Here is a 56,517-nt window from a genome sequence, read left to right on the forward strand (position 1 = left end):
TCGCCGCGCCCGACGGCAATCCGGTCGACCTCGTCTTCGCGATGGCGGTACCGGAATCGGAAGTCGCCGGGCACCTGGCGCAGCTGGCCGAGATCGCCGAGCGCTTCGCCGATGCGGACTTCCGTGCATCGCTGCGCGAGGCGGACGACAGCCGCGAGCTGGCGCAGCGGCTTCTGGGGCACTGACATGCGCGCACGCATCAGCGCACAGGAACTCTTCGACCAACAGCTCGAGCGCCTCGGGCTCAAGTGGCTCGCGGGCCGACGCGGTGCGGGCCGCGTCCTCGAATCGGTCGAGACGGTGGCGCGACGCCCGTCGCTCGCCGGTTACCTCAACATCATCTATCCGAACAAGGTGCAGATCCTCGGCACCGAGGAGCTGGCCTGGCTCGACGAGCTCGACTCGCGCCTGCGCTGGGAGACGATCGAGAAGATCATCCAGTTCCGCCCGCTCGCGCTTGTGATCAGCAAGGGCCAGTCCTGCCCCGAAGACCTCCGCGTGGCCGCCGAGGAAAGCGAGATCCCGCTGTGGGTCTCGCCGCGCCGCGGCCACGAGCTGCTCAACCACCTGCAGTACCACCTCGCGCGCAAGCTGGCGCCGCGCGTCACGCTGCATGGCGTCTTCATGGAGATCTATTCGATCGGCGTGCTGATCACCGGCGAATCCGGCGCGGGCAAGAGCGAGCTCGCGCTCGAGCTGGTGACGCGCGGCCATCGCCTCGTCGCCGACGACGCACCCGAATTCACCCAGATCGCGCCGGACGTGCTCGACGGCACCTGCCCCGAGCTTCTGCAGGACATGCTCGAGGTGCGCGGCCTCGGGGTGCTCAACGTGCGCCAGATGTTCGGCGACACCGCCGTCAAGCGGAACAAGTACCTGCGGCTCATCGTGCACCTCACGCAGCCCTCGCTCTATCCCGAGCCCGGTGGCCTGGAGCGCATCACCGGCGACCTCGGCGCGCGGCGCGTGCTCGACCTGGACGTGCCGATGATCACCCTGCCCGTCATGCCCGGCCGCAACCTCGCGGTACTCACCGAAGCCGCGACGCGCACGCACATCCTGCGGGCAAAGGGCGTCGACCCCGCGGCGGCCTTCATGGCGCGGCACAGCCACTTCCTGGAGCGTGGCGACACATGAGCGCGCGGCCCGCCCCCACCCTCGTCCTCGTCTCGGGCATGTCCGGCTCGGGGAAGTCGGTCGCCCTGCACACGCTCGAGGACCTCGGCTTCTACTGCGTCGACAACCTGCCGGCCGGCCTGCTGCCCGCGCTGGTCGGCGACGTGCTGGGCGGCGACGACGGCGGCCCGACCAAGATCGCGGTCGGCATCGACGTGCGCAATCGGCACGACGATCTCGACCGACTGCCCGCGGGGCTGTCGGCCGTCGGCCAGATGGGCCTCGATCCGCGCCTGATCTTCCTCGACGCCAGCGACGCCGTCCTGCTCAAGCGCTTCTCCGACACGCGCCGCCGCCACCCGCTGAGCCGGCTCGGCCTGTCGCTGCCGGACGCGATCGCGCTCGAGCGGCAGGTCATGCGCCCGTTGTGCAAGCTGGCCGACGCGGTGGTCGACAGCAGCGAGATGAACGTCCATCAGTTGCGGCGGTTCGTCACTACCGAATTCGGGCTCGGCAGCGAAGGCGGCATGTCGCTGCTGTTCGAGTCGTTCGCCTACCGCCGAGGCGTGCCGCCGGATGCCGACTTCGTCTTCGACGCGCGCGCGCTGCCGAATCCGCACTGGATCCCGACGCTGCGCCCGCTGTCGGGCCGGGACGCGGCGGTGCGCGACTACCTGCTCGCGCAGCCCGACGTCGAGGCGTTCTACGAGCAGATCCGCACGTTCCTCGATGCCTGGCTGCCGCGCCTGCAGAGCGACAGCACGCGCAGCTATGCGACGGTCGCCTTCGGCTGCTCCGGCGGCCGGCACCGCTCGGTCTACCTCGCCGAGCGCATGGCCGCGCATGCACGCGAGTCGAACTGGCCGGAAGTCGCGGTGCACCACCGCGAACTCGACTGAGTACGGCCGCTTCCGGCGCGTCACCCGGCTCTGCTAACGTCGGGACATGAGCGTCGGCATCCTCCTCGTCACGCATGAAGGCATCGGCACTGCGCTGCACGCGGTCGTGCAGCGCCTGCTCACGCCGTTGCCTATGCACGTCGAAGTGCTCGAAGTGCCCTTCGACCTCGACCCGGACGCGCTGCTGCCGAGCGCGAGCGCCGCGCTGCGGCGCGCCGACCAGGGCGAGGGCGTGCTGATGCTCACCGACCTGTACGGCGCGAGCCCGAGCAACCTCGCATCGCGCATGGCGCATCTGGGCACGCCGGTGCGGCGCGTCTCGGCCCTGAGCCTGCCCATGCTGCTGCGCGTCCTCAACTACGCGGAGCTCGATCTCGACGCCCTGCCCGCCGTGGCCGCGACCGGCGGCCGCAACGGCGTCCTGCTCGACGATGCCTGACACCGCCCTGCCTCTTACGAACCCGCCGCCATGATCGAACGCGAACTCACCGTCTCCAACCGCCTCGGCCTGCACGCGCGCGCCACCGCCAAGCTCGTGCAGCTGCTGTCGCAGTTCCGCAGCAGCTGCACGCTCGTCGCGAAGGGCCGCGAGGTGAACGCCAAGAGCATCATGGGCGTGATGCTGCTGGCCGCGGGCCAGGGCACCTCCGTGAAGCTGCGCGTGGACGGCGAGGACGAGGCCGAAGCCGCCGAGGCGGTGCAGGCCCTCTTCGACCGCCGCTTCGACGAGGACAGCTGAGCGCCATGCGGCAGGTCCTCGCCGGCCAGGGCGCTTCCCGCGGTACCGTTCTGGGCCGCGCGCGCGTGCGCCTGCCGCATGCGCTGCAGATCGCGGAGCAGCGGATCGAGCCGGAGGCCGTCGAGGGCGAGCTCGCGCAGTTGCATGCCGCCATCGACAGCGTGCGCGCCGAGCTGCACGGCCTGCGCGCGCGCCTGCACGGCGCGCTCGCCCACGAGGTCGGCGAGTTCCTCGACCTGCACAGCCTGCTGCTCGACGACCCCGAGCTGCTGCACGGGCTCGACGAGCTGGTGCGGGGCAGGCGCTTCAGTGCCGACTACGCCCTGCGCGTGCAGCGCGACCGCCTCGCGGCGGTGTTCGAGGGCATGGACGACCCCTACTTCAAGAGCCGCGTCGAGGACATCGACCAGGTCATCGGGCGCATCCATGCCGCGCTGCACCGGCGCGACTGCGAGCTGCGCGGCTTCGCCGGCGAGATCCTCGTCACCGAGAGCGTGGCGCCGGCGGAAATGGCGCAACTGCAGAGCCAGGGCGTCATCGCGATCGTCACCACGCTCGGCAGCCCGCTCTCGCACAGCGCGATCCTCGCGCGCAGCCTGCACATGCCGCTCGTGGTGGACGCGAGCGCGGCGCTCGAGCGCATCAACGACGGCGATGCGCTGATCGTCGATGGCGGCACCGGGCTCGTCGTGGTCGAGCCGAACGCCGACGACCTTCGCGCACACCGCGAGCGCGAGCGCGAGCAGCAGCGCGAGAAGCGCCAACTCGCGCGCCTGCGCCGCGAGCCCACGCGCACGCGCGACGGCGTCGACATCCGCCTGTTCGCCAATGCGGAATCGCGGCAGGACGTCGCCGAGGCGCATGCCCTCGGCGCGGCGGGCATCGGCCTGTACCGCACCGAATTCCTGTTCCTCCAGCGCAGCGAGCTGCCCGACGAGGAGGAGCAGTTCCGCGCCTATCGCGACGTGGTGTTGGGCATGAGCGGCCGCCCGGTGACGATCCGCACGCTCGACGTCGGCGCCGACAAGACCGACCGCACGGGCCTCGCGCTGCGCGACGAGTCCAATCCCGCGCTCGGACTGCGCGGCGTGCGCCTCTCGCTGGCGCGGCGCGGGCTGTTCGAGGCGCAGCTGCGCGCCCTGCTGCGCGCATCGGCCTACGGGCGCCTGCGCCTGCTGGTGCCGATGATCACCTGCCGCGAGGAAGTGCTGCAGGTGCGGCGCGAGGTGACGCGCGTCGCGGCCGAGCTGCGTGCCCAAGGCCATGAGGTGGCGGACGACGTGCCGCTCGGCGTGATGATCGAGGTGCCGGCCGCTGCGCTCGCGCTCCCGGGCTTCGTTCGCGACGTCGACTTCCTCTCGATCGGTACGAACGACCTCGTGCAGTACCTGCTCGCGGTCGACCGCAACCACGAGGGCCTCGGCCGGCTCTACACGCCGCTGCATCCGGCGGTGGTGCGCATCCTGCGCGATACGATCCGGCTGGCGCGTCGGCATTCGCGGCCCGTGACGGTCTGCGGTGAGATGGCGGCCGCGCCGGAATTCGCACCACTGCTGATCGCACTCGGACTCACCGATTTCAGCCTGCATCCCGGGACCATGCTGGAGGTGCGCAGGCGCATCCGCGACTGCGACCACGCGCGCCTGCAATCGCAGGCCGCGTCGTTGATCCGCGCGCAGGATCGCGCAGCGATCGAGGGCTGGCTCGCACGCGCGAGCACCTGAGGCGCGACCTGCTGGGCAGGATCGTCGCGGGCAGGCGATAATCGCGCCCGGACCCCTCGCCGCACGCATCGGCCGGTCCCGTCTCCGACGCAGGCCCGGCATGCCGCCGGTCCGTGCGACGCCGCTCCAGGGGCCGCCCGCGGTCCACCGATGCCGGAACGCCCATGGCCGAATCCGTCCGCCACGAGAAGACCGCCCGGCAGCTCCGCCTGCTGTCGGACGCGCTCGACAGCGGACGCCTCGGCCCGGTGCGTCGACTCGTCAACACGCTCTCGCCTGCCGAGATCGGCAACCTGCTCGAATCACTGCCACCGGCCAAGCGCACGGTGGTGTGGGGCCTGGTCGACGCGGAGGACGACGGCGAGGTGCTGGTGCACGTGGGCGACGAGGTGCGCGAGAGCCTCCTCGCGGAAATGGATCCGGACGAGATCATCGCCGCGGTCGAAGACCTCGACATCGACGACCTCGCCGATCTCGTCGAGGACCTGCCCGATGCCGTGATCGAGCAGGTGCTCCTGTCGATGGACCGCGATAACCGCGAGCGCCTCGAGCAGGTGCTCTCGTATCCCGAGGACACCGCCGGCCGCCTGATGAACCCGGACGTGGTGACGGTGCGCGCCGACACCACGATCGAGGTCGTGCTGCGCTACCTGCGCCTGCGCGGCGAGCTCCCCGAGCACACGGACCATCTCTACGTCGTCAGCCGCCGCCACCAGTACCTCGGCCGTATCGCGCTGTCCGACCTGCTCACGCAGGAACCGGCCACGCCGATCAACCGCCTCGTCGACGACGAGCAGCCCGCGATCTACGTGGGCGAGACCGCGCCGGAAGTCGCGCGTCAGTTCTCCGACCACGACTGGCTCAGTGCGCCCGTGGTCGACGAAGGCAACATCCTGCTCGGGCGCATCACGATCGACGACGTCGTCGACATCATTCGTGAGCAGGCCGAGCACCAGGCGCTCGGCGCCGCGGGCCTCGACGAGGACGAAGACCTCTTCAGCCCCGTCTGGCGCGCGATGCGCCGGCGACTGGTCTGGCTGTCGATCAACCTCGCCACGGCGTTCCTCGCCGCGAGCGTGGTCGGCCAGTTCGAGGTGACCATCGAGAAGCTCGTCGCGCTCGCCGTGCTGATGCCCATCGTGGCCGGCATGGGCGGCAATGCCGGCACGCAGGTGCTGGCGCTGATGGTGCGCGGGCTCGCGCTCGGGCAGGTGAGCGCGTCGAACGTGAGCGTGCTGCTGTGGAAGGAAATGCGCGTCGCGCTGCTCAACGGAATCGCGCTCGGCGCAGTGCTCGCGCTGATCGTGCTCGCCTGGTTCCAGATGTGGAAGCTGTCGCTGGTGATCTTCGTCGCGCTCACGCTCAACCTGCTGTTCGCGGCGACGGCCGGCGTGCTCGTCCCGGTCACTATCCGCCGCATGGGCTTCGACCCGGCGCTCGCGAGCGGCATCTTCCTGACGACCGTCACCGACGTGATGGGCTTCTTCATCTTCCTCGGGCTGGCGACGCTCGTACTTCTCGGCTGACCGGCGCATCGAACGGTGACGCGCCGCACATGGTGGCGCTTGAGCCCCGCGCGTGCGCGGCCGATAGTGAGCCGAGGGGAAAACAATGCTCAACCGACTGCTGCGCCGCCTGCAGGGACGCCCGACGCCTGCGCACGATGATGCGCGGCGCGGCGATGCCGTGGTCGCGACATCGGCGGAGGTCGACGATGCCTCGTGGGCGACCGACGGCACGGTGATTGCCGCCGACGAGCTCCGCGCGCGCGGCCTGCGCTGGCTTCTCGATGCACCCCACGGCGTCTCGGCCGACGGTGCCGCCTCGGCCCAGGCGCTCGCCTACCTCGAGGCGGTCGCGCAACGCCTCGACCCGCGCCGCCTGCCGCGCCTGCCGGCCCTCGTGCCGCAACTGCTCGCCGCGCTGCGCCGCGAGGACGTCGACGCGCAGTCGCTCGCCACGCTCCTCGCGCGTGATCCGACGCTCGCCGGCGACGTCATGCGCATCGCCAACAGCGCCTTCCATCGCCGTGCGACGCCGGCGACGGGGCTCGCGCAGGCGATCACGGTGCTCGGCGCCGACGGCCTGCGGCATGTCGTCTTCACCAGCGTGATGCGCCCGATCCTGCGGCCCGATGCACGATCGGCCATCGCGGCGCGCCTCTGGCAGTTGTCGGAGACGCGAACCTGGCTCTGTGCGCGGATCGCTCCGGGGCATCACGACGTCGCCGAGGCACAGCTCACCGCCGTGGTGGCCTCGACCGGCGCGGGCGCGCTGCTCAGCATGGTTCCCGCGGCTCTGCTGGTGCCCGCGGCCAGCGACCCGGCCTTCGTGCGCGGCTTCGACGGCATCGCGCGCGCGGTGACCGCGCATGCGGCCGTCCACTGGCAGCTGCCCGACGCGGTGCTGCAGGCGCTGCGCGAAGGCGACGGCGCGCGCGAAGGCCTCGCTGCGGTGCTGCGCACCGGCGACCTGCTCGCGATCGGCGCCGCGCTCGCGCGCGATGGACAGATCCTGCCCGACGAAACGCCCTACGGTATCGACGGCACGCTCGACACGGCGGCCGCGCAGCGCCGCCTGGTCGCCGCGTTCGCAGCCGAGCACGAAGCCGACGAGGTCGAATCCGCCGCCTGAGGCGCGCTCAGCCGAGCAGGCGCGCCAGCGCGGCCATGCGCACCGCGACGCCATTGGCGACCTGGCGAAGGATCAGCGACTGGGGACCGTCCGCGACCTCGTCGGTGATCTCCACCCCACGATTGATCGGGCCCGGATGCATGACGATCGCATCCGGCGCGGCGCGGCGCAGGCGCGTCGTGGTGAGTCCGTAGTCGGCGTGGTACTCGTCGAGCGAGCCGATCAACCCTTCTTCCATCCGCTCGCGCTGCAGGCGCAGCATCATCACCGCATCGACGTCTTCGAGCGCCTCGTCGAAGTCGTGCGTGACGCGGCAGCCGTCGAGCGTGCCGTCGTCGGGCAGCAGCGAGACTGGGCCGCAGACGCGGATCTCGCCGGTGCCGAGCGTCCGCAACGCGTGCAGGTCCGATCGTGCGACCCGCGAATGCTTCACGTCGCCCACGATCGCGACCTTGAGCCGCGAGAAGTCCGCACCCTTCGCCTGGCGCAGCGTGAGCATGTCGAGCAGGCCCTGCGTGGGATGAGCGCTGCGGCCGTCGCCTGCATTGAGCAGCGCCGTCCGCGGCAATGCGACGGCCGCGAGCGCGGCGACCGCGCCGTCGTCCTGGTGCCGCACCACGAACCCACGCACGCCCATCGCTTCGAGATTGCGCATCGTGTCGAGCGCCGTCTCGCCCTTGCGCGCCGACGAGGTCGAGACGTCGAAGTTCAGCACGTGCGCACCGAGCCGCTGCGCCGCCAGCTGGAAGCTCATGCGCGTGCGCGTGGAGGGCTCGAAGAACAGCGTGCACACCGCGATGCCGCGCAGGAGCCCGCTGTCGCCCGGCGTGTCGGCGAAGCGCTGGGCGAGGTCGAGCAGGTCGACGAGCTCCCGACGGGCCAGGCCGTCGAGGGTCAGCAGGTGCGGCATCGTGGGTTACCCGGGAAGGGAGGCGGTGAGGTCGGTGGCGTCCGCCGGCGCGGCGAGCCAGCGCTCGACGATCACCGCGGCGGCCATCGCATCGAGTACCTGCGCATCGCGACGGCGCTTGCCGCCCTGCTGGCGCTCCACCGCGAAGCGCTGCGCGGCCTCGACCGAGGAGGAGCGCTCGTCGACGAGCATCACCGGGCGCGCGAAGCGGCGCTGCAGCTCGGCCGCGAAGCCGCGCGCGCGGCGACGCGCGGGCTGGTCGCCGCCGTCGAGGGTCATCGGGTCGCCGACGATGAAGGCGTCCGGGCGCCATTCGCGGATGCAGCGGTCGATCGCGGGCCAGTCGGGACCGTTCGCATGCACGTCCACCACCGCGACCGGTCGCGCGCCGGTGCCGAACGCACTTCCGACCGCCACACCGATGCGTCGCGCGCCGACATCGAAGCCGAGGACGGTCGTCGCGCCGGTCATCAGGCGCGCCCCGTGTAGTCCGCGAGCCGCGCGAAGTCGACGCCGATGCGGCCCGCGGCCGCCTGCCAGCGCTCGTCGAGCGGCGTGTCGAAAAGAAGGTCGGGATCGGCCGGCGCGGTGAGCCAGCTGTTGTCGATGCTCAGTTCCTGCTCGAGCTGGCCCGCGCCCCAGCCGGCGCAGCCGAGCGCGACCACTGCATGCTCCGGCCCCTCGCCATTCGCCATCGCCTCGAGGATCTCGCGCGACGTGGTCAGCCAGAGGTCGTCGCCGATGGCGAGGGTGGAGTCCCAACGCGTTCCGCCATCGTGGATCACGAAGCCGCGCTCGCGATGTACCGGGCCGCCATTGAGCACCACCTGCGCGCGCAGCGCCTCGGTGCCGCCGTCATAGCCCATCTGGTTGAGCACTTCGCCCAGCGTGTACTCGGACGGGCGGTTGACCACGATGCCGAGCGCGCCGTCCTCGTCGTGCTGGCAGACCAGCGCTACGCTCTTCGAGAAGCTCGGCTCCGCGAGCGACGGCAGCGCGATCAGCAGCTGGTTCGCGAGCGGCGTGGGGCTGTCGGGCAGGGCCATGCAGCCATTGTGCCCCTGCCGCCGCACCGGAAGGAAGCCCGCCCCGGCCTGCGGCGCGCTAGCCGGAAACGACGAAGGCGCCCGTGTGGGCGCCTTCGTTGCCGGACGACCGGGGTGTCAGCGGATGTCCGCCATCCCCACCCCGTCCAGGCCCGCCGCGAGCGTGCGGGCATCACCGCCCTGCGCCAGCTTGATGCGCAGGCGCACCTCGTTCTGGCTGTCGGCATAGCGCAGCGCGTCCTCGTAGGAGATCTCGCCGGCCTGGTAGAGCTCGAACAGCGCCTGGTCGAAGGTCTTCATGCCCAGGTTGGTCGACTCCTTCATGACCTCCTTGAGCTTGTGGATCTCGCCGTCGCGGATGTAGTCCTGCACCAGCGGCGTGCCGAGCAGGATCTCCATCGCCACGCGGCGGCCCTTGCCGTCCGGCGTCGGAATCAGCTGCTGTGCGACCACGCCCTTGAGGTTGAGCGAAAGGTCCATCAGCAGCTGGTTGCGGCGGTCTTCCGGGAAGAAGTTGATGATGCGGTCCATCGCCTGGTTGGCGTTGTTGGCATGCAGCGTGCACAGCACGAGGTGGCCCGTCTCGGCGAAGGCGATCGCATGGTCCATGCCTTCGCGCGTGCGCACCTCGCCGATCATGATTACGTCGGGCGCCTGGCGCAGCGTGTTCTTGAGCGCGGCCTCCCAGCTGTCGGTGTCGATGCCGACCTCGCGCTGCGTGATGATGCAGCCCTCGTGCTTGTGCACGAACTCGATCGGGTCCTCGATCGTGATGATGTGCCCGCTCGAGTTCTTGTTGCGGTAGCCGATCATGGCGGCGAGCGAGGTCGACTTGCCGGTGCCGGTCGCGCCCACGAACATGATGATGCCGCGCTTGGTCATCGCGAGCGTCTTGATGATCGCCGGCAGCTGCAGCTCCTCCACCGTCGGGATCTTGCTCTCGATGCGGCGCAGGACCATGCCCACCTGGTTGCGCTGGAAGAAGCAGCTCACGCGGAAGCGACCGACGTTCGCCACGCCGATCGCGAAGTTGCACTCGTGCGTCTTCTCGAACTCCTCGCGCTGCGCCGGGCTCATCACGCTCAGCACGAGATCGCGCGACTGCTGCGGCGTGAGCGGGCTCTGCGTGATCGGCGAGATCTTGCCGTGGACCTTGATCGACGGCGGCATGCCCGCGGTGATGAACAGGTCCGAGGCGCGATGCTGCGCCATCAGCTTGAGGAACGACGAGAAGTCGATCGCGCCGGCGCCCGGCGGGGCGGCTGCGGCGGGGTTGGTACCGGGGGACATGTTCATCGGGATCTCCAGTCGTTGCGCGAGGGCGCATCCGGCGCCCTGCCACGCAGGCCTGCGGCGGCCGCGGGCTCAGTCGAACAGCTTCTTGTCCTTGGCGTACTCGCGGGCCTGCGCCTTCAGGATCATCCCGCGCTTGACGAGGTCCTGCAGGTGCTGGTCGAGCGTCATCATGCCGACCTGCTGGCCGGTCTGGATCGACGAGTACATCTGCGCGACCTTGTCCTCGCGGATCAGGTTCCGGATCGCGGGCGTGCCCAGCATGATTTCCCACGCCGCGGTGCGTCCGCCGCCCACCTTCTTCAGCAGCGCCTGCGAGATCACCGCGCGCAGCGACTCCGACAGCATCGAGCGCACCATCGGCTTCTCGCCGGCGGGGAACACGTCGATGATGCGGTCGACCGTCTTCGCCGCCGACGACGTATGCAGCGTGCCGAACACGAGGTGGCCGGTCTCGGCGGCGGTGAGTGCGAGGCGGATCGTCTCGAGGTCGCGCAGCTCGCCGACCAGGATGTAGTCCGGATCCTCGCGCAGCGCCGAGCGCAGCGCCTCGTTGAAGCCGTGCGTGTCGCGATGCACTTCGCGCTGGTTGATCAGGCACTTCTGCGAGGTGTGCACGAACTCGATCGGGTCTTCCACCGACAGGATGTGCGCGTACTCGCTCTTGTTGATGTGGTCGAGCATCGCCGCCAGCGTGGTCGACTTGCCCGAGCCGGTCGGGCCCGTGACCAGGATCAGGCCCTGCGGCTGCTGGATCACCTCGCGGAAGATCGGCGGGCAGCCGAGGTCCTCGAGCGTCAGCACTTCCGACGGAATCGTACGGAACACCGCCGCCGCACCGCGGTTCTGGTTGAAGGCGTTGACGCGGAAGCGTGCGAGGCCCGGGATCTCGAACGAGAAGTCGACCTCGAGGAATTCCTCGTAATCGCGGCGCTGCTTGTCCGACATGATGTCGTAGACGAGCGCGTGCACCTGCTTGTGCTCGAGCGCCGGGATGTTGATGCGGCGCACGTCGCCATCGACGCGGATCATCGGCGGAAGGCCCGCCGAGAGATGAAGGTCAGAAGCCTTGTTCTTGACCGAAAACGCCAGAAGCTCGGCGATATCCATATGTCGTCCCCACCCCCGTGGTGCAGCGATCGAACCCCGCGTGGCGCCCGCGACTTCTCGCGAACACCCCCCGGGGGCAGTATAGGCCCCCGCTCCGGCCGGTCCACCCGGCCCGCATTGAGGAATCCGACGTGCTCGCCGACGCCCTCCGCGAGGTTTCAGAAGCCCTTTATAGCGCGGCGGCCGCGGCGGGATGCGCGGTGCCGCGGCTGGTCGCCGTTTCGAAAGTCCAACCTGCGGCTGCGATCACGGAACTCATCGAAGCCGGCCAGCGCGACTTCGGCGAGAACTACGTGCAGGAGGCAGTCGCCAAGCGGCAGGCGCTGCGCGAACGGGGCCTGCCCGAACCGCCGGTGTGGCACCTGATCGGGCACCTGCAGTCGAACAAGGCCAAGGAGGCCGCCGAGCTCTTCGACTGGGTGCAGACCGTCGACCGACCTTCCATCGCGGTGGCGCTCGACCGCCATCGCCCCGCCGACCGGCCACCGCTGGACGTGCTGCTGCAGGTCGACATCGACGAGGAGCCGTCCAAGCACGGCTGCCGGCCGGACGAGCTGCCGGCACTCGCGGCGCAGGTGGCTGCGCTCCCGCGACTCTCGCTGCGCGGGCTCATGATCATCCCCGCGCCGCGTCCCGATCTCGAGGCCCGGCGCCCCGCCTTCCGGGCGGCGAAACAGCTGTTCGACGACCTGCGCGCCGGCTATCCGTCGATGGACACGCTCTCGATGGGCATGAGCGACGATCACCTGCTCGCCATCGGCGAGGGCTCGACAATGGTGCGAATCGGCAGCGCACTGTTCGGCGCGCGACCGCCGCGCGCATGACGCCGGCCCGCCTGCGGGGCGTCCTCCGCGCGTTCCGCCTCGCGGTCGCCGCCGCGCTGGCGGGCTTCGCACTGCTCGCCGCCGCGATCGTGGTCGCGGGCACGCGCTACGGCGACTGCGGGCCGAGCACGCTGCAGGCCTCGATCGAGGCATGCCGGCTCGGTGCGCGCCTGCTCGTGGTCGCGTACGCGGTGCTGTCGGTCGCCCTGGTGCTCGGCGCGACGAGCCTGTCCCTGCTCTGGCGCGACCGGCGCCGGCATCGCCGGCCCGGCGGATGAACGGCGGACGGGGCTGCCGGTATCCTCGCCACGTCCCGTACGGAGTTCGCACATGACCGATGCCCCCGCCCCCATCGCCTTCATCGGCGGCGGCAACATGGCGCGCAGCCTGATCGGCGGACTCGTCGCGCAGGGCACGCCCGCCGACACGATCCGCGTCGCCGAGCCCGTCGCGGGCCTGCGCGATGCCCTTGCCCACGACTTCGGGGTCCGCACGTTCGCGACCGCCGCCGAAGCGGCCACCGGCGCCGGCACGTGGCTGCTCGCGGTGAAGCCGCAGGTGATGCGAACGGTCTGCGGCGAGCTGGCCGATGCGGCATCCCGGCGCCCGCTGGTGGTGTCGATCGCGGCCGGCATCACCGCCGCGCAGCTCGACCGCTGGCTCGGCGGCGGCCACGCGGTGATCCGCGCGATGCCCAATACGCCGTCGCTGATCGGCGAAGGCGTGACCGGGCTGTACGCGACGCCCGCCGTGTCCGCGACGCAGCGCGAGGCGGCTGAAGGCCTGCTGCGCACCGGCGGCCCCACCGTCTGGATCGACGACGAGGCGCTGATGGACGCCGTCACCGCCGTGTCAGGCAGCGGGCCCGCCTACGTCTTCCTGCTCGCCGAGTCGATGCAGGCCGCGGCGATCCGCCAGGGCCTGCCGGCCGACACCGCGCGCCTGCTGGTGCAGCAGACGATCGCCGGCGCCGCCGCGATGCTCGTGCGCTCCGGCGAGCCGGCGGACGTCCTGCGCACGCGTGTGACGTCGCCGGGTGGCACCACGCAGGCCGCGGTCGAGTCATTCCAGGCCGACGGCCTCGAGGCGGTCGTCGACCGCGCGATCGACGCGGCGACGCGACGCGGCCGCGCGCTCTCCGCCGCAAACGACTGAGGCCCGCCATGCGCTCTGCCCTGCTCCTCGCCTGCCTGCTCACCCTCGCCGCCTGTGGCGGCGGTGCACCTCGGCCCGCCGAGCCCATGCCGCAGTCGCAGCAGGAGGCGTCCGTCCGCATCGGCGACGTCACCGCGCGCGCGAGCGTGATCGAGACCACCGCGCTCGACGAGGCCGTCGCCCGCGGCTACGGCATCGCGCGTTCCGACCGCACGGCGTTGCTGCTCGTGGCCCTGCGCCGGGGCGAGAACGGCGACGTCTCGGTGCCCGCCCGGGTCACCGCCACCGCGACCGACCTGCGCGGCAATGCGCAGCCCGTAACCCTGCGCGAGCTGCGCAGCGGAGACCTGCTCGACTACGTCGGCACGGTGGCGATCGACCCGCCGGACACGTTGCGCTTCGACGTGCGCGTCGTCGTGGACGGCGCGGCTTCGACGATGCGCTTCAGCCGGGAGCTGCACGCCCGCTGATGGGCGTCGTGCCGTGGCGCGGTCGAATGCGCCGTGATGCAAGCGCCGCGCGATGAGCGGCGCGCTCGTAGTGACGGCGGCTTCCGGGGCGGCGAGGATGGCCTAGCGCGTTTTCACGTCGCGCGCCTGGCAATGGACCGCACTGCGGCCCGCACCGTCCTCAGGCCCGACGCGCCGCCCAGCCGTGCACGATGCCGGCGATCGCCGCGATGCCGTCGGTCAGTGCTGCCGGCCCGGGCTGCAGGATCAGCGGCGATTTGATCTCGTGCAGCTCGCCGTCGCGCACGGCAGGCACGTCCTGCCAGCCGGCGCGCGCGGCGACGCGCTCGGGGCGAAACTTCTTGCCGCACCACGAGCCAATGATGATGTCGGGCGCGGCGTCGATGATCTCGCGGTGGTCGCCGATGATGCGGTTCTTCGCGAGCGGCTCCACCGCCCGCGCGGGCAGCAGGTCGATGCCGCCGGCGATGTCGATCAGCTCGGCGACCCAGCGGATGCCGGTGATGATCGGCTCGTCCCATTCCTCGAAATAGACCTTCGGCCGCACGGCCAGGCGCGCGGCGGCGTCGCGATGGGCGTCCAGGCCACGCTCGAGCTCGTCGGCATAGCGGCTGGCGCGGTCCGCGACGCCCACCAGCGCGCCGAGTCGACGCACGTAGTCGACGATGCCGTCGACGCTGCGGTGATTGCTGATCCAGACCTCGACGCCGTTGCGGATCAGCGCCGAAGCGATATCGGCCTGGATGTCGGAAAAACCGATCGCGAGGTCCGGCTTGAGCGCGAGGATCTCGTCGATCTTCGCGCTCGTGAAGGCGCTGACCTTGGGCTTCTCCTTGCGCGCACGCGCCGGCCTCACGGTGAATCCGCTGATGCCGACGATGCGGTCCTGCTCGCCGAGCGCGTAGAGCGTCTCGGTGGGCTCCTCGGTCAGGCAGACGATGCGACGCGGGCCGATCATGGCCTGCGTCACGGATACAGCATCCGCGTGGACCACTCGCCGGCGACGTCGCGCTCGAAGACGTGGCGCTCGTGCAGGCGGTACTGGCCGCCGTACCAGAACTCGATGCGCTCGGGGCGCAGCCGCAGGCCGGTCCAGCGCGGCGGACGCGGGATGTCGCGTCCGGCGAATTCGCGCTCGACCTGCTGCAGGCGGGCCTCGAAGGCCTCGACGGACTCGAGTGTCTCGGACTGCTTCGAGGCCCAGGCGCCGATCTGGCTGCCACGTGGGCGCGAGGCGAAGTAGGCGTCGGCTTCCTCGTCGGCGACGATCTCGACGTCGCCCTCGAGCCGGACCTGCACGCCGTGGCGCAGCCGCGGCCAGTGGAACAGCATCGACGCATGCGGCACGGCCTGCAGCTCGCGGCCCTTGCGGCCGTCGAGGTGCGTGTAGAACACGAAGCCGCGCGCATCGTGCGCCTTCAGCAGCACCATCCGAACCGACGGCCGCGCGTCGAGCCCGGCGGTGGCGAGTGCGAGCGCGGTGGGATCGGGCTCGCCGGCCTCCTGCGCCTGCGCGAACAGGAGGTCGAAGGTGTCGAGGGCCTGCCGGTAGTGCGGGTCGATGTCCATGCCCCTATTGTGCGGTGACGGATGCGTGCCTGCACGCGCTGCGGGTGTCGCGCCGCGACTGCGTGCGACCGGTCGCGGCGCGTGGGCCGGCAGGCGGGGCGAGCATTGCCGGAGATGCTCGAAGTCGATGCCGTGCGTCGTGGCATCACTCGAAATCGGCCCGCGCGCGTACCAGCAGGCGGCGCTGCAGGTGTCGCGACAGGACGCACCCGATTGGAGTTGCCATGTCTACACCGCGTTCTGCAGCGGCCTTCATGCCTGTGCGTATCGATGTTCCACAGGCGGAATCCCGCAGGCCCGCGGCGCAGCGAGGCCGGGCTCGTGCCCCACGCCCTACAATCGCTTCATGACGCCTCGCCCCCTCGTTCTCGTCGGCCCGACCGGCGCCGGCAAGACCACCGTCGGCGCGCTGCTCGCCGCGCGCCTCGGTCGGCCCTTCATCGACCTCGACGCGCGCATCGAGGCGGATGCGGGGCGCACGGTGGCTGCAATCTTCCACGAGGACGGCGAGGCGGTGTTCCGCGCGCGCGAGGCGGCGGCGCTCGCCGAGGCGCTCGCCTGCACCGGCGCGATCGTGGCCACCGGCGCGGGCGTCGTGCTCGACCCGGCGAACCGGACCTTGCTGCGCGGTGCGGCGTGTACGGCGCTGCTGCACGCAACGCCCGACGTGCAGCGTGGTCGGCTCGCGGCACACGACGACCGCCCGCTGCTCGCCGGCGACGATCGCGCGGCCATGCTCGCGGCCATGGCGGCGCGCCGCGATCCGCTCTACGCGGAGGTCGCCGACCTGCGCGTCGATACCGCCGGCCTGTCCGCGCAGGCCGTCACGGACCGCATCGCGGCGGCCCTGCCCCTCGCGATCGCGACCCCCATCGCGACGCCATCGCGCCTCGACGTCGACAGCCCACGCGGCCCGTACCCGATCCACGTCGGTGCCGGGCTGCTGCGCGACGGCGCCGCACTCCGGGAGGCGATCCGCGGGCGCCACGTGATGGTGGTGACGGATTCGAACGTGGCCCGCGTCGCCCTGCCCGTGGTGGAGGCGAGCCTGCGCCGCCTCCCGAGCGCATCGCTCGCCGTGCACGTGCTGCCGCCCGGCGAGGCCGAGAAGACGCTCGATCGCTGGCGCGAGGTGATCGACGCCCTCGCCGCACTCGGTGCGACGCGCGACGCGACGATCGTCGCCCTCGGCGGTGGCGTGGTCGGCGACCTTGCCGGCTTCGCCGCGGCGAGCTGGATGCGGGGCATCGACGTGGTCCAGGTGCCCACGACGTTGCTCGCGATGGTGGATTCGTCGGTGGGCGGCAAGACCGCCGTCGACCTGCCGGCGGGCAAGAATCTCGTCGGTGCATTCCATCCGCCTGCGGCCGTGATCGCCGACACCGCGAGCCTCGCGACCCTGCCACCGCGCGAGCTGCGGGCCGGGCTTGCCGAGGTGGTGAAGTACGGCGCGATCCTCGATGCCACGTTCCTCGACCACATCGAGGCGAACGCCGGTGCACTGCTGGCGGGGGAGCCGGATGCGATCGCGGGGGCGGTGCTGCGCTCCTGCCGCTTCAAGGCCGAGGTGGTCGCACGGGATCCCTTCGAGCGCGGCGACCGCGCGCTGCTCAACTTCGGCCACACCTTCGGCCACGCGATCGAGGCCGAGCAGGGCTACGCCGCCGCGGGCGACGGCCTGGTGCACGGCGAGGCGGTGGCGGTCGGCATGGTGCTGGCCGCTCGGCTGTCGGGGGCGCTCGGCCTCGCGCCGGTCGCGGACGCCACGCGGCTCGAGGCGCTGCTCCATCGGCTCGGGCTGCCCACGCGCGTGCCAGCGGGCCTCGCGCCTGAGGCCCTGCTCGCCCGCATGCGGCTCGACAAGAAGGCCGACGCTGCGGGCCTGCGCTTCGTGCTCTGGGACGGCGCGGGGCACGGACGGGTGGTGCGCGACGTCGACGAGGCGCGCGTGCTCGAGGTGCTCGGCGCGGGCTGACGACGGCCCGACAGGGCGACCCGCTACAATTCCGCGGATGCGACTGCTCCTGCAACAACGGCCGGAAGGCCGCGAAGCGCCGCGCTTCGTCCAGCTGATGCTGCAGCCCGACCTGCTCGGCGGGTGGACGCTCGTGCGCGAGACCGGCCAGATCGGCGGCCGCAGCACCGTCCGCCGCGAGCAGTACATGGACCAGCAGACCGCGCTCGACGCGCTGGAGAAGGCGCGCGACGCGCAGCTCAAGCGCGGCTTCCAGCTGATGTTCGCGGAGGGCGTGGGCGCGCGTTCATGACGTGCCTGTGGCACGTCATGCGCGCCGACGCGCCCGGCCATGGATGGCCGGGCAGGACGTTCCGAAGCCGATCGACCTCGCCATGGACGGCGGGCGTATACCTCCAGTAGCCGGCGTAGCGCGCTGCGTCACGACCGAATTCTCCGCAGCGCCGAGCCTGCGGCCCTACTCCGACTCTATCGAAGCGTCGCCCAGCAGACTCCGATGACCTACGCTCTCCTCCAGAACGACCGCTTCCTCCGCGCCCTGCGCCGCGAGCCCGTCGACCGCACGCCGGTCTGGCTGATGCGTCAGGCGGGCCGCTACCTGCCGGAGTACCGCGCCACCCGCAAGCGCGCCGGCAGCTTCCTGGCGATGGCGAAGAACCCGCAGATCGCCTGCGAAGTGACGCTGCAGCCGCTCGAGCGTTTCCCGCTCGACGCCGCGATCCTGTTCTCGGACATCCTGACCGTGCCGGATGCGATGGGCCTGGGCCTCTATTTCGTCGAGGGCGAGGGCCCGAAGTTCGAGCGCCCGGTGCGCACCGCGGCGGAGATCGCGAAGCTCGCGGTCCCGGACGTCGGTCGCGAACTGCGCTACGTGACCGATGCAGTCGCGCTGATCCGCCGCGAGCTGGGCGGCCGCGTGCCGCTGATCGGCTTTTCCGGCAGCCCCTGGACGCTCGCCTGCTACATGGTCGAGGGCGGCGGCAGCAAGGATTTCGCGCGCGTCAAGGCGCTCGCGCTCAACGACCCGCAGGCGATGCACCGCCTGCTCGAGGTCACCACGGACGCGGTGATCGCGTACCTGGATGCGCAGCGCCGTGCCGGCGCGCAGGCGATGCAGGTGTTCGATACCTGGGGCGGCGTGCTGTCGCCGGCGATGTACCGCGAGTTCTCGCTGCGCTACATGGCGCGCATCGCCGCCGAGCTGCCACGCGGCGACGGTGCGGACGCGGCGCCGCTGATCCTGTTCGGCAAGGGCAACGGCGCTTACCTCGAGGAGCTCGCGGCGACGGGTGCGGAAGGCGTCGGCGTCGACTGGACGGTCGACCTCGGCGATGCCGCGCGTCGCACCGCCGGGCGCGTCGCGCTGCAGGGCAATCTCGATCCGGTCACCCTGTACGCCTCGCCCGAGGCGATCCGCCGCGAGGCCGGGCGTGCGCTCGATGCCTACCGCGACGGCAACGGCGGCTCGCGCGAGGGCCACGTCTTCAACCTCGGCCACGGCATGTCGCCGGACATGAGTCCCGAGCATGTCGCCGCGCTGGTGGCCGCGGTACACGAGCTCAGCGCGCGATGAGGCGCCTCGCGGCGGCGCTGCTTGCGCTGCCCGTGTCCGCCGGCGCCGCGGTGCCTGCCGGCGATTACACGCACGACTTCACCGAACCCGCGAATGCCGTCGTGTGGTCCGTCATGCGCGGGGCCGGTGGCGTCGTCGTTCGCGACGCCTCCGGCACGCTCCATCGCGCGTCGGACATGGACGCCTCCGCGCGGATGGCACTCTGGACGCGGCTCGACTGGCCCGCCGATACCGTGCACGAGGCGCAGTGCATCCGCTGGTCGCAGGCGGCCGACCCCGACGCGTTGGCGCCGTGGTCGCACCTTTGTGAGGTACCCGCGGCAGCTCGTGCGCGCATCGCATGGATTGCCGGGCATGCGAGCGACAGCCTCTACTACGACGAGGCCCTGGGCGTGATGGAGATCCGGCGCATCCCGTGAGCGGCGTCCTCAGCGTCGCGCGTCGTCGACCGCGTCCGCCAGTGCGCGTGCGAGCAGCGCACCGGTGAGCGGCTTGCGCACGAAGGCATCGAAGCCGCTTTCCCGCGCGATCACCGGCGACTCCGCATCCGCGCGTGCCGTCACCGCGACCAGCGGCGCGGTGAAGCCACCCGCGCGCAACTGCCGCGCGAGGGTGAAGCCGTCGATGCCCGGCAGGTCGAGGTCGAGCAGCGCCGCGTCGAAGCGCTCCACCTGCACCTCCGCCAGCGCGGCGAGCGCGTGCGGCACGTGGTGCACGCGGTGCCCCTGCGCCTGCAGCAGGCCGATCACGACATCGGCCACGGTGGCATCGTCCTCGACGAGCAGCAGCGTCAGGCTGCGCGAGGGCGCCGGCTCGCGTGAGGGCGACGCAGGCACGGACGGCGCGGCGGCGGCAGGAAGCGGCAGGACGACGTGGAAGGTCGCGCCACGCCCGGGCGTGCTCTCCACGTCGATGTGCCCGCCCATCGCCTCGGCGAGCTCCTGGCTGATTGCGAGCCCGAGCCCGCTGCCGCCGTAGCGGGCCGCGGTGCGCGCGCCGTCGGCCTGCGAGAAGCGCTGGAAGAGGCGCGCCTGTTGCGCGGGGTCGAGACCGGGTCCGGTGTCCTCGACCGAGAAGCGCACGCTGCGACCGAAGCGCCGCGCATGGAGCGCGATGCGGCCCTCCTCGGTGAACTTCTGCGCATTGCCGAGCAGGTTGAGCAGGATCTGCCGCAGGCGGCTCGCGTCGCCGAGCACGTGGCGCGGCACGTCGTCGTCCACCTGCAGCACGAAGCCCAGCCCGCGGCGCTCGACGAGCGGGCCGGCGAGCGCGGCGACGTCGCGCAGCATCGCGTGCAGGTCGAACGGCTCGCTCGCGAGTTCCAGTCGCCCGGATTCGATGCGCGCGAGGTCGAGTGCGTCGTTGAGCAGGCGCAGCAGGTGCTCGCCCGCCTGCCGGATCGCCTCGACGTAGCCGCGCTGGCGCTGCACGAGTGGCGTGTCGAGCAGCAGCTCGGTCATGCCGAGCACGCCGGTCATCGGCGTGCGCACCTCGTGGCCGAACGTGGCGAGGAAGCGCGTCTTGGCGTCGGACGCCTCCTCGGCGAGGCGACGCTCCTGCTCCACGCGCTGCAGTGCGAGCCGTCGGCGCAGGCGCTGCCGGTATGCGAAGCCGAGGATCAGCGCGGCGCCCGCGAGCGCCATGGCCGCCGCCGCGATCGCCCAGCGGGTGCGCCACCACGGCGGCTGCACCTCGAACACCACCTCGCGCGGCGCGGACCAGACGTGGTCCGCGGTGCGGCCGACCACCTGCAGCCGGTAGCGACCCGTGGGCAGCTGCGAGAAGACGCGCTCGCCGCCCGGACCGATCGGCACCCAGCCGCGGTCGAAGCCGACGAGGCGCGTGCGGTACTCGTGCGTGGAGGCGTCGCTGAACGACATCAGCCGCGCCCGCATGCGCAGGTCGCGATCGTCGTGCGCCAGCGTGAACCGCCGCGACGCCGGCAGCGTCAGCAGGCGCGTGCCGCGGCGCACGTCGAGCGATTCGATGACGAGCTCCGGGCGCTCGCCGCTCGGACGCACCACCGCGGGGTCGAACACCACGAGGCCCTCCGACGTGCCGACGAGGATGCGTCCGTCGCTCGGGCGCGCGACCGGCGGATCGCTGAACTCCTGGCTCGGCAGGCCGTCGCGCACGCCGTAGATGCGGCTGCGCCCCTGCGCGGGATCGAGACGTACCAGCCCGCGCACGGTAGTGACCCAGGCGATGCCGCGCGAATCGACGGTGAGGCCCGTCGGCGCGACGCGCGGGAAGCCCGCATCGCGTCCGTAGGCGCCGAGCCGGCGCAATCGGCCCGCGTCCGGCCGGTAGCGCTCCACCGCGGCGAAGCGCGCGAGCCAGAGGTCGCCACGCTCGTCCATCGCGATGTCGTGGACCGCCGCCGCGCCCGGGCCACGCACCGGCGCGAAGCGCGCGGCCTCCGGTGACCAGGCGTACAGCCCGCGCGATGTCGCCGCCCAGATGCGGCCGCCGGGGGTGCGGCGCAGGCGATGAACGAGACTGCCGGCGGGCAGGCCATGGCGATCGCCCGGAACCATCGCGCGCAGCACCCGGCCGCTGCCGTCGCGGACCTGCAGGCCGCCCTCGCCCGCGAGCCAGACCGCACCGTCGTCCGCCTGCAGCAGGCTCACCGTCTCGCCGGCCAGCGCAGCGTCTGCGCCGTCGCGGCCCCAGCGCCGCACCTCGCGGTTGCGCGGATCGACGCGTGCCATGCCGTCGGGAAACGTCACCCAGACACGCCCCTCGCGATCCTCCAGCACCGAGACGAGCACGAAACCGTCGCCGACATCGTTGACCACGTGCTCCACGGCGCCGGTCTCGCTGTCGAAGCGGTCGAGCACGCCGCCGCTGCCGACCAGCCAGACGGAGCCGTCGGACGACGGCGCGATGCCGCGCACCTGCGCGTTCGCGAGCGTGGATGCATCGCCGAGCGTGCGCGCGAGCACCGAAAACTGGCGCCAGCGCGTGGGCAGGTACCACAGGCCGCTGGTATTGCTGGCAAACCACAGGCCGCCGTCGCGGTCCTCGTGCGCGTCCACCCACGAGGGGCGCACGAGCCCGCGCGACGTCGCGCTGTACAGCGGCACCGTACCCACGCGGCCCTCGTTGTCGACGCCGAGGCCTTCGGGAATGTCGAACCAGAAGCTGCCGAAACGATCGCGCAGCAGGACGTGCAGCACATCGCGACCGCTCTGCGCCCACGGTGTGGCGGAGGTGCGGCCGTCCGGTCGACGCACCGCCACGCCGCGCGCCGTGCCGATCCACAGCGTGCCGTCGCGCTCGCTGCTCAGGCCGTTGATGACCGGCGACGGGGTGGCCGCGGGTGGCAGGCGCTCGATGCCGCGCGGGGTCCAGCGCGCCACGCCATTGACGGTGCCGACCCAGACACTGCCGTCGCGCGTGATCTCGATCTGGCGGATGCCGGCATCGGGCAGGCTGCGGGGGTCGCCCGCGACGGGCATGTAGCGGGTGACGCGACCGTCGCGCAGGCGATGCAGGCCCGCATCGGCGGTGCCGAACCAGACATCGCCGGCCGCGTCGCTCGCGATCGACCAGACCTCGACGCCTCCCACGCCCGGCGTGCGGCGGTCGTAGTGGGTGAACCGCGTGCGCGAGGCGTCGAGCATCGCCAGGCCGGCCGAGCGCGTGCCGACCCAAACCCGGTCGCGTGCGTCGACGTGAACCGACCACACGAAGTTGTCGCGCAGGCCCTGCTCGATCCGCCAGATCCGGAAGCCGACGCCGTCGAAACGCGCCAGGCCATCGCTCGTGGCGATCCACAGGTAGCCCTGGCGGTCCTCGGCGAGCGCATTGATGCGGTTCGAGGGCAGGCCGTCGGCCACGGTGAACTGCCGCGGGCGCGGCGTCTCCGGCAGGCCGGCGCGCGCGGGCCCGGCGCACAGCGCCGCCATGGCGATCAGGCACGCGGCGAACCAGGCGCGCATCGGAATCCCTCCCCCGGGGCCGACAAGGCTCCCCGATCGGCGGCCACGCGGCAACAGCCCGTTGCAGCCGCAGGACCGCGCTCACCTGCCGCGTGCCTAGAATCGGTCCACCCCGCCGGGAGCCGCCATGCGCGCCGCCGCCGTCCTGCTGCTGATCGCCCCGTTCGCCGCGCCCGCGGCGGAGCCCGAAGACTTCGCGATCGACCCGGTGCATACGCGGGTGATGGTCGCGGTCGGGCACGCCGACTTCTCGCGCGCACTCGGCACGGTGTCCGGCGCGACGGGCCGCGTTCGCTTTTCAGAAGGTTGGGCCGGTGCGCAGGTCGACGTGACGATCCCGCTCGCTCGCCTCGACTTCGGCGATGCGAAGTGGAACGCGGCGGTGCAGGGCCTGCTCGGCACCGCGAAGCATCCGGAGGCACGCTTCACGTCGGACCGGGTGACCGCGCGCGACGCCACCCATGCCGAGGTGTGCGGCACGCTTCGGCTCCGCGATGTCGCCAGACCACTGTGCATGGAGGTGACGTTCAACGCGCTGAAACGGCATCCGCTGCCGCCGTTCCGCCGCACCGCCGGGTTCTCGGCGACCGCGCACCTCGATCGCACGGCGTTCGGCGTCGACCAGTGGGCGACGGTGATCGGTCGCGACGTCGAGATCCGCATCGAGATCGAAGCCACGCGCACGCGCAGCGGTGCGTCCACTTCCCCGGAGACGAAGCATGAATGACCCGATGCCGCCGCGCCCCGAGCGCTGGGGCGCCGTGAGCCAGCTGTTCCACTGGGTCAGCGCGCTGCTGATCGTGGCGCTCGGCGCGCTCGGCCTGTACATGACCGAGATCGACAGCCCGGTCGAGCGGATCCGCTTCTACGCGCTGCACAAGTCGCTCGGCATCACGCTGCTCGCGCTCGTGTTGCTGCGGCTTGCATGGCGCTTCGCACGCCGCGCAAGCGCGCCGGGCCCGATCGCAGGCGTCGCGCCGTGGATGCACCGCGCCGCCGGCACGGGCCACACGCTGCTCTACGCCATGATGATCGCGATGCCGCTCACCGGCTGGCTGCTCAACTCCGCGTCGGGCTATCCGCTGCAATGGTTCGGCCGGTTCAACCTGCCCGCGATCGCGGGCAAGGACCACGACCTCCACGAGCTCGCCGAAGCGCTGCACGAGGTCGGTTTCTGGATCCTCGTGGCGCTTGTCGCCGGCCACGTGCTCGCGGCCCTCTACCACCACGTCTTCCTCGGCGACGGCACGCTGCACCGCATGCTGCCGTGGCGCCGCCGCCCTTCTTCCGGAGATCCGTCATGACCCTACAGCGGCTGCTGCTCGCACCGCTCCTGCTCGCCACGACCTTCGGCGCGCACGCTGCCGATTACCTGCAGGCTGCAGGCTCGACGCTCACGTTCACCGCGCGGTACCAGGGCGAAGCATTCACGGGGCGATTCCCGACCTTCGCCACGCGGCTGAGCTTCGACCCCGCGAAGCTCGCCCAGTCGCGCCTGGACGTCACGATCCCGCTTGCGGGCGCCACCACCGCGGACGGCGAGCGCGACAGCTACCTGCGCGGCGCCGACTTCTTCAATGTCGCGAAGTTTCCGCAGGCGCGCTTCGTCGCCACGAAGTTCCGCGCGCTGGGCGGTGGCCGCTACGTCGCCGACGGCCAGCTGAGCCTGCGCGGCGCCACCCGCCCGGTCACGCTCGTCTTCAGCTGGACGCCCGGCGCGCGTCCGGTGCTCGCCGGCCAGGCGAAGATCAAGCGCCTGGACTTCGGTGTCGGCGGCGGCGAATGGGTCGACACCGATCTGATCGCGAACGAAGTGGCGATCGCGACGCGCGTGGTGCTGGCACCTGCGAAGTAGGCGCGGTCGACGCGACGCAGGTCGCACGGCATCATCGCTGGACACCTGATGGAGCGACGACATGGACGTGCGCCGCGGCGCTGACGCACCGCACGGATTTCACACCGCGAGACGCCCGCCCGATGCGCGCGCGGCGCGGCGCCGCCGCCCTGGTGCCGCTGCCGTGTCGGCGCTCTTGCTCGCGCTGCTGCCGGGCGTGTCGCTCGGCGCCGAGCCCCGCATGCCGACGCCCGGCGGTGCGGTACTCCCCGCCGCGATGCACGGCACGTGGTTCGCGGATGACGCCGACGGTCGCCGCGCCTGCGGCCTTCACCTCCGGACACGCGGCGCGCCGACGGACGACGAATGGCTGCACCTCGTCGGGGCGATCGTGATCGCGCCCAAGCGGGTGCACCACGTGTCGGACCATGGCGAGGGCAACTTCTACGACGTGCTGCAGGTGCTGCCGCGCACGGACGGTACGTGGCGCCTGCGGAGCCGGCTCGGCATCGATACGTATGGCGACACGGATGCCGAGATCGTCGAGTCGGAACTGCGTCTTACCGCGCGCCGCCTGCACTGGCGCGACGCCGGTGAAACGGCCGATACGAGGCGCGCGCCGTTCTTCCGCTGTTCGACGTCGCTGCCGTCCGGCTACGACGCGTGGACTGCGGCCCTGCGCCAGGCCCGTACACCGGCCGTGTTGAACGGCCAGTCGAGCTCACGCCCGGTCGCCTCGTCGCGCAGCACCGGCACGCGCACGCCATAGGCGGCCTCGAGCGTGTCGTCCCCGTCGATGAAGACGCTCTCGAAGTCGGGGAATGCGGCGTCGGCGAGCACCTGAAGGGCGAGGTCGCAGAGATGGCAGTCGTCGCGCTGGAACAACATGAACCGGGTCATCGGGATGCGCTGCAGTACGGAAATGGGCCGGGCGGTACGGACGTAGAATAGCCGGCCTCCCCTTTTTCGCCTGCGCCGGAGCCACGGTGGCCGTCAGCACGTTCGACCTGTTCAAGATCGGCATCGGCCCGAGCTCCTCGCACACGGTGGGCCCGATGCGTGCCGCCGCGCGTTTCGTCGAGCGCTGGCTGGTCGAGAACGGCGACCTCGCGCGCACCGCACGCCTGCGCGCGGAAGTGTTCGGCTCGCTCGCACTCACGGGTCGCGGCCACGGCACGGACAAGGCCGTGCTGATGGGCCTGGAAGGCCATTGGCCGAACCGGATCGACCCGGACATCATCCCGCCCGCGCTCGAGCGCATCCGCGCGACCAAGCGGATCCGCCTGCACGGCCTGCACGAGATCGGCTTCGACGAGAAGCACGACCTCATCATGAACAAGCGCCAGAAGCTGCCGTTCCACACCAACGGCATGCGCTTCACGGCGTACGACGCGCACGGTGAGGTCATCGCCACGCGCGACTACTACTCCGTCGGCGGCGGCTTCGTGGTCAACCAGGACGAGGCCGCCGAGGACCGCATCGTCGCAGACGAAACCGAGCTGCCGTATCCGTTCCTCACCGGCGATGCGCTGCTGGCGCAGTGCGAGCGCACGGGCCTGTCGATCGCCGCGCTCATGTTCGCCAACGAGCAGGTCTGGCGCAGCGCGCCGGAGATCGAGGCGGGGCTCGACGAGATCTGGGCCGCGATGCAGGCCTGCGTGGCACGCGGCATCCGCGAGGCGGGCACGCTGCCCGGTGGCCTGCACGTCGCACGGCGCGCGCCGGCCCTGCATGCGGAGCTGTCCGGCAAGCCCGAGGCCGCGATGCGCGATCCCCTCACCACGCTCGACTGGGTGAACCTCTACGCGTTGGCGGTGAACGAGGAGAACGCCGCGGGCGGACGCGTGGTGACGGCGCCCACGAACGGCGCGGCCGGCATCATCCCCTCGGTGCTGCACTACTACGACCGCTTCATCCCCGGCGCGACCATCGAGGGCATCCGCACGTTCCTGCTCACCGCGGCAGCCGTCGGCATCCTCTACAAGGAGAACGCCTCGATCTCCGGCGCCGAGGTCGGCTGCCAGGGCGAGGTCGGCGTGGCCTGTTCGATGGCCGCCGCAGGCCTGACCGCCGCGATCGGCGGCACCCCGGGCCAGGTCGAGAACGCTGCCGAGATCGGCATGGAGCACAACCTCGGCCTGACCTGCGACCCGATCGGCGGCCTGGTGCAGATCCCCTGCATCGAGCGCAATGCGATGGGCGCGGTGAAGGCCATCAACGCCAGCCGCATGGCGATGCGGGGCGACGGCAAGCACAAGGTCTCGCTCGACAAGGTCATCAAGACCATGCGCGACACGGGCCGCGACATGCAGGACAAGTACAAGGAAACCAGCCGCGGCGGGCTCGCGGTGAACGTCATCGAGTGCTGAAAACGCGACGCGCGTCGCTCAGGTTCCGCGGCACGGGCCGTTAAACGGTACGAGGACGGACGGACCCCGGAGGACGCGGCACCCCATGCGACGGCTCGCGCTGCTGTTCGCCCTGCTGGCCCTGTTCGCCGCGCCGATCGCGCGTGCCCTGCAGCCGGACAAGGCATTCCACCACTACGTCAGCGACGGCTGGTCGATCCAGCAGGGCCTGCCGCAGATCAGCGTGCTCGCGCTCGCGCAGGACCGCACGGGCTACCTGTGGGTGGGCACGCAGGCGGGCCTCGCCCGCTTCGATGGCGTCGAATTCCACGTCTATACGCCCGAATCCGAGCCCGGCCTGCCCGGCACGTGGATCCGGGCGCTGCACCTCGGGCGCGACGGGCGCCTCTGGGTCGGCACCTACAAGGGTCTCGCCGTCTACGACGGCCGCCGCTTCGCCGGGGTCGCACCGGCCTCGCCGGCGCGCGCCGCCGCGCCCGACATCACCGGCATCGCCGAGGACACCGACGGCACGATCTGGGTCACCACGATGACCGGCCTGATGCGGGTCGGCCGCGCCGGGCTGGAACCCGTGGACGGCATCACCCAGCCACTGCAGGCACCGCTCGCGCGTGCCGACGGGCTGTGGCTCGGGGGTCGCGGCACGGTGCACCACCGCCTGCCGACCGGCCGCTGGGAGCGCCTCACGCTGCCGGCCGATGCGGCGGAGGCGCAGGTGCTGCGCCTGACCAGCGCGCACGGCGCGACGTGGGCGGGCACCTCGATGGGGCTCTATCGCCTGCAGGCCGACGGCTGGGTGCCGGTCGACGTCGATCCCGCGGCCGCGCGGTCGCCCGTCGAGCTGCTCTACCAGGATCGCGACGGCAACCTCTGGGCGGGCGGCGATTTCGGCCTCGCCCGCCTGCGCGAGGGCCGCGTCGCCGAATTCGTGCGCGCCGACGGTCCGGGCGGCATTCCGGGCCTGCGCAGCGCGTTCGAGGACCGCGAGGGCAACCTCTGGCTCGGCAGCCAGTGGGAAGGCCTGACGCGCCTGTGGAGCTCGTGGACGCGCCGCTATTCCTCGCCCGAGGGCCTGGGTGACCGCATCGTCTGGTCGGTCGCCGCGCAGCCGGGCGACGGGCGGATATGGGTGGGCGGAAACGACGGGCTCAGCCTCTTCGAGAACGGACGTTTCCGCCAGGTGGTGCCCGGCAAGGCGCTGCCGCATCCGCATGCCTACAACCTGCTGGCCGAGCGCGAGCGCCTGTGGATCGGCACGCGCGGCGGCCTGCGCGTGCTCGACGCCGGCAGCGACAGCCCACGCGCGCTGCCCGAGCTCGCCGCGCTCGGCGGCGCGCAGATCAACGCCCTGGTGCTCACGCGCGATGCGGCGTTGTGGATCGGCACGCCCGAGGGCCTGTTCCGCTTCGCGGACGGCCGGCTCGAGCGCTTCGGCGAGGACGACGGCCTCGGCGACCCGCGCGTGCGCTACCTGCGCGAGGACACCGACGGCACGCTGCTGGTCGGCACCCAGAACGGGCTCTACACGCAACGCGCCGGGCGCTTCGAGCGCGAGCGCGGCACGGGTCTGCCGGACGCGATCGACGTGACCGCGATCCATCGCCTCGCCGACGGCCGGCTGGTCGTCGGCACGCTCGCCGAGAACACCTACCTGCACGACGGCCGCCGCTGGCGCGAGCTCGGCGCCGAACAGGGCGTGCCGCGCAACGCGCCGTTCTTCCTCGCCGAGCATGCGGGCCATCTTTGGATCGCCGGCATCCGTGGCATCGCCCGCGTGCCGCTCGCCGACCTGCGCGCATTTGGCAGCGGGCGCCTCGCGAAGGTGCGCGGCGAGATGCTGCTCAACGAGCGCGGCGACCGCATGAGCGGGCAGCAGGGCTACTGCTGCAACGGCGCGGGCACGGCAAAGGGCATGCTGCTCGGCTCGACGCTCTGGCTGCCCACGCGCGACGGCATCGTCGCGATGGACACCCGCACGCTCCGCCGCAACGGCGTGCCGCCCGGCGCGGCCATCGAGCGCGTACAGACCGGCCGCTCGTGGCGCGAGGCCTTCACGCTCGACGGCGAGCCGCTGCCCGGCGACGCGCGCGACGCCACCTTCGAATACACGGTCCTCACCTTCCAGGACCCCAAGAGCGCGCACCTGCAGTACCGGCTGCGCGGCTACGACCGCGACTGGGTCGACGGCGAATCGGCGAACCGCCGTGCGCGCTACACGAACCTGCCGCCCGGCGACTACGTCTTCGAGGTCCGCGGCACCAACAACGCGGGGGTGTGGACGCGTGCGCCGGCGGCGCTGCGCTTCTCCGTGGCGCCGCGCTTCCACGAGACGCCGTGGTTCGTGCTGCTGTGCATCGCGGCGCTGGGCATCGTGGTGTACGCGGGCTACCGCTTCCAGCGCCACCGCTTCCGCCTTCGGCAGGCCGAGCTCGAGGCACTCGTGGCGCAGCGCACCGAGGCGCTCGCCGAGGCCGCGCGCCAGCTCGAGGAAGCCAGCCACACCGACCCGCTCACCGGCCTGCGCAACCGCCGCTACATCGGCTCGCAGCTGCCGGCCGACCTGTCCTTCTACGACCGCCAGGCCGCCGCGCAGGACGAAGGCAAGGCGATGCTGTTCGCGCTCGTCGACATCGACCACTTCAAGCAGGTCAACGACCGCTACGGCCACAAGGCCGGCGACCTCGTGCTGCAGCAGTTCGCGCAGGTGCTCTCCAAGCTCGTGCGCACGGGTGACTACGTCGCGCGCTGGGGCGGCGAGGAGTTCCTGCTGGTCTTCCGCCCGATGCCGCAGCGGAGCATCGCGACGATCGGCGAACGCATCCAGCAGGCGGTGGTCGGCCATCCGTTCGACCTCGGCAACGGCATGGTGCTGCCGCTCACGTGCTCGGTCGGCATCTCGCAGTACCCGCTGGTGCGCGACGACGGTGCGCAGCTGAGCTGGGAGTCGATGATCGAGCTCGCCGACCAGGCGCTGTACTACGTGAAGTCGAACGGCCGCAACGGCTGGGCTTCGTTCCGCCCGACCGAGCACACCGACGTGGCGCGCTTGCTCGACGACATGCAGCAGGATCTTCCGGGCCTGCTCGAGCGCGACGCGCTGGATGTCTTCGGCCGCATCGCCGGTCGCGACCTCGACACGCGCGACGCCTGATCAGGCCGCGCCGCGCGCGATCCGCAGCACGTCGTCGAGCAGCGCCGCCGCGGTGACGTCCGCGCCCGCGCCGGGGCCCTGGATGACCAGCGGCTGCGCGTCGTAGCGCTCGCACCGGATCGCCACGCGGTTGTCGGTGCCCCGCCCGCCCGCGAGCGGGTCGTCGTCCGGCAGCGACTCCACGCCGACCGTCGCACGCACGCGCCCTGCCTCGACCTGCAGCCGGGCGACGTGGCGCAGGCGCTCGCCGCGCTTGTAGGCCTGCGCGAAGCGCTCGCGAAGCGGCCCATCGAGTACGCCGAGCGCGGCGTCGAGATCGCACAACGGAAGCGACACCAGCTCCCGCGGCACGAGCGACTCGACGTGCACGTCGTCCGCCTCGAGCCGATGGCCCGCGGCGCGCGCGAGGATCAGCAGCTTGCGGCGCACGTCCTCGCCGGAGAGGTCCTCGCGCGGGTCCGGCTCGGTGTAACCGGCATCGCGCGCCTGCCGAACGAATCCCGAGAACGGGCGCAGGCCGTCGAACGCGCCGAACAGCCAGGCCATCGACCCCGACAGTACCCCGGCGATGCCGAGCACCGCGTCGCCGCCATCGCGCAGCGCACGCAGGCTGCGCAGCAGCGGCAGCCCGGCGCCGACGGTCGCGCTGTCGCCGTAGCGGGCCCCGCCACGCTGCGCCTCGGCGATCGCCATCCACCGCGCGAGGTCGAGACCCGCGCCGAGCTTGCTCGCGGTGACCACGTGCAGGCCCTGCGCGAGCCACTCGGCATGCCGGGCGGCGATCGCCTCGCTGCCGGTCGCATCGACGACGATCCGTGCAGTCGCCACGCCGACGAAGGTGGAGGCGCCCGGCGGCACGGCCTGCGCGTCACCCGACGGCAAGGCATCGCGCACGGTCGCAGGTGCCAACCCCAGCGGCGACGCGAGCGCCCTTCGCGAGTTCGCCACGTGCACGAGTCGCAGTCGCGGCATCGCGGCGCGTGGCTGCAGCCGTCCGAGCCTCTGCAGGAAGGCGCTTCCGACGGTACCGACGCCGAGCAGTGCGATCTCGGCATCGGCCACCGCGAGTTCCGGGCCGGGAGGCACGAGCCGGCGCGCGATCGCCTCCATCAGGCGACGGCCGGCGTGCGCACGTCGAGTCGCGCGACGCGGGCGAGCGCGTCGCCGGCATCGGCGACGAGATCGTCGACATGCTCGATGCCGACCGACAGCCGCAACAGGCCATCGCCGATACCGGCAGCCCGTCGCGCCTCGGGCGGCATCGCCGCGTGCGTCATGGTGGCCGGGTGCGCGACGAGGCTCTCGACGCCGCCGAGCGACTCGGCGAGCGTGAACCAGCGCAGCCCCTCCAGGAACACGCGCACGCCGGCTTCGCCGTGCGCCACCTCGACGCTCAGCATCGCGCCGAAGCCGTGCTGCTGCCGCGCGGCGAGCGCATGGCCCGGATGCGTCGCAAGGCCCGGGTAGTGCACGGCGCGCACCGCCGGATGCCGCGCGAGCACCTCGACCAGCGCGGCGGTGTTCTCCTGGTGCACGCGCAGGCGTGCGTCGAGCGTGCGCAGGCCACGCAGCGTGAGGAAGCTGTCGAACGGCGAGCCGGTGAGCCCCAGCGCATTGGCCCACCAGGTGAGCGTGTCGTGCACCGCGGGATCGCGAGCCACGACCGCGCCGCCGACCACGTCGCTGTGGCCGTTGATGTACTTCGTCGTCGAATGCAGCACCACGTCGGCGCCGAGCGTGAGCGGCCGTTGCAGCGCCGGGGAAAGGAACGTGTTGTCGACCACGACCGTCGCGCCGACCGCCTTGGCGCCGGCGATCGTCGCCTCGAGATCGGTGATGCGCAGCAGCGGATTGGACGGCGTCTCGATCCACACCAGCGCAGGACGGCCGGCGAGCGCGGCGTCGCGCGTGGCGGGCGTGGTGAGGTCGGCGGTCACGAGCTCGAATGCGCCCTTCGCGGCAAGCGCGTTGAACAGGCGCCAGCTGCCACCGTAGGCGTCATGCGGCACCACGATCCGCGCACCCGGCGCGACGAGCGCATGCAGCACCAGCGTGATCGCCGCCATGCCGGTGGCGGTCACGACACCGCCGGCACCTTCCTCGAGCTCGGCCAATGCGTCGCCGAGCAGGTCGCGGGTGGGGTTGCCGCTGCGGGTGTAGTCGTAGGCACGCTTGCGGCCGAAGCCGGCGAAGCTGAAGTTCGAGGACAGCACCAGGGGCGGCGTGACCGCGCCGAACGCGGTGTCGCGATCGATTCCGGCACGCACGGCCGCGGTGGCCGGTGCAGCGCGACGCGTTCCGGGCAGGGCGCTCATGCCGCCACCTCCGTCGCGAACGCGTCGCGGAGCACGTCCCCGATCGCGGCGACCTCCTTCAGGAAGGCATCGTGCCCGTAGCGCGAGCGCAGGACGCGCAGCCGCGTCTCGCCGCGCAGTCGCTGCGCGAGGGCGTAGATGTCCGACAGCGGCACGAGCCGGTCCTCCTCGATGCCGACGAGCGTCACCGGCGCCGTGATCGACTCGGGCTCGACCTGCTGAAGGTCGATCGATTCCGACAGGCGGAGGAAGGCCGTGGGCGGCGTGCGGGCCGCATAGGCCTGCCCGCAGTGCGCGAGGTAATCCTCCGCCGCGGCGCGCACCCGCCCGCCCTCGACGCGTGCGGCACCGAAGCGCTCGTCGAACTCCTCGGGCGTGCGATAGCTGAGCATCGCGAGCTGCCGCGCCAGCGCGAGGCCGTCGAAGCCGTCGCACTGCACCGCGCCCAGCTCGACGGCCTGCCGCTGCAGCGCGCGCCAGGCCGATGCATACGGATGCGCGCGATGCGCGCCGGCGATCGCCACCAGCCGCCCGACGCGGCGCGGATGCCGCGCCGCGAAGTGCAGCCCCACCATCGCGCCGTAGGAGCTGCCGACGAAGCCGGCCAGCGCGCCGATGCCGAGGCGGTCGAGCAGCACGGCGATCGCGTCGGCCTGGTCGGCCGGGTCGATCGGCGCATCCAGCGCGCCGTCGGCGCCGAGCCAGTCGAAGGCGACGACGCGGACCGCCGCCGGATCGAGCGCGCGGTCCTCGCCCACCTGCACGTTCCACCAGCCCGGTGCGGTGTCCGCGGTGTTCGGCGTCACATGGCGATTCGCGGAGATGCCGCCCGCGACGAAGACGGTCGGCAGGCCGGGCGCGCCGACCGTCTCGTAGCGCAGGCGCAGGCGGCGCTCGCCGGCATGGCGCAGCGGCAGTACGACGTCGAACTCGCCGCGGCTGCCGCATGGCAGGGCGGTACAGGCGTCGCCGATGGACTCGGACACGCGGTCCGTCCGTGCGGCGGCGGGGGAATCGAAAACGAGGCTCATGGGACGGGGCTCCGGCAAGGGACGGGGCCATCGAGCCTGCGTCGCTCCCGCCTTTCGGCGGGAGGGCACGACCATCTTCCGGCTGACGCCGCAGGAATTGGCACCTGGTGCTTTCGCACTGGTTGCCCCGGCGTCTAAGGGCCTGTCCCTCAGCCGGTCTCGATGGATGGGCGCAGTCTGCTACGCGTTTCGACGAGTGTCAATCGCTTCAACGCGATGAAGCGATGGATTGGCCCCGGTCAGCGGGCGATCGGCCGACCGCCCGTACACTCCCGCCTCATGAAGCAGTCTTTCCTCGCCCTCGCGCTGGCGGCCCTCGTTGCCGGCTGTGCGACCCGCGTGCCCGCGCCCGTCGCGCCGCCGGCGGCGCCCGCCGCCCTTCCCACGCTCCCCCACGAGATCGTCACCGTGCGGGAGCGCTACGTGTCGGCCGAGCAGGCAGGCGACGAGCTCGATTCGCTCGCCACGTGGACCGCCGAGGACGGGCGCACGTGGCTCATCGCCAGTGCGAAGTCCACGCACCGCCTGGTGTTGTTCGACGGCGACAGCGGCGAACGCCTGCGCGAAGTGGGCACGCGCGGCAGCGCGCCCGGCGAGTTCAACCGCCCGAACGGCGTGGCGGTGCATGGCGACCTGCTGTTCGTGGTGGAGCGCGACGGCCGGCGCGTGCAGGTGCTCGACCTGCCCGGCCTGCGCCCCGTCACCACGTTCGGCGCCGGGGAACTGCGCAGCCCCTACGGGTTGTGGATCACCGAGCGCGAGCCCGGCGAGCTCGATGTCTTCGTCACCGACAACTACATGTACGGCGAGCGCTTCGACGTGGTGCCGCCGCTGCCGGAGCTCGCGCAGCGCGTGCGTCGCTACCGCGTGCAGCTGCAGGACGCGGGTGCCCCGCGCGTCACGTCGATGGGCACCTTCGGCGACACCAGCGAGGGCGCCGCGCTGCGCGTGGTCGAATCCATCGCGGGCGATCCCGAGCACGATCGCCTGCTGATTGCCGACGAGGACCAGTCGCGCGGCTCCACGCTGCGCGAGTACACGCTCGGCGGCCGCTCCACCGGCCGCAGCCTGCCGCAGGACGCCTTCGGCGCGCAGGCCGAGGGTGTCGCCCTGTGGGCCTGCGGCGATGGCGAGGGCTACTGGATCGCGGTCGACCAGCTCGCGCCGCTCACGCGCTTCCACGTCTTCGACCGCCGCACGCTCGCGCCGCGTGGCACGTTCCAGGGGCAGGTGACCGCGCACACCGACGGCGTCGCGCTGCATGCGGCGTCCACCCCGAGCTTCCCGGCCGGCGTGCTATACGCCGTGCACGACGACCGCGCCGTCGCCGCGTTCGACCTGCGCGACGTCGCGCGCGCCCTCTCCGTTGGAGGCAGCTGCCTGCCCTGACATGGCCGCGCGCACGCTCCTGCCCGTTCTCTGCGCCATCGCGACGCTCGCCGCCGTGGGCATCGCCGATGCCGCGAAGGTCTATCGCTGGACCGACGCCAAGGGCGTGCGCCACTACGGCGACCACGTACCACAATCGGTCGCCGCGCCCGTCCAGGCACTGCGCGTCCCGGCCGATCCGTCACCGACGGCGACGCTGCGCACCGTACCGTCCGGCGAGGGCTTCGATGCGCTCGCCTACAACCGGCTCGCCGGCCCCGTGGAAGTGCGGCTCGACTTCAGCCGCAGCAGCAACGTGCGTGCGCGGCCGTCGCTGCCGTCGCGCGCCGTCGTGGCGGCCGGCAGTACCAGCGTGGTCGCGCACATCGCCTCCATCGATCCGACACGCTCGGGCGATTTCGAATTGCGCATGGACGTGGTGCCCGGCGACCCGCGCAGCCGTCCGCTCGACGTCGAATACCTGCTGCCCCTGCGCCTGGCGCGCTGGCGTATCGACCAGGGCTTCGGCGGCAGCTTCAGCCACGATGACGAGCAGAATCGCTATGCCATCGACTTCGCGGCGCCCGAAGGCACGCCCGTTCTGGCCGCACGCGACGGCTGGGTCATGGACGTGGAGTCCGACCACGCGCGCGCCGGGCTCAACCGCGAGCGCTATTCGGCACGCGCGAACATGATCCGTCTCGTGCACGACGACGGCGCGATGTCGGTCTACGCGCACCTGAAGGCCGACGGCGTGCTCGTGCGCCCGGGCCAGCGCGTGCGCGCCGGGCAGCAGATCGCGCTGTCGGGCAATACGGGGTTCAGCACGGGCCCGCACCTGCATTTCGCGGTGCAGGCCAATCGTGGGATGCGGCTGGAGTCGATCCCGTTCCGCATGCGCGGGCCGGCCGGCCCGATGCGGCTGCGCGGGAACTTCTGAGGTCAGGCCGTCTGGGCCATCTGCGCGGCCATGTCCCGCCACTGCGGCAGGCGGTCGATCTGGCCCGCAGCGCGCAGGTAGTCCTCGTCGACGGGCAGGCCACCGGCCAGCGCCGAGGCCACGTGCACCGCGCCGGGCACCCAGAAGCCCGACATGCGCACCGCGCCCGGACGATGGTGGTACGCGACCGCCTCGACGATCGGCATGGGCAGGCCCCACAGGCCGAGCAGGTAGGCGCCGGCTTCGGCATAGTGCGGGCCGGCATCGTCCGGGCCGCCGCGGTTCACACCGGGCAGCAGCTTGCCGACCTCGGCGAGCAGTGCCGCCGTCGCGGCGAGCTCGGCGCTCGGGCCGGTGAGCATCTGCGCAGCCAGTCGGGACGTGCGCAGCGCGCGGTCCTGCATCGCCTCGCGGTCGAGGCCCGGCACGTCGTGCCGCCCGTAGGCTTCCGTGGCGAGCACCAGGCGCTGGATGGTCTTCGTACCCAGCCGCGTCACCGCCGCGCGCATGTCGGTGATCACGCGTCCGGACGAGAAATACGCGGAATTGCACAGTCGCAGCACCTTGGCGACCAGCGCCGGATCCTGCGAGACGAGCCCGGCGATCTCGGCACTGCCGACGTCCGGGTCCTGCATCAGTTGCGAGAGCTCGAGGAACAGCCGCGGCGGCGGCGGCAGCGAGCCGATGCGCCCGATCGTCTGCACCAGCGTGGGATTGGTCAGCAGGTCGCGCAGCTCCTGCACGCTCTCCACCGCCTCGATCAGCTCGCCGGCGTCGAGCGGCTTGCGCAGCAGGCGATGGGCCACGTCGAGTGCCTGCATCGCGTCCGCGCTCTGCCCGCGGTCCAGCAGCAGGATGCGCGCGGCCTCGGGATGAACGGCGCGCACTTCCTCAAGCAGCGCGGTGCCCTGCAGGGCACCCACGCGCAGGTCCGCGACCATCACGTCGATACGCCGGTCGCGCGGAATCGTCACCGTTCCGCTGGCGTCCGAGAGCCAGCACACCGTCCAGTCGAGCCCGAAATCATTGAGCGCGAGCTGCAGTTCCCCTGCGCGCCCGCCTTCTTCCCCGACGATGACGATGAACACGATCCCTCCCGAGCGGTATCCGCCTGCGACGTACTAACGGCGTGCGGAAGCGATCCTTGAGCCACCGGCGGCAGGTGCCGGCGGGTGGCCGACGACGACGCACGGCTATAATCGCCGCCCTCCCCTTTCCGCCCGCGCGCAGCCCTGCGCGCCGACGCCATGTCCGACGTCTCCCTGCAGGCGCTTCGCCGCCGCACCTTCGCCATCATCTCGCATCCCGACGCCGGCAAGACGACGCTGACCGAGAAGCTGCTGCTGTTCGGCGGCGCGATCCAGATGGCCGGCTCGGTCAAGGGCCGCAAGGCCGCGCGCCATGCGACGTCCGACTGGATGGCGCTCGAAAAGGAGCGCGGCATCTCGGTCACCAGTTCGGTGATGCAGTTCCCCTACGAAGGCCGCATCGTCAACCTGCTCGACACCCCGGGCCACGCGGACTTCGGCGAGGACACCTACCGCGTGCTCACCGCGGTCGACTCCGCGCTGATGGTCATCGACGTCGCCAAGGGCGTCGAGGAGCGCACGATCAAGCTGATGGAGGTCTGCCGGCTGCGCGACACGCCGATCATGACCTTCATCAACAAGCTCGATCGCGAGGGCAAGAGCCCGATCGACCTGCTGGACGAGGTCGAGAGCGTGCTGAAGATCCAGTGCGCGCCCGTGACCTGGCCGATCGGCATGGGCCAGCGCCTCAAGGGCGTGGTGCACCTGCTCACCGGCGAAGTGCACCTCTACGAGCAGGGGCGCAACTTCACCCGCCAGGACTCCACGATCTTCGCGTCGATCGACGACCCGGCGCTCGAGGAGCGCATCGGCGCCCAGATGCTGCAGGAAGTGCGTGACGAGCTCGAGCTCGTCGAAGGCGCCTCGCATCCGTTCGAAGTCGAGGCCTACCTGCGCGGCGAGCAGACGCCGGTGTTCTTCGGCTCGGCCGTCAACAATTTCGGCGTGCAGCTGCTGCTCGACTTCTTCGTCGAGCACGCGCCCGCGCCGAAGCCGCGCGCGACCACCGGCCGCCCCGTGGAGCCGATCGAGGAGAAGCTCACCGGCTTCGTCTTCAAGATCCAGGCCAACATGGACCCGATGCATCGCGACCGCGTCGCCTTCATGCGCATCTGCTCGGGCGAGTTCAAGGCCGGCATGAAGGCCTTCCACGTGCGCAGCGGCAAGGAACTCAAGCTCGCGAATGCGCTCACCTTCATGGCGAGCGATCGCGAGATCGCCGAGAGCGCTTATCCGGGCGACGTCATCGGCATCCACAACCACGGCACCATTTCCATCGGCGATTCCTTCACCGAGGGCGAGCCGCTGAGCTTCACCGGCATTCCCAACTTCGCGCCCGAGCTGTTCCGTCGTGCGCGCCTGCGCGACCCGCTCAAGCTCAAGCAGCTGCAGAAGGGCCTCGCGCAGCTGTCGGAGGAAGGCGCCACGCAGTTCTTCCGCCCGCTCATGTCGAACGACCTCATCTTGGGCGCCGTCGGCATGCTGCAGTTCGACGTGGTCGCCTACCGCCTGAAGGACGAATACGGCGTGGATGCCACGTTCGAGCAGGTGCAGGTCGCCACCGCGCGCTGGATCCGCTGCGACGATGCGAAGAAGCTCGAGGAGTTCCGCGAGAAGAACGCGATGAACCTCGCGATCGACGCCGCCGGCGAGCTCGTCTACCTCGCGCCGACGCGCGTCAACCTGCAGCTCGCGCAGGAGCGAGCGCCGGCGGTCCAGTTCATGGCCACGCGCGAGCACGCGCACGCGGTCCGCATCGACTGAGCATCGGGAAGGCGCCGCCATTCGGTGGCGTACGCTAGGATCGGGGCATGGACGCACCTTCCCCCACACTTCAACCGGTCACCGGCCGCATCCAGCGCCCCGTCGAGGAACTCGCGAACGCGCTGACCCACGGCCTCGGCGCGGTGATCGCCCTCGGGGCCGGCGCGGTCCTGGTCACGCTCACCGCGCAGTCGGGCGACGGCTGGCAGCTGACGAGCGCGATCGTCTTCTCGATCTCGCTGCTCATGCTGTATCTCGCGTCGACGCTCTACCACGCCATCCCGCATCCTGTCGCCAAGGCGCGTCTCAAGGTCTTCGACCACTGCGCCATCTACCTGCTGATCGCCGGCACGTACACGCCGTTCACTCTCGTCGCACTGCGCGGCACCTGGGGCTGGAGCCTGTTCGCGGCGGTCTGGACGCTCGCGGCGATCGGCATCGTCTTCAAGCTCTTCTACACCGGGCGTTTCAAGCGCGCCTCCACGCTGGTCTACGTGCTCATGGGCTGGATCGGCGTCGTCGCGATCGGGCCCCTGCTACGCGCGCTGGACGGAGCCACCCTGTGGTGGCTGCTCGCCGGCGGCCTCGCCTACACGCTGGGTACCGCCTTCTACCTGCGCAGCTCCGCCTTCTCGCACGCGGTCTGGCACCTGTTCTGCATCGCCGGCAGCGTCTGCCACTACGCGGCGGTGCTCAGGGTCGTCCTGCGCTGAGGCGCTCGGCTCGCTCCTCGTACGTCGCCTGGCCCGGCGCGGGATGCCATTCATCGACGAGGTACAGCGGCCGCTGCTTCGATTCCTCGTAAAGGCGCCCCAGGTACTCGCCGATCAGCCCGAGGGCGATGAGCTGCACGCCGCCGAGGAAGAGGATCACCGACATCATGGTCGGCCAGCCGGCGACCGGATCGCCCCAGAGCAGCGCCTTGGCGATGACCCACAGGCCGTAACCGAATGCGACCAGCGCCGTCATCAGGCCGAGGTAGGTCGCCAGCCGCAGCGGCGCGCTCGAGAAGCTGGTGATGCCCTCGAGCGCGAAGTTCCACAGTTTCCAGAAGTTGAACTTCGACCCGCCGGCCAGGCGCGGCTCGCGCTCGTAGGGCACCGCGACGCTGCGATAGCCGACCCAGCCGAACAGGCCCTTCATGAAGCGGTGGCGCTCGCGCAGCTGGCGAAGCGCCGCGAGCGATCGTGGCGAGAGCAGGCGGAAATCGCCGGTGTCGGCCGGAACCGGCGTCTTCGACACCCGCCCCATCACCCGATAGAAGGCATGCGCCGTGGCGCGCTTGAGCCAGCTCTCGCCCGCCCGCGCGATGCGGGTGCCGTGCACGTCGTCGAAGCCGGCGCGCCATTTCTCCACGAGCGCGCCGATCAGCTCTGGCGGATCCTGCCCGTCGGCATCGAGGATCACGGCCGCGCCGTCGGTCACCAGGTCGAGGCCCGCGGTGAGCGCGGCCTCCTTGCCGAAATTGCGCGACAGACGCAAAAGCGACACGCGCGGGTCGCCGCGCGCGATGCGCAGCAGCACCTCCCAGGTGCCGTCCGTGCTGCCGTCGTCGACGTACAGCACGCGCGGCTCGAGCCCCGGCACCGCCTCCATCGCCGCGACGATGCGCGGGTGGAGCATCGGCAGGCTCTCCGCCTCGTTGTAGGCGGCGACCACGGCGGTGAGGCGATCGGCAGTCATGGCGCGATGGTACCCGCCGCGGCTCAGTCGATCCGCTCGAGGTAGCCGCGCCCGCCGATCATCCGCATCTGGCGCTGGATCGCACGAGCGCGCCGCTGCACGTACGGGCCGGGACGCGTGGCGCTGTAGCGCTTCGGGCTCGGCAGCACCGCGGCCAGGCGCGCAGCCTCGGACGCCGACAGACGCGAGGCATCCTTGCGGAAATAACTGCGCGACGCCGCCTGCGCACCGTAAACGCCGTCGCCGAACTCCACGACGTTCGCATAGACCTCGATGATGCGCTGCTTGGGCCACATCGCCTCGATCAGCAGCGTGTACCAGGCTTCGATGCCCTTGCGCACCCAGCTGCGCCCGCTCCACAAAAACAGGTTCTTCGCCAGCTGCTGGCTGATCGTGCTGCCGCCGCGCACCTTGCGCCCGCGCGCGTTGCTGCGCTGCGCCTTCTCGATCGCCTTGAGGTCGAAGCCGAAATGCTCGGCGAAGCGCTGGTCCTCCGCGGCCACGAGCGCCACGGGCAGGTTCGGGCTGATCCGTTCGAGGTCGCGCCAGTCGTAGGCGACACGGAACCTCCAGTCGCCTTCGGCCCAGGCCTCGACTTGGCGGATCGCCATGAAGCTCGAGAACCACGGGTCGACGAAGCGCAGCACGCCCACCTGCAACACGGTGACCAGCGCGAGGATCACCGGCAGCCACAGCAGGCGGCGCAGCCAGCGCCGTCCACGTCCCTTCCGCTCTTGTTTCGCCTTCACCCGGCCCCCATGTCATCGCGCCGCCTTCCCCACGAGGCGGCATTATCCGCCAACGCCTGCCCGCCCCGATCCCATGACCGAAACCTCCGCGCCCGCACGGGACCAGTTGCTTCGCTTCCTCATCCAGCGCGCGGGTGTGCGCGGCGTGCACGTGCGCCTCGACGAGGCCTGGCGACAGATCCGCGAGCGCGAGTCGTATCCCGAGGCCGCCGCGGAGATGCTCGGCCAGGCGTGCGCGGCCGCGGCACTGTTCACAGGCCATGCGAAGGTCGACGGGCGCCTCTCGGTGCAGATGCGCAGCGAAGGCGCGATCCGCACGCTGTTCGCCGAATGCACCGCGGCGGGCACGCTGCGCGGCATCGTGCAACTCGGCGACGAGGACGGGCAGGAGGTCTCGCGCGATCTCGGCGCAGGTGGCATCCTCGCGATCACCATCGAGAACCACGGCGTCGCCGGCGGCGATCCCGTGCGCTACCAGGGGCTCGTCGCGCTCGAGTCCAGTCGGCTCGACGCTGCGTTCGAGGGGTACTTCCGCCAGTCCGAGCAGCTCCCCACCCGCCTGCTCCTCGCCGCCGATGGCGATGCGGCGGCCGGCCTGATGCTGCAGAAGCTGCCCGGCGACGACGGCGACGAGGACGGCTGGAACCGTGTCGGCGCCCTGTTCGATACGCTCGCCGAGCCCGAACTGCTCGCGGCCGATGGCACGACACTCCTGCACCGGCTCTTCCACGAGGACGGGGTCGAGGTCTTTGCCGCGAAGCCGCTCGCCTTCGGCTGCTCCTGCTCTCGGGCCCGGGTCGCCTCGATGCTCGTCGCCCTGGGGCAGGACGAGGCCCGCCTCGCCGCCGAGACCGGCGAAGCCCGGATCCGCTGCGAGTTCTGCGGGCAGACCTACCTCTTCTCGCCCGCGGAAATCGAGCAGCTGTTCGTCGACGCAGCGCGTGAAATGGAGAGCCCGAAAGGCCTGCAGTAAGACCTCTGCAGCCGATTGTTAAATAAACATAAACGGTCTATAGTCGGCCCGTCTTTACGAGATCGGAACTTTTCCGGCCCTGCCCGGTCCCAGTCCCCGACATGCTGCGCTCCCGCTTCCACCGCTTGGCCCTCGCCGCGAGCACCCTGCTCGCGACGTCCGCGCATGCGCAGGTCGCGAAGCCCGAGGCGCTGCCGGTGTGGAACGGCAACGGCAAGCTCGAAGCCGTTCTCCTGATCGAGCCGATGTCCGCGCGCACGTGGCAGTTCGGCAATACGCGCCTCGAGACCGCACTCGGCGTCGATAGCGGCGATACCCTCGGTCTGGTCTGCGATCGCAAGAACGGCGTGGGCAGCGCGATCGGCAACCTCGCCGACAACTGCCTGCTCGCTTCGGTGAATGGTCGCGACGCCCGCCAAGCGAGCGCCGGCGCCAGCATCACGCGGTCCGGCGCGCGGATCGGCTTCGGCGTCGGCAGCGGTCGCGACACCCTGCCCGCATGGCTCGCGCCGAACGGCCGCGCCGGCTCGCGCGTCAACCAGAATGCCCTGACGCTCTTCGGCGAGAAGAACGTGGGCCGCGAGGCCACCATCTCGATCGGCGGCACGATCGCGCGCGCCCGCCTCGTCTCGCCCGAGTCGGTCCCCTCGCTCTCCGATCGCTGGGACGTGAGCACGCTCAACGTCGGTGCGAACGTCGGCCGCTTCGGCGCGAGCATCATCGGCCGCGTCGTCGATTCGCCGCTGCAGCCCGGCAACTGGCAGGGCCTCGGCCTCGGCCTGAGCTGGCGCACGCCGTGGAGCGGCCAGCTGAGCGTCGGCGCGGACAATGTGGTGACGCGCGGCAAGAACCCGTTCGCGCCGAACAACGGCACGAACGAGGACGACACCGTCCCCTACGTGCGCTACCAGCAGGATCTTTGATCCCGCGGTTTTGATCGCCGCCCTGGCTGACGTGTGTGGTTCCGTCGGCTTGGACCTGCCTTGAGTACCTGACCGTCGACGTTCCGCTGTGCGGTGACGTGCCGTGCACGGGATTTGTTGCGATGCAGCACCCCGTGCCAAAAGGAGCAGAGCCTCGGCTCCGTAAGAAGTCGAGCCGACCGTAGCCACGAATGCTGCAATGCAACAGCACGCCAGCGTATGCGGCCGCGGCCCGAAGCGGCTTTAACTTCTGCGTAACAAGCCTCTTCCTCTTTACAAAAAGTTCACCTACGATCGGCCTGTCGCGTCCCGGCCCCATGCCGCGCGGCTCTTTGGGGACCCCATCCGATCGGAGGATTCACGATGTTCCGTACCAACCCCTTGCGCGATGCCGTGTGCTTCGCGCTTGCTTTCGGCGCAGCGGGTGCTGCGTCCGCGCAGACTCCAGTTGCACAGCCCGCCGAGGGCGAAGCCACCACGCTCGACCGCGTGCAGGTCACCGGCTCGCGCATCCGCTCGGTGGATATCGAAACCGCGCAGCCCGTCCTCACGATCTCGCGTCAGGACATCGAGAAGCAGGGCTTCCAGTCGGTCGCCGACATCCTGCAGAACATCAGTGCGACCGGTACGCCGCCGATCAGCCGCGCTGCACCGCTCTCGGCCGGTGAAGCCGCAGGCGGTACGTTCATCAGCCTGCGTAACCTCGGCGCGCAGCGCACCCTGATCCTGGTCAATGGTCGTCGCCTGCCGGCAACCACGAGCGGCCTGGTCGACGTCGCGCAGATCCCGGCCGTCTCGGTCGAGCGCATCGAAGTCCTTAAGGACGGTGCGTCGTCGATCTACGGCTCCGACGCGATCGCGGGCGTGATCAACATCATCACGCGCTCGAACTACGACGGCGCGGCTGCGACCGTGTACTACGGCCAGTACGACGAAGGCGACGGCGCGATCACGCGCGGCGAGTTCATCACCGGCTTCGGCGGTGACAAGGGCTCGGTCACGATGGGCGCCGAGTGGGTCCGCGAAGATCGCGTCGCCTCCTCGGACCGCGACTTCAGCGCCTTCCCGCGCTCGAGCTACCACCCGACCGACAACTGGACGACCGTCGGCCAGTTCGGTGGCTTCGTCACCACGGCGACCACCCCGGTCCCGGGCGTTCCGACCGGCACGCGCGTCGTGCTGCGCGAGGGCGGCAACCCGCGCAATCCGGCTGACTACCGCGCGCAGAACACCAACACCGGTTCCTGCACCGCGGCCGGCGTGACTGCGGCCACGGGCTGCGTTCCGGGCTCGATCGCCGACAAGTCGAACACGAACCTGCAGACCGACCTGCGCACGCCGCTCGAGCGTCGCTCGCTGTTCGTAAACGGCGACCTCGCGATCACCGACAACATCCGCTTCCGTTCGGAAATGCTCTACAACTTCCGCTCGAGCGAGCGCCAGGTTGCCGGCTACCCGATGCAGGCGGCGTCGTTCGCCACGCCGATGTCGGGTGCGAGCTACTTCAACCCGTTCCCCGGCCAGACCATCAGCAACTGGTGGCGCCGTACGTGGGAAGTGCCGCGCGTCACCACCGCGGACCTGACCACCTACCGCTTCGCCGGCGTCTTCGAGGGCAGCTTCGAGCTGTTCGATCGCCCGTTCGACTGGGACGTGAGCTACCAGTACAACAACAGCAAGCTGGTGCAGAGCACGTACGGCAACCTCAACCTCGCCAATACGCGCGCGGCTGTCGGCCCGTCGTTCCTCGACCCGGCCACCGGCCAGGTGCGCTGCGGCACGGCGGCTGCCCCGATCGCGGGCTGCGTGCCGTTCAACCCTTACCTGCCCTTCGGCGTCGTCGGCCAGGGCGGCCTGACGGGCAACACCGCCCTTCAGAACTACCTGTTCCAGGAAGAGCACGCTACGGGTGAGACGACCACGCAGGTCATCGCCGCCAACCTGACGGGCAGCATCGTCGAACTGCCGGCCGGCGACCTCGGCTTCGCGATTGGCGTCGAGAACCGCAAGGAAGACGGCTCGTTCGTCCCCGACGCACTCGCTGTTACCGCAGGCTCGACCAACCTCGCCTCTGGCCCGACGGGCGGCGGCTATGCGGTCGACGAGGTTTACGCCGAGCTTGAGATTCCGATCCTCGCCGACATGCCGTTCGCGCGCGAGCTGACGGTCAACCTCGCGAGCCGCTACTCGGACTTCGACACGTTCGGCGAGACCACGAACAACAAGTTCATGCTGAAGTGGAAGCCGATCGAGTCGCTGCTGCTCCGCGGCACCGTCGCCGACGGGTTCCGCGCGCCGACGATCAATGATCTGTACGGCGGCACGTCCGACACGTTCTCGTTCTACACCGACCCCTGCGACGTGCTTCTGGGTTCGTCCACGGCGGGCACGCCGGTGCGCGCGAACTGCGTCAACGGTGTCGGCGGCCAGAACGCGCTGGGCGCGCTCGGCAATACGTTCCGCCAGCTCGGCCAGGGCTTCGTCCCGGTCGGCTCGCCGAACGCGCAGACGCCCGTCGCGTTCAAGTCGGGTTCCAATCCGACGCTGACGCCGGAAATCTCGAAGTCGCAGACGATCGGCTTCGTGTGGAGCCCCACGTTCCTCTCCGGCTTCAACGTCGCGCTCGACTGGTGGAAGATCCGCATCAAGGACACGATCGTGGCGGACTCCCCGCAGACGATCCTGAACGACTGCTACGTGCAGGGCATCGCCAGCCGCTGCTCGCCGGCGCTGTTCACGCGTGATCCGGCGCTCGGCTACGTCAACTTCCTGTCCTTCGGTGGCCGCAACGCCGGTTACCGCAAGACGGAAGGCTTCGACTTCGACGTCTCCTACCGCTTCAAGACGGAGAACTTCGGCAACTTCACGCTGTCGTCGAACTCGACGTACACCGTCCGCGACATCACGATCTCGACGAACGACCCGCGTTATCCGCTGTCGGCAACGGGCTTCGCGAACTTCTTCCGCGTGCGTTCGAACTCGAACGTGAGCTGGGAGCGTGGTTCCTTCGGCGCCAGCTGGAGCGCGCGTTACTACTCGGGCATGAAGGAAGGCTGCACCTACTTCGTCCCGGGCGTGACCGAAGCGAACCTGGAGTGCAACGAGATCCTGTTCGCTCCGACGGGTGCGCTCACCACCGCGGGTGAGCCGGTCAGCCAGCTGACGCGTCGTCGGGTGGTCGGCTCGAACACGTTCCACGACATTCAGCTCCGCTGGAACGCGCCGTGGAATGCCACCGTCGCCGTCGGCGCCAACAATGCGTTCGATCACAAGGGTCCGGTGATGTATACGCAGCCGAGCGCCAATGTGTCGTACTACGGCGGCTTCGACATCGGTCGCTTCATGTACCTGCGTTACACGCAGAAGTTCTGATAGCTCCGGCTATCCGGCTCTGAAGGCGGCCCCGGTAACGGGGCCGCCTTTTTTGTGAACAGGGACCCACGTTTAACGACCCTTTAATTCCTTCTCCACGCCGGCTACCATCGGGGAGACCTGACCGGCTGAGGGCTCTTGACCGGTGGGGTTCCCATGGGAAATACCAAGAACCACTTGGAGAGAGAGATGACCTTTAAGACCACCAAGCTCCGCGACGCGATCACCTTCGCGTTGGTCGTGGGCGCCACGGCCGCTTTCGGCACGGGCTCCGCCCTCGCCCAGGAGCAGCAGGCGGGTGAGCAGGACGCCGATACGCTCGACACGCTCGTCGTGACGGGTACGCGCATCCAGAGCCAGACCGTCACCTCCGCGACGCCCGTCGCTGAGATCCAGAAGGAAGAGTTCCAGTACTCCGGTGCGACCCGCCCCGAAGACCTGCTGAACCAGTACCCACAGCTGTCGCCGACGTTCGACTCGTTCCAGAACAATGGCGCGACTGGCTACGCGACGGTCGACCTGCGCAACCTCGGCCCGCAGCGCACGCTGACGCTGGTGAACGGTTATCGCCTCCCCGAGGGGTCGGTCACCGGTGCCCGCGACATCTCGATCGTCCCGGCAGCCGCTATCGCTCGCACCGATCTGCTTACCGGTGGTGCCTCGGCGGTCTATGGCTCCGACGCGATCGCAGGCGTCGTTAACTTCATCCTCGACGACGAGTTCGAGGGCGTGTCGATCTCGGCAGGCTACTCGGCGTACCAGCACAAGAACGACAACGAGTACATCCAGGGCCTGCTTCGCGCTAAGGGCTTCAACACGCCGGACGGTGACTCGGGCTTCAGCGGCATCTCCCGCAACATCGATCTCGTGGTCGGCAGCTCGTTCGCAGACGGCCGCGGCCATGCGATGGGCTGGGCTACATGGCGCAAGAACGAAGCGCTTTTCCAGGGGGAGCGCGACTACTCCGCGTGCGCCCTGGCTACCAATGGCCTGTCCTGTGGTGGCTCGAACACCAACGCGGCGGGCAACTTCTACGCGTACCAGCTGGACCCGGCTGATCCGAGCTCGATCAGCTTCGGGACGTCGGCGACGATCAATCCTGACGGCACGTTCTCCGATGCATACGGCGCACCGTACAACTTCGCGCCGATCAACTACTACCAGCGCCCCGACGAGCGTTATACGTTCGGCACCGTGCTGAAGTACGAGATCAACGAGCACTTCCGCCCGTTCGTCGAGGCGATGTACGTCAACAAGCGCAGCTCGATCCAGATCGCCGAGTCTGGTGCGTTCTTCACCGCGCTGCCTGCACTGAGCTGCGCGAACCCGGTGCTCGGTGACTTCTGCGCCGATCTCGGTGCCGACCCGACGCAGCCGATCAACATCTACGTCGCAAAGCGCAACATCGAAGGTGGCCCGCGCCGCACCGACACGGAAACCAACACGTTCCGCATCGTTGCGGGCGTCGAAGGCGACCTCGGCGAAGGCTGGATGTACAACACTTCATTCCTGTATGGCCAGACCAGCCAGGACACGCAAGGCTTCAACGACTTCCTCAACGATCGCATCGTGTCGGGCATCCTCGGCTGCCGCGAACCGACGTTTGACGCGAGCGGCAATAACGATGGCCTGGGCGGTACCGGCACCTTTACGGGCTGCCTGCCGTACAACGTCTTCGTGCCGGGCGGCGTGACGCCTGAGGCGGCTGCCGCGCTGTCGGGCATCAGCTTCAATAAGACCAATACGCAGATCACGGAGTTCAACGCTTTCGTAAGCGGTGACACGGGCGTTGGTTTCCCGTGGGTCGAGGAAGACATCCAGCTTGTCATGGGTGCCGGCTACCGTGAGGAGTCGTATCGCAGCCAGTCCGACCTTGACAGCCAGGAAGGCAACTTCGCTGGTGCAGGTGGCCCCGCACTGCCGCTGAGCGGCAAGATCAGCGTTGCCGAAGTGTTCCTCGAGTCCGCGGTGCCGCTGCTCAAGGACGCGGGCTTCATTAAGGACATGGGCCTCGAGCTTGGCTACCGCCTGTCGGACTACGACCGCTCCGGTCGCGCCCACACGTGGAAGGTCGGTCTGACCAGCGACTTTGGCATGTTCCGCATCCGCACCGGCTTCAACCATGCGATCCGCGCTCCCAACATCGGCGAACTCTTCGCCGGTGACCAGATCGCGCTCTTCGCGGGCGCCGACCCGTGCGCAGGCGCGACGCCGACCGCTACGGCGCAGCAGTGCCTCAACACCGGCGTACCACTGGCTCGCTATGGCCTGGTTCCGGACAACGCTGCGGGCCAGTACAACCAGTTCATCGGTGGCAACCAGAACCTGACGCCAGAGGAAGGCGATACGTTCACGTTCGGTGTCGTGCTGACGCCCATCAAGAACCTGCAGGTGGCGGTCGACTATTTCGACATCACGCTTGAGAACCGCATCGGCACGATCGGCGCCAACACGATCCTCGCCCAGTGTGCGGCGACAGGCGACCCGTTCTTCTGCCAGCGCGTGCGCCGCAACCCGCTGACGTTCGACATCCACCGTGGTCAGGATCTGGCGACGTCGGGCTACGTCGACAACCACACTGTCAATCTCGGCGAGCTGCACTTCCGTGGCATCGACCTCAGTGCCAACTATCGCTGGGACATGCTGGGCGGTCGCTTCTCGACCTTCTTCAACGGTACCTACATGCTTGAGACCGAGTTCGACCTGGTCCCCGGCAATGTGGCGCCGTATGACTGTGCTGGCCTGATCACGGCGAGTTGCCAGCAGAATGAATGGCGTCACATCGCTGGCCTCCGTTACGCGCGTGACTCGTGGACGGTGAATCTGCGTTGGCGCTACTTCGACGAGCTCGAGTATCGCAATGAGACGACCGGTGCGCCGCTTGTCGCCGACCGCCTGACCTGTGCCGTCGGCACGCCGGTTCCGTCCGGCGCGCCCTGCCGCGGTTCAGGGGGTGTCTCTGCCCAGAACTACATCGACCTCTCGGGCTCGATCTTCCTGGGCGAGACCGCGGAAGTTACCCTGGGCGTCAACAACATCGCCGACAAGGAGCCGCCGATGATCGGTGGCGCCCTGGCTCCGACCAACGGCAACGCGCCGGGTGGTTACGACCAGGCGGGCCGCTACTTCTTCGGTAGCGTCACCTTCCGCTTCTAAGTCGTCGCTGTCGCAGTACCGGAGCGGCGGGCCTCGTGCCCGCCGCTCTTTTTTTGGGTGGCCGATGGCTTCACTCCTACAATGGCGCTCCAAGCGCATGCGTGTTCCCCGGAGCTTCGATGTCCCGCCCCGCCCCCATCCACGATCTTTCGCCGGCTGCCCGACAGGCGGTCATGGCCGCTCTCGCGCTCCTGCAGCAGCAACAGTTCGAGGACGCCGCGGAGCTGCATCGGCGTGTTTCGGCCGACTTCCCGTCGCATCCCGAAGTGCGCTTTCTGGAAGCGGAGCTTGCAGTGGCTGCAGGCGACACCTCGCGTGCGGTCGCGGCCATCGATGCAGCGGCGGAGGCAGCGCCCGGATCCCTACCGCTGTACCTGCGCCAGGCGGACATCCTCGCGAACGCGCGCCAGCGTCGACGCGCGATCGAAGCCGCCGAGCGCGCGTATGCACTGGCCGGCGGCAACCGGCAGGCGCTCTGGGCGATCGGCCGCATTCACTCGCGCTGCGGGGATCCGCTGACGGCGAGCACGCGTTTCCGTGAGGCCGCGAGGTCGATCGACGACCCTGCCCTGCTCTACGACCTCGGCACGTCGCTGTTCTTCTCGGGAAACGCCGATGCAGCCGAGGCCACGTTCGACGAACTCCTTGCGCGCGCGCCTCGGCGCGGGCATGCCGCGTACATCCGCGCGACCGCGCGTCGCCAGACGCCTGAACGCAATCATGTCGATGCGCTCCGGCAGGCGCTCACCCGCAACGACCTGTCCGAAGACAACCGCGCGTCCTACTTCTACGCACTGGCGAAGGAACTCGAGGACCTCGGCGAGCACGATGCATCGTTCGGGGCACTGACCGAAGGCGCGCGCCTGAAGCGCGCCACCCTGTCGCATGACCCGGCCGCGGAACGCGCGTCCATCGCGGCGATCTCGGAGACCTTCACGGCGGACGCGCTCGGCGCCATTGCACCGGGCGATGAGGGCGAGGGCGCGATCTTCATCGTCGGCATGCCGCGCACGGGAACCACCCTGCTCGAGTACCTGCTCGCGCGCCATGCGGGCGTCGCCTCGGCGGGCGAGCTGCCCGATTTCGGCCAGCTGCTGGGTACTGCGGCGGGCGAGGTCCTCGCGACTGCCCCGGAGCTCACGCCCGCGCAGGCGGCGCTGCGCATCGATTACGCGTCGCTCGGGCGCGACTACATGGACACCGCGCGACAAGCCGCGGCCGGTGCGCCGCGGTTCGTCGACAAGATGCCGATCAACTACATGTACTGCGGGATGATCGCGAAGGCATTGCCGAAGGCGAAAATCCTGCATCTCGTTCGCGACCCGATGGACACGTGCTACGCGGTCTACAAGGCGATGTTCGCGAATGCGTATCCGTTCTCCTACGACCAGGACGAACTCGCCGAGTACTACCTCGTCTACCGCTCGCTCATGCAGCACTGGCATGCGGCAATGCCCGGTACGGTCCTCGATGTGCACTACGAGGACCTGGTGGGCGATCCGGATCGCGAGCTGCAGCGCGTGATGGACTGGTGCGATCTGGATCGCGTTGCGGCGGTGGACGAGTCGGCGCTGAGCCGCGCGTCGATGACCGCGAGCGCGACGCAGGTCCGCGAGCCCGTGCATACGGGCTCGGTCGGAAAATGGTCGCTGCACGCCGAAGGGCTCGCTCCGATCCGGCGGCGCCTCGAAGCGGCAGGTATCGCGATCGGATGACCCCTTCCCCGTAGGCCTGGCGTACGGCGTCGGCCTTAGGGCTCGGCGTGGAACTCGCGCGCAGCGGCCGAGAGCGTCTTCATCATCTCGCGCTCGTCCGCCGAGAGCAGCGGGTTCCAGATATCGAAGATCAGTACGACGCGCAGCTCGTCGCTGTCATTGCGTGCTTCGTGCTCGATGGAGTCGTCGAAGATCAGTACCTCGCCGACCTTCCACTCGCGCCGCTCGAACCCGACGCGGTAGCTGCACCGCGGCGGCACCACCAGCGGCAGGTGGACGACGAGGCGTGCGTTCGTCTCGCCGTGATGCGGCGGGATGTGCGTCTTGGGGGCGAGCGCGGAGAACATGGCGTTCGGGCAGAGACCGCCGATGTCGGCCATGCCGACGGCCTCGAGCGCTGCCGTCGTCACCGGGCATTCGGCCTGCGCCTCCGCGATCGGCGAGCCGTCGCGCCAGAGGAAATAGCTGCTCCAGCGACGCGAGTGATTGAGCTCAGTCCATTGGTTCACAGGCGCACCCGCGGGATACGCGACGTAGGGCTGGAACTGTTCCGCCTGGCGGGCCAGGACGCCTTCGAGTTCGGTCCGGATCGCTGCGGTCTGCGCTTCGAGCGCCTCCACCCATGGGAAATCACGACGATCGAAGAACGGGATCGCGGGCAGGCGCGGCACGTGCAGGCGAACGCACTCGGCGTGGTACGGGCGCGACTGGCCGCTGAGGATCGACGCCGCCTCCCGCCAGCGCTCCCCTTCGAACGCCCCCAGCCCGGCGAGACGCACGCCCATGCGCTCGGCGAGGAAGGCCGAGAGCGCACGGCCGTGCTGCGTGGCGACTTCGCGTGCATGCGCGAGTTGAGCGCGCAACGGCTGCGGCCATGCCGGCTCGGGCGGCGCGGCCTTTAGCGCATTGGAGTAGGCCGCCGCCGCCGCACGGATGCGCCCACGGCGCTCGAGGCAATCGCCACGGGCAAGCAGGGCCGGCAGAAAATAGGGTTCGGCGACCAAGGCGTCTTCGATCGCCTTCAGCTCGCCCTCCCCATCACCGAGCTGGCGTCGAACGACTGCCAGCGACATCGCGATCGTCGGATCCCGGGGGGCGCCGCGCCTCGCCGCCTCGAGATGCGCGCGGGCGGCATCGAGCTCGCCCCGCCGGAACGCCTGGGCGCCGAGCCCCTGACGGGCGGACGGGTGCTCCGGCGCGATCTCGATCACGCGCATCCACAGGCGCTCGGCCTCGGTCCATTGGCCGCGCTGGACCGCGGTCGACGCGGCCTGCAGCAGGGGGGCGATATTGGTCACGTCGGATCTCGGAAACGGAAGATGGGGCGCGCGGTCAGGGATAGGGCGCCGGCGTCATGTCGAAGGCGATGGTGAGCCGCGCGACATCGTCATGGAATGGACGGGTGCCATGCCAGAGGTAGGACGGGAACAAGACCAGTCGCCCCTCGGCAGGGCGCACGATGCGGCGCGGCGGCAGGGTCAGGCCGAGCTCCGCCGGAGGCTCTCCGAAGCCGATGCAGCCGGCTTCGCCCGGCGTGGTGGCGTCCCGGACCGAGGGCGGCAACGCGACGTAGTAGGCGGAGCTGATCCAGCCCTCGGGATGGATGTGATTGGCATGCATTCCGGACGACCGGAGGCGGACGGACCAGGAGCCACCGACCGTCACGCGCCGGGTGTTGCGCGCGAGGAACGGATGCGCCGGGTCGCCGGGAAGCCCACCGAGCCAGCGCTCCACGGCACCGACCAGATGGTCGCGCGCCGCCGCCAGAACGGGATCGCGGCGCTGCAACAGCCGCCCCGCGGTCTGGGTCCCGCCGCGCACGCTCTGCTGCCGGGGTTCGCGATGCGCACGGTGGAGTGACTCAAGCTTGACGCGCAGGCCATCCCGCATGTCGGGCAAACCGATGTCTAGCACGGCGACCAGGCGCTCCCAGTCGCACAGCCACGCTTCACGCGGATCGCCGAGAAGGCGCCAGGCCGTCGCGAGGTAGGCCCAGGCTTCCTGGTTGTGGGGAGCCACCTGCGTGCATCGGGTGACCACGCTCGCGGCGCCCGGCGCATCGCCGGTGCGCAGCAGGTGACGCGCGTACGCGTTCAATAGCGTAGGCCGCGCGGCGCCCCAGCCGGCATGGAGCGAGCGGTAGAGGGGCGCCGCGTCATGGTGCCGCCCTGCGGCGTCGAGTGCGTCGGCTTCGAGGTGGACGAGTGCGGGGTCGTCGACGTTGCTGCGCAGCGCGCGTACCTCGTCGACCGCCTCCGGGGCGCGACCTGCGGCGATCAGCCAACGCGCGAGCGCCGCACGCAGCTCCCCGTTTGCGGGCTGCGCGCGCGCCGCGGCGCGGAAGCCATCGAGGGCGGCGTCGCCCGGGAGGTGCTCCCAGGCAAGGTGCGCGAGGGTGACGTGACCGGGCACGAAGGCCGGATAGCACTGCACCGTCTGCGTCGCCATCCGGAGCGCGCCCTCGACGTCCCCCGTGTCGAGAAGCGCGCCGGCCCAGGCGTCGTAGAGCTCGGCGCCGCCGTGGCCGGCCTCGTGCACCCGGCGGAACACCGCGAGGGCCTCGTCGGGCCGCCCTGCGCGACGCAGGACCGCGCCCAGATTGATCCAGGCGGTCCATTGCGCCGGATCACGTTGCACGCAGGTGCGGAACGCATGTTCCGCCGCTTCGAGACGCTCCGCTTCCCGGCAGGCGTTGCCGAGGAGATGCCAGGCGCGCGCCGCTGTGCCGTCGAGTTCCACGGCGCGTTCGAGCGCCTCGATCGCGCGCAGCGGCTGGCCCGCGCGCAGCGCCGTATGCCCGAGGTCGATCCATGCGGCGGCATCGCGCGGCGCGAGGCGCGTGCGCTGCTCGAGGCATTCCAGTGCCTTTGCGAAGTGCCCGCGCCGGCGTGCGTGCACCGCGAAGTTGGCGAGAATGCTTGGCTCGTGCGGAGCGAGCTGCCGTGCCCGCACGAAGGCGGCGTCCGCCGCGGCATGGGCACCGGTCGATGCGAGCGCGAGTGCGTGCGCATGATGCGCCTGGGCCCACGTGGGCAGGCCACGCACCAGGTCCGTCGCCAGGCGCAGGGCCGATTCGTTGGCGCCCGCGCGCAGCAGCGCGAAGATCTGCTCGACGGCGTGGACCGCGGCCGGAGGCGGCTGTGCGTCGCCCACGTGCCTGCCCCGTGCGCGCTACCTCAGCGGGTGCGGCGCGCGCGTAGCGCGATGCCGCCCTGCGTGACGAGCATGAACGTGCCGAGCGCCGCCTCGCGGACGACAACGCGGTGCCCGCTGCGGATGTCCCCGCGCGACGTGTTCTCCGTCAGGAGCCACGTCTGCCCGTTGTCGAGCGTGACGACGCGCTTGCCCTCCGCGGTCGTCGACACCCGCACGACGCCCGCCTCGATCCGGCCCGGTGCGAGCTCGCGCATCCGCGCCGGATCCTTCTCGCGCAGCTGCTCGCGATTGAGGCCGAAGTCGCGCAGGGCCTGCGCACGCTGGGCTTCCACATCCACGACCTGCCCCGCCGCGCCGGCGACCGGCGGAAATGCACGGTCGTAGCAGGCCAGACGCTCGCCGGCATCGCGGACGTCCGCGCAGGGATGGCCCGCGGCGCTGGCGAAGCCGGCGGACGACAGGGCGAGGAAGGTCAGCAGGATCTGGATACGGCTCATCGCGACGGCGGCCTCGGCGGCGCCCGGCGCACGGCGCGGACGCATGGGTTTGGCGGGATGCGTCCCTATACTAGGGCAAGCCTTGCGGGAGTGAAGCGATTTGAGCGCCACAGACTGGGAAACCGTGCATCGCGGAGGCGCGATCGCGACGTGCCCGACCGCCGCCGACGGCGGCTACGACCTCGAGGTGCGCGACGCCTGGGTCCAGTTCTTCTCGACGCTCCCGGACGGTGCCCGCGTGCTCGACGTGGGCACCGGCAACGGCGCCGTCGCGCTCATCGCACGCGAGACCGCGGCATCGCTCGGCGTGTCCTGGGAGATCCATGGCAGCGATTTGGCGACGACCGATCCGGTCCGCGTGGTGCCCGACGGCGCCCGTCGCCTCGCCGGCATCACGTTCCACCCGGGTACCGCCACCGAGCGCCTGCCCTTCGACGACGGCGCGTTCGATGCCGTGTCGGGCCAGTACGCACTCGAATACAGCGATGTGCGCCGTGCGCTCGCCGAGGTGCACCGCGTGCTCCGCGCGGGCGGCGATGCGCAGTTCGTCATCCACCACGCCGGCTCGGTCCTTGCGCGAAGCGCTCGGGTGTCCGTGCGCGAAGGAGAACTCGTCTTCAACGAGACGAAGATCTTCCGCCGCCTGCAGCGCCTGGTCGCCATGGAGCAGATCGTGCCGCAGACCACCCAGTCCGTCGCCGACGAGCTGCGCGAGGCGATCCGCACGGTCCGCGCGGCGCGCGAAGTCGCGTTGCAGGCCGGTGGCGGCCGCGTGCTCGGCGTCGCGCTCGACAGCGTCCAGAAGCTGCTGGAAGCTCGCAAGCAGGTGAATGCGCAGGCGGTGGCGCTCGACGTCGACCGCGCCGAGCGGTCCCTGCGCGAGTCGGTCGCCCGCATGCGTGACCTGCTCGACCACTCGCTCACCGAGGCGCAGATGGACACGCTGCAGCAGCAGGCCGCCGATGCCGGTTTCAGCCTGATCGAGCGCCTGCCGCTGCATCACGCGGGAACCAGCCTCGTCGGCTGGCAGCTGGTCATGCACCGCGCCTGAGCATGAACACGGAAGCCGATCGCCTGTTCGCGCAGGCGTCCCAGTTGCAGCGCCAGGGCGCGCGTGCCGCCGCGATCGACGCGTTCCGCCGCGGGCTCGAGCTGCGGCCCGCGGACGCCGAGCGCTGGTACGAGTTCGGCTACCTCCTGAAAGCCGACGGTCGCTACGACGACGCCCTCGCGGCGTACGGCGAGGCGCTCGCGCGTGGCGTGTCACGGGCCGAGGAGGTGCACGTCAACCGCGGCGTCATCTATTCGGACCACCTGCGGCGCGACGACGATGCCGCGCGTGAGCTCGACGCGGCGATCGCGCTGAATCCCGACTACCTGCCCGCCCTGCTCAACCTGGGCAACCTGCACGAGGAGCAGGGCCGGCGCGACGAGGCGCTCGCGATCTACGCG

General features: G+C 70.7%; 51 protein-coding genes, 1 pseudogene and 1 riboswitch (2 of these 53 only partly in view). Of the genes and pseudogenes, 34 read left to right on the forward strand and 18 right to left on the reverse strand.

The window, feature by feature from the left end; all coding sequences use genetic code 11:
- The 8 genes from ACYVJJ_RS13915 to ACYVJJ_RS13950 all read left to right on the forward strand — a co-directional run.
- A protein-coding gene (locus tag ACYVJJ_RS13915) for a PTS sugar transporter subunit IIA (protein WP_460834439.1) crosses the window boundary here: on the forward strand, positions 1–185 show its 3' end. Its footprint begins 271 nt before the window's first position; the window shows 185 of its 456 coding nt (coding positions 272–456); its start codon lies beyond the left edge, outside the window; its stop codon occupies positions 183–185.
- A 1-nt stretch (position 186) separates the two neighbouring features.
- Positions 187–1,137, forward strand: coding sequence for an HPr(Ser) kinase/phosphatase (gene hprK / locus ACYVJJ_RS13920; RefSeq protein WP_460834440.1), 951 nt, complete (start codon positions 187–189; stop codon positions 1,135–1,137).
- Entirely contained in the window at positions 1,134–2,015 is an 882-nt protein-coding gene (gene rapZ / locus ACYVJJ_RS13925; RefSeq protein ID WP_460834442.1) for an RNase adapter RapZ, read from the forward strand. Before hprK ends, rapZ begins: the two co-directional genes overlap by 4 nt.
- 46 nt (positions 2,016–2,061) lie before the next feature.
- The gene (locus tag ACYVJJ_RS13930) at positions 2,062–2,454 is read left to right on the forward strand and encodes a PTS sugar transporter subunit IIA (RefSeq protein WP_460834444.1); all 393 of its coding nucleotides are present in this window, start codon (positions 2,062–2,064) and stop codon (positions 2,452–2,454) included.
- Between the two features lie 30 nt (positions 2,455–2,484).
- Entirely contained in the window at positions 2,485–2,754 is a 270-nt protein-coding gene (locus ACYVJJ_RS13935) for an HPr family phosphocarrier protein (protein ID WP_460834446.1), read from the forward strand.
- A 5-nt stretch (positions 2,755–2,759) separates the two neighbouring features.
- Positions 2,760–4,478, forward strand: a complete 1,719-nt coding sequence (ptsP, locus tag ACYVJJ_RS13940; RefSeq protein ID WP_460834447.1) for a phosphoenolpyruvate--protein phosphotransferase — start codon at positions 2,760–2,762, stop codon at positions 4,476–4,478.
- 164 nt (positions 4,479–4,642) lie between these two features.
- Positions 4,643–6,004 carry a magnesium transporter gene (gene mgtE, locus ACYVJJ_RS13945; protein ID WP_460834449.1) on the forward strand — a complete coding sequence of 454 codons (1,362 nt, stop codon included), beginning with the start codon at positions 4,643–4,645 and terminating at the stop codon, positions 6,002–6,004.
- An 85-nt stretch (positions 6,005–6,089) separates the two neighbouring features.
- Complete coding sequence (locus ACYVJJ_RS13950; protein ID WP_460834451.1) at positions 6,090–7,112, forward strand: HDOD domain-containing protein; 1,023 nt, start codon at positions 6,090–6,092, stop codon at positions 7,110–7,112.
- A gap of 7 nt (positions 7,113–7,119) precedes the next feature.
- Here ACYVJJ_RS13950 and ACYVJJ_RS13955 read toward each other — a convergent pair whose 3' ends face one another.
- From ACYVJJ_RS13955 to ACYVJJ_RS13975, 5 genes are all read right to left on the reverse strand, one after another.
- Entirely contained in the window at positions 7,120–8,022 is a 903-nt protein-coding gene (locus tag ACYVJJ_RS13955; protein WP_460834452.1) for an aspartate carbamoyltransferase catalytic subunit, read from the reverse strand.
- Between the two features lie 6 nt (positions 8,023–8,028).
- Positions 8,029–8,493 carry a Holliday junction resolvase RuvX gene (gene ruvX / locus ACYVJJ_RS13960; protein WP_460834454.1) on the reverse strand — a complete coding sequence of 155 codons (465 nt, stop codon included), beginning with the start codon at positions 8,491–8,493 and terminating at the stop codon, positions 8,029–8,031.
- A complete protein-coding gene (locus tag ACYVJJ_RS13965) occupies positions 8,493–9,068 on the reverse strand; it encodes a YqgE/AlgH family protein (protein ID WP_460834455.1) in 576 nt (191 codons plus the stop codon). Before ACYVJJ_RS13965 ends, ruvX begins: the two co-directional genes overlap by 1 nt.
- Positions 9,069–9,185: 117 nt before the next feature.
- Positions 9,186–10,358 carry a PilT/PilU family type 4a pilus ATPase gene (locus tag ACYVJJ_RS13970; protein ID WP_460834703.1) on the reverse strand — a complete coding sequence of 391 codons (1,173 nt, stop codon included), beginning with the start codon at positions 10,356–10,358 and terminating at the stop codon, positions 9,186–9,188.
- A 75-nt stretch (positions 10,359–10,433) separates the two neighbouring features.
- Positions 10,434–11,471: a type IV pilus twitching motility protein PilT gene (locus ACYVJJ_RS13975; RefSeq protein ID WP_460834457.1), complete on the reverse strand. Its 1,038-nt coding sequence runs from the start codon at positions 11,469–11,471 to the stop codon at positions 10,434–10,436.
- A 131-nt stretch (positions 11,472–11,602) separates the two neighbouring features.
- Here ACYVJJ_RS13975 and ACYVJJ_RS13980 point away from each other — a divergent pair, with 131 nt between their 5' ends.
- Genes ACYVJJ_RS13980 through ACYVJJ_RS13995 form a run of 4 tightly spaced genes read left to right on the forward strand, consistent with a single transcriptional unit; the run spans position 11,603 to position 13,920 of the window.
- Positions 11,603–12,295, forward strand: a complete 693-nt coding sequence (locus ACYVJJ_RS13980; RefSeq protein WP_460834458.1) for a YggS family pyridoxal phosphate-dependent enzyme — start codon at positions 11,603–11,605, stop codon at positions 12,293–12,295.
- Complete coding sequence (locus tag ACYVJJ_RS13985; RefSeq protein WP_460834460.1) at positions 12,292–12,573, forward strand: hypothetical protein; 282 nt, start codon at positions 12,292–12,294, stop codon at positions 12,571–12,573. The genes ACYVJJ_RS13980 and ACYVJJ_RS13985 overlap by 4 nt, the downstream gene beginning before the upstream one ends.
- 52 nt (positions 12,574–12,625) lie before the next feature.
- Positions 12,626–13,450: a pyrroline-5-carboxylate reductase gene (proC, locus tag ACYVJJ_RS13990; RefSeq protein ID WP_460834461.1), complete on the forward strand. Its 825-nt coding sequence runs from the start codon at positions 12,626–12,628 to the stop codon at positions 13,448–13,450.
- An 8-nt stretch (positions 13,451–13,458) separates the two neighbouring features.
- On the forward strand, positions 13,459–13,920 hold the full coding sequence (locus tag ACYVJJ_RS13995) for a DUF4426 domain-containing protein (RefSeq protein ID WP_460834463.1): 462 nt from the start codon (positions 13,459–13,461) through the stop codon (positions 13,918–13,920).
- A gap of 160 nt (positions 13,921–14,080) precedes the next feature.
- Here the strand turns inward: ACYVJJ_RS13995 and ACYVJJ_RS14000 are convergent, their stop codons facing one another.
- The gene (locus ACYVJJ_RS14000; RefSeq protein WP_460834705.1) at positions 14,081–14,878 is read right to left on the reverse strand and encodes an ABC transporter substrate-binding protein; all 798 of its coding nucleotides are present in this window, start codon (positions 14,876–14,878) and stop codon (positions 14,081–14,083) included.
- A gap of 8 nt (positions 14,879–14,886) precedes the next feature.
- On the reverse strand, positions 14,887–15,489 hold the full coding sequence (pdxH, locus tag ACYVJJ_RS14005) for a pyridoxamine 5'-phosphate oxidase (protein WP_460834464.1): 603 nt from the start codon (positions 15,487–15,489) through the stop codon (positions 14,887–14,889).
- A 346-nt stretch (positions 15,490–15,835) separates the two neighbouring features.
- Here pdxH and ACYVJJ_RS14010 point away from each other — a divergent pair.
- The 5 genes and pseudogenes from ACYVJJ_RS14010 to ACYVJJ_RS14030 form a co-directional block, all read left to right on the forward strand.
- Positions 15,836–16,324, forward strand: a pseudogene (locus ACYVJJ_RS14010) (shikimate kinase); the annotation flags it as partial.
- Between the two features lie 36 nt (positions 16,325–16,360).
- Positions 16,361–17,464: a 3-dehydroquinate synthase gene (aroB, locus tag ACYVJJ_RS14015; protein WP_460834706.1), complete on the forward strand. Its 1,104-nt coding sequence runs from the start codon at positions 16,361–16,363 to the stop codon at positions 17,462–17,464.
- A 37-nt stretch (positions 17,465–17,501) separates the two neighbouring features.
- Positions 17,502–17,756, forward strand: a complete 255-nt coding sequence (locus ACYVJJ_RS14020; protein WP_460834465.1) for a WGR domain-containing protein — start codon at positions 17,502–17,504, stop codon at positions 17,754–17,756.
- Positions 17,757–17,960: 204 nt separating this feature from the next.
- Positions 17,961–19,037, forward strand: coding sequence for a uroporphyrinogen decarboxylase (gene hemE, locus ACYVJJ_RS14025; protein WP_460834466.1), 1,077 nt, complete (start codon positions 17,961–17,963; stop codon positions 19,035–19,037).
- Positions 19,034–19,456: a hypothetical protein gene (locus tag ACYVJJ_RS14030; protein WP_460834468.1), complete on the forward strand. Its 423-nt coding sequence runs from the start codon at positions 19,034–19,036 to the stop codon at positions 19,454–19,456. Before hemE ends, ACYVJJ_RS14030 begins: the two co-directional genes overlap by 4 nt.
- Positions 19,457–19,465: 9 nt before the next feature.
- Here ACYVJJ_RS14030 and ACYVJJ_RS14035 read toward each other — a convergent pair whose 3' ends face one another.
- Positions 19,466–22,981: a hybrid sensor histidine kinase/response regulator gene (locus tag ACYVJJ_RS14035; protein WP_460834469.1), complete on the reverse strand. Its 3,516-nt coding sequence runs from the start codon at positions 22,979–22,981 to the stop codon at positions 19,466–19,468.
- A 127-nt stretch (positions 22,982–23,108) separates the two neighbouring features.
- Between ACYVJJ_RS14035 and ACYVJJ_RS14040 the strand changes: the two genes are divergently transcribed.
- The 4 genes from ACYVJJ_RS14040 (at position 23,109) to ACYVJJ_RS14055 (ending at position 25,584) form a co-directional block, all read left to right on the forward strand.
- Entirely contained in the window at positions 23,109–23,708 is a 600-nt protein-coding gene (locus ACYVJJ_RS14040; protein ID WP_460834471.1) for a YceI family protein, read from the forward strand.
- Positions 23,701–24,285, forward strand: a complete 585-nt coding sequence (locus ACYVJJ_RS14045; RefSeq protein ID WP_460834473.1) for a cytochrome b — start codon at positions 23,701–23,703, stop codon at positions 24,283–24,285. Before ACYVJJ_RS14040 ends, ACYVJJ_RS14045 begins: the two co-directional genes overlap by 8 nt.
- A complete protein-coding gene (locus ACYVJJ_RS14050; protein WP_460834475.1) occupies positions 24,282–24,836 on the forward strand; it encodes a YceI family protein in 555 nt (184 codons plus the stop codon). Before ACYVJJ_RS14045 ends, ACYVJJ_RS14050 begins: the two co-directional genes overlap by 4 nt.
- Positions 24,837–24,999: 163 nt before the next feature.
- Positions 25,000–25,584, forward strand: coding sequence for a hypothetical protein (locus ACYVJJ_RS14055; protein WP_460834477.1), 585 nt, complete (start codon positions 25,000–25,002; stop codon positions 25,582–25,584).
- On the opposite strand, the gene ACYVJJ_RS14060 is transcribed toward ACYVJJ_RS14055, so the two are convergent.
- Positions 25,470–25,721, reverse strand: a complete 252-nt coding sequence (locus tag ACYVJJ_RS14060; RefSeq protein ID WP_460834708.1) for a glutaredoxin family protein — start codon at positions 25,719–25,721, stop codon at positions 25,470–25,472. The two genes, ACYVJJ_RS14055 and ACYVJJ_RS14060, sit on opposite strands and share 115 nt — an antisense overlap.
- 80 nt (positions 25,722–25,801) lie before the next feature.
- Between ACYVJJ_RS14060 and ACYVJJ_RS14065 the strand changes: the two genes are divergently transcribed.
- Together ACYVJJ_RS14065 and ACYVJJ_RS14070 are read left to right on the forward strand one after the other, a co-directional pair.
- On the forward strand, positions 25,802–27,184 hold the full coding sequence (locus ACYVJJ_RS14065; RefSeq protein WP_460834479.1) for an L-serine ammonia-lyase: 1,383 nt from the start codon (positions 25,802–25,804) through the stop codon (positions 27,182–27,184).
- Positions 27,185–27,269: 85 nt separating this feature from the next.
- On the forward strand, positions 27,270–30,335 hold the full coding sequence (locus tag ACYVJJ_RS14070; RefSeq protein WP_460834481.1) for a diguanylate cyclase: 3,066 nt from the start codon (positions 27,270–27,272) through the stop codon (positions 30,333–30,335).
- On the opposite strand, the gene ACYVJJ_RS14075 is transcribed toward ACYVJJ_RS14070, so the two are convergent.
- Genes ACYVJJ_RS14075 through metX form a run of 3 tightly spaced genes read right to left on the reverse strand, consistent with a single transcriptional unit; the run spans position 30,336 to position 33,681 of the window.
- The gene (locus tag ACYVJJ_RS14075) at positions 30,336–31,445 is read right to left on the reverse strand and encodes a homoserine dehydrogenase family protein (protein WP_460834483.1); all 1,110 of its coding nucleotides are present in this window, start codon (positions 31,443–31,445) and stop codon (positions 30,336–30,338) included.
- Positions 31,445–32,650, reverse strand: a complete 1,206-nt coding sequence (metB, locus tag ACYVJJ_RS14080) for a cystathionine gamma-synthase (RefSeq protein ID WP_460834484.1) — start codon at positions 32,648–32,650, stop codon at positions 31,445–31,447. Before metB ends, ACYVJJ_RS14075 begins: the two co-directional genes overlap by 1 nt.
- A complete protein-coding gene (gene metX / locus ACYVJJ_RS14085; protein WP_460834485.1) occupies positions 32,647–33,681 on the reverse strand; it encodes a homoserine O-succinyltransferase MetX in 1,035 nt (344 codons plus the stop codon). The genes metB and metX overlap by 4 nt, the downstream gene beginning before the upstream one ends.
- Positions 33,682–33,749: 68 nt before the next feature.
- Positions 33,750–33,850: riboswitch (SAM riboswitch) on the reverse strand.
- A gap of 110 nt (positions 33,851–33,960) precedes the next feature.
- Between metX and ACYVJJ_RS14090 the strand changes: the two genes are divergently transcribed.
- Both ACYVJJ_RS14090 and ACYVJJ_RS14095 read left to right on the forward strand, forming a co-directional pair.
- On the forward strand, positions 33,961–35,070 hold the full coding sequence (locus ACYVJJ_RS14090; protein ID WP_460834487.1) for a phytase: 1,110 nt from the start codon (positions 33,961–33,963) through the stop codon (positions 35,068–35,070).
- A 1-nt stretch (position 35,071) separates the two neighbouring features.
- Positions 35,072–35,989 carry a peptidoglycan DD-metalloendopeptidase family protein gene (locus tag ACYVJJ_RS14095; RefSeq protein WP_460834489.1) on the forward strand — a complete coding sequence of 306 codons (918 nt, stop codon included), beginning with the start codon at positions 35,072–35,074 and terminating at the stop codon, positions 35,987–35,989.
- Positions 35,990–35,991: 2 nt separating this feature from the next.
- Here ACYVJJ_RS14095 and ACYVJJ_RS14100 read toward each other — a convergent pair whose 3' ends face one another.
- Positions 35,992–37,077, reverse strand: a complete 1,086-nt coding sequence (locus ACYVJJ_RS14100) for an HDOD domain-containing protein (protein WP_460834491.1) — start codon at positions 37,075–37,077, stop codon at positions 35,992–35,994.
- A 159-nt stretch (positions 37,078–37,236) separates the two neighbouring features.
- On the opposite strand from ACYVJJ_RS14100, the gene ACYVJJ_RS14105 reads away from it, so the two are divergent.
- Positions 37,237–38,841, forward strand: a complete 1,605-nt coding sequence (locus ACYVJJ_RS14105) for a peptide chain release factor 3 (protein ID WP_460834492.1) — start codon at positions 37,237–37,239, stop codon at positions 38,839–38,841.
- A 47-nt stretch (positions 38,842–38,888) separates the two neighbouring features.
- Entirely contained in the window at positions 38,889–39,554 is a 666-nt protein-coding gene (gene trhA / locus ACYVJJ_RS14110) for a PAQR family membrane homeostasis protein TrhA (protein WP_460834494.1), read from the forward strand.
- Here the strand turns inward: trhA and ACYVJJ_RS14115 are convergent.
- On the reverse strand, positions 39,535–40,524 hold the full coding sequence (locus ACYVJJ_RS14115) for a glycosyltransferase family 2 protein (RefSeq protein ID WP_460834496.1): 990 nt from the start codon (positions 40,522–40,524) through the stop codon (positions 39,535–39,537). The genes trhA and ACYVJJ_RS14115 overlap by 20 nt on opposite strands.
- Positions 40,525–40,547: 23 nt before the next feature.
- Positions 40,548–41,273: a monofunctional biosynthetic peptidoglycan transglycosylase gene (gene mtgA / locus ACYVJJ_RS14120; protein WP_460834497.1), complete on the reverse strand. Its 726-nt coding sequence runs from the start codon at positions 41,271–41,273 to the stop codon at positions 40,548–40,550.
- A 73-nt stretch (positions 41,274–41,346) separates the two neighbouring features.
- Between mtgA and hslO the strand changes: the two genes are divergently transcribed.
- The 5 genes from hslO (at position 41,347) to ACYVJJ_RS14145 (ending at position 51,412) form a co-directional block, all read left to right on the forward strand.
- Positions 41,347–42,246 (forward strand): Hsp33 family molecular chaperone HslO, encoded by a 900-nt coding sequence (gene hslO, locus ACYVJJ_RS14125; protein WP_460834499.1) that lies wholly within the window; start codon positions 41,347–41,349, stop codon positions 42,244–42,246.
- 101 nt (positions 42,247–42,347) lie between these two features.
- Positions 42,348–43,169, forward strand: a complete 822-nt coding sequence (locus ACYVJJ_RS14130) for an XOO1806 family protein (protein ID WP_460834502.1) — start codon at positions 42,348–42,350, stop codon at positions 43,167–43,169.
- A gap of 363 nt (positions 43,170–43,532) precedes the next feature.
- The gene (locus ACYVJJ_RS14135; RefSeq protein ID WP_460834504.1) at positions 43,533–46,541 is read left to right on the forward strand and encodes a TonB-dependent receptor plug domain-containing protein; all 3,009 of its coding nucleotides are present in this window, start codon (positions 43,533–43,535) and stop codon (positions 46,539–46,541) included.
- A gap of 189 nt (positions 46,542–46,730) precedes the next feature.
- Positions 46,731–49,697, forward strand: coding sequence for a TonB-dependent receptor domain-containing protein (locus ACYVJJ_RS14140; protein ID WP_460834506.1), 2,967 nt, complete (start codon positions 46,731–46,733; stop codon positions 49,695–49,697).
- Positions 49,698–49,816: 119 nt separating this feature from the next.
- Entirely contained in the window at positions 49,817–51,412 is a 1,596-nt protein-coding gene (locus ACYVJJ_RS14145; RefSeq protein ID WP_460834508.1) for a tetratricopeptide repeat-containing sulfotransferase family protein, read from the forward strand.
- A gap of 35 nt (positions 51,413–51,447) precedes the next feature.
- Here ACYVJJ_RS14145 and ACYVJJ_RS14150 read toward each other — a convergent pair whose 3' ends face one another.
- Genes ACYVJJ_RS14150 through ACYVJJ_RS14160 form a run of 3 tightly spaced genes read right to left on the reverse strand, consistent with a single transcriptional unit; the run spans position 51,448 to position 55,110 of the window.
- Positions 51,448–52,710, reverse strand: coding sequence for an aspartyl/asparaginyl beta-hydroxylase domain-containing protein (locus ACYVJJ_RS14150; protein ID WP_460834510.1), 1,263 nt, complete (start codon positions 52,708–52,710; stop codon positions 51,448–51,450).
- Between the two features lie 34 nt (positions 52,711–52,744).
- Entirely contained in the window at positions 52,745–54,565 is a 1,821-nt protein-coding gene (locus ACYVJJ_RS14155; protein ID WP_460834512.1) for a putative 2OG-Fe(II) oxygenase, read from the reverse strand.
- A 23-nt stretch (positions 54,566–54,588) separates the two neighbouring features.
- Positions 54,589–55,110 (reverse strand): hypothetical protein, encoded by a 522-nt coding sequence (locus ACYVJJ_RS14160; RefSeq protein ID WP_460834513.1) that lies wholly within the window; start codon positions 55,108–55,110, stop codon positions 54,589–54,591.
- A gap of 55 nt (positions 55,111–55,165) precedes the next feature.
- Between ACYVJJ_RS14160 and ACYVJJ_RS14165 the strand changes: the two genes are divergently transcribed.
- Both ACYVJJ_RS14165 and ACYVJJ_RS14170 read left to right on the forward strand, forming a co-directional pair.
- On the forward strand, positions 55,166–56,116 hold the full coding sequence (locus tag ACYVJJ_RS14165; RefSeq protein ID WP_460834515.1) for a class I SAM-dependent methyltransferase: 951 nt from the start codon (positions 55,166–55,168) through the stop codon (positions 56,114–56,116).
- Positions 56,117–56,118: 2 nt separating this feature from the next.
- A protein-coding gene (locus ACYVJJ_RS14170; protein ID WP_460834517.1) for a sulfotransferase family protein crosses the window boundary here: on the forward strand, positions 56,119–56,517 show its beginning. Its footprint extends 1,125 nt past the window's final position; the window shows 399 of its 1,524 coding nt (coding positions 1–399); the start codon lies at positions 56,119–56,121; its stop codon lies off the right edge, out of view.

The sequence above is a fragment of the Lysobacter humi (ex Lee et al. 2017) genome (genome assembly GCF_054781815.1).

Bases quoted from the DNA above. Each gene is read 5' to 3' on its own strand.
- ptsP (WP_460834447.1), top strand. From the start codon at position 2,760: ATGCGGCAGGTCCTCGCCGGCCAGGGCGCTTCCCGCGGTACCGTTCTG.
- pdxH (WP_460834464.1), bottom strand. From the start codon at position 15,489: ATGGACATCGACCCGCACTACCGGCAGGCCCTCGACACCTTCGACCTC.
- ACYVJJ_RS14020 (WP_460834465.1), top strand. From the start codon at position 17,502: ATGCGACTGCTCCTGCAACAACGGCCGGAAGGCCGCGAAGCGCCGCGC.
- ACYVJJ_RS14145 (WP_460834508.1), top strand. From the start codon at position 49,817: ATGTCCCGCCCCGCCCCCATCCACGATCTTTCGCCGGCTGCCCGACAG.
- ACYVJJ_RS14050 (WP_460834475.1), top strand. From the start codon at position 24,282: ATGACCCTACAGCGGCTGCTGCTCGCACCGCTCCTGCTCGCCACGACC.
- ACYVJJ_RS13930 (WP_460834444.1), top strand. From the start codon at position 2,062: ATGAGCGTCGGCATCCTCCTCGTCACGCATGAAGGCATCGGCACTGCG.
- ACYVJJ_RS14135 (WP_460834504.1), top strand. From the start codon at position 43,533: ATGTTCCGTACCAACCCCTTGCGCGATGCCGTGTGCTTCGCGCTTGCT.
- trhA (WP_460834494.1), top strand. From the start codon at position 38,889: ATGGACGCACCTTCCCCCACACTTCAACCGGTCACCGGCCGCATCCAG.
- ACYVJJ_RS13975 (WP_460834457.1), bottom strand. From the start codon at position 11,471: ATGGATATCGCCGAGCTTCTGGCGTTTTCGGTCAAGAACAAGGCTTCT.
- ACYVJJ_RS13950 (WP_460834451.1), top strand. From the start codon at position 6,090: ATGCTCAACCGACTGCTGCGCCGCCTGCAGGGACGCCCGACGCCTGCG.
- ACYVJJ_RS14045 (WP_460834473.1), top strand. From the start codon at position 23,701: ATGAATGACCCGATGCCGCCGCGCCCCGAGCGCTGGGGCGCCGTGAGC.
- ruvX (WP_460834454.1), bottom strand. From the start codon at position 8,493: ATGACCGGCGCGACGACCGTCCTCGGCTTCGATGTCGGCGCGCGACGC.
- ACYVJJ_RS13965 (WP_460834455.1), bottom strand. From the start codon at position 9,068: ATGGCCCTGCCCGACAGCCCCACGCCGCTCGCGAACCAGCTGCTGATC.
- ACYVJJ_RS14090 (WP_460834487.1), top strand. From the start codon at position 33,961: ATGAAGCAGTCTTTCCTCGCCCTCGCGCTGGCGGCCCTCGTTGCCGGC.
- ACYVJJ_RS13935 (WP_460834446.1), top strand. From the start codon at position 2,485: ATGATCGAACGCGAACTCACCGTCTCCAACCGCCTCGGCCTGCACGCG.
- metB (WP_460834484.1), bottom strand. From the start codon at position 32,650: ATGAGCGCCCTGCCCGGAACGCGTCGCGCTGCACCGGCCACCGCGGCC.
- ACYVJJ_RS14115 (WP_460834496.1), bottom strand. From the start codon at position 40,524: ATGACTGCCGATCGCCTCACCGCCGTGGTCGCCGCCTACAACGAGGCG.
- ACYVJJ_RS14105 (WP_460834492.1), top strand. From the start codon at position 37,237: ATGTCCGACGTCTCCCTGCAGGCGCTTCGCCGCCGCACCTTCGCCATC.
- rapZ (WP_460834442.1), top strand. From the start codon at position 1,134: ATGAGCGCGCGGCCCGCCCCCACCCTCGTCCTCGTCTCGGGCATGTCC.
- ACYVJJ_RS14030 (WP_460834468.1), top strand. From the start codon at position 19,034: ATGAGGCGCCTCGCGGCGGCGCTGCTTGCGCTGCCCGTGTCCGCCGGC.
- ACYVJJ_RS14160 (WP_460834513.1), bottom strand. From the start codon at position 55,110: ATGCGTCCGCGCCGTGCGCCGGGCGCCGCCGAGGCCGCCGTCGCGATG.
- ACYVJJ_RS14140 (WP_460834506.1), top strand. From the start codon at position 46,731: ATGACCTTTAAGACCACCAAGCTCCGCGACGCGATCACCTTCGCGTTG.
- ACYVJJ_RS13955 (WP_460834452.1), bottom strand. From the start codon at position 8,022: ATGCCGCACCTGCTGACCCTCGACGGCCTGGCCCGTCGGGAGCTCGTC.
- ACYVJJ_RS13985 (WP_460834460.1), top strand. From the start codon at position 12,292: ATGACGCCGGCCCGCCTGCGGGGCGTCCTCCGCGCGTTCCGCCTCGCG.
- hprK (WP_460834440.1), top strand. From the start codon at position 187: ATGCGCGCACGCATCAGCGCACAGGAACTCTTCGACCAACAGCTCGAG.
- ACYVJJ_RS14130 (WP_460834502.1), top strand. From the start codon at position 42,348: ATGCTGCGCTCCCGCTTCCACCGCTTGGCCCTCGCCGCGAGCACCCTG.
- ACYVJJ_RS14075 (WP_460834483.1), bottom strand. From the start codon at position 31,445: ATGGAGGCGATCGCGCGCCGGCTCGTGCCTCCCGGCCCGGAACTCGCG.
- proC (WP_460834461.1), top strand. From the start codon at position 12,626: ATGACCGATGCCCCCGCCCCCATCGCCTTCATCGGCGGCGGCAACATG.
- ACYVJJ_RS14070 (WP_460834481.1), top strand. From the start codon at position 27,270: ATGCGACGGCTCGCGCTGCTGTTCGCCCTGCTGGCCCTGTTCGCCGCG.
- ACYVJJ_RS14095 (WP_460834489.1), top strand. From the start codon at position 35,072: ATGGCCGCGCGCACGCTCCTGCCCGTTCTCTGCGCCATCGCGACGCTC.
- ACYVJJ_RS14000 (WP_460834705.1), bottom strand. From the start codon at position 14,878: ATGATCGGCCCGCGTCGCATCGTCTGCCTGACCGAGGAGCCCACCGAG.
- mgtE (WP_460834449.1), top strand. From the start codon at position 4,643: ATGGCCGAATCCGTCCGCCACGAGAAGACCGCCCGGCAGCTCCGCCTG.
- ACYVJJ_RS13995 (WP_460834463.1), top strand. From the start codon at position 13,459: ATGCGCTCTGCCCTGCTCCTCGCCTGCCTGCTCACCCTCGCCGCCTGT.
- ACYVJJ_RS14035 (WP_460834469.1), bottom strand. From the start codon at position 22,981: ATGCGCGCCTGGTTCGCCGCGTGCCTGATCGCCATGGCGGCGCTGTGC.
- ACYVJJ_RS14040 (WP_460834471.1), top strand. From the start codon at position 23,109: ATGCGCGCCGCCGCCGTCCTGCTGCTGATCGCCCCGTTCGCCGCGCCC.
- hslO (WP_460834499.1), top strand. From the start codon at position 41,347: ATGACCGAAACCTCCGCGCCCGCACGGGACCAGTTGCTTCGCTTCCTC.
- metX (WP_460834485.1), bottom strand. From the start codon at position 33,681: ATGAGCCTCGTTTTCGATTCCCCCGCCGCCGCACGGACGGACCGCGTG.
- ACYVJJ_RS13970 (WP_460834703.1), bottom strand. From the start codon at position 10,358: ATGTCCCCCGGTACCAACCCCGCCGCAGCCGCCCCGCCGGGCGCCGGC.
- hemE (WP_460834466.1), top strand. From the start codon at position 17,961: ATGACCTACGCTCTCCTCCAGAACGACCGCTTCCTCCGCGCCCTGCGC.